This is a genomic window from Glycomyces sp. NPDC050141, from assembly GCF_055586545.1.
Genome location: NZ_JBVJHZ010000002.1, coordinates 56,053 through 106,363 on the forward strand (window position 1 = coordinate 56,053; position 50,311 = coordinate 106,363).

Annotated in this window: 44 protein-coding genes and 1 tRNA gene; 13 read left to right on the plus strand and 32 right to left on the minus strand. The window is 68.2% G+C overall.

Going from position 1 to position 50,311, the window contains the following annotated elements; translation table 11 throughout:
- The first annotated feature begins 181 nt into the window (after positions 1 to 181).
- Positions 182 to 826: an RNA ligase family protein gene (locus ACZ60M_RS01530; RefSeq protein ID WP_465413584.1), complete on the plus strand. Its 645-nt coding sequence runs from the start codon at positions 182 to 184 to the stop codon at positions 824 to 826.
- 16 nt (positions 827 to 842) lie between these two features.
- Here the strand turns inward: ACZ60M_RS01530 and ACZ60M_RS01535 are convergent, their stop codons facing one another.
- Both ACZ60M_RS01535 and ACZ60M_RS01540 read right to left on the minus strand, forming a co-directional pair.
- Positions 843 to 1,457 carry a hypothetical protein gene (locus tag ACZ60M_RS01535; protein ID WP_465413586.1) on the minus strand — a complete coding sequence of 205 codons (615 nt, stop codon included), beginning with the start codon at positions 1,455 to 1,457 and terminating at the stop codon, positions 843 to 845.
- Positions 1,458 to 1,610: 153 nt separating this feature from the next.
- Positions 1,611 to 1,847: a hypothetical protein gene (locus ACZ60M_RS01540; protein WP_465413588.1), complete on the minus strand. Its 237-nt coding sequence runs from the start codon at positions 1,845 to 1,847 to the stop codon at positions 1,611 to 1,613.
- Between the two features lie 141 nt (positions 1,848 to 1,988).
- Here ACZ60M_RS01540 and ACZ60M_RS01545 point away from each other — a divergent pair, with 141 nt between their 5' ends.
- Entirely contained in the window at positions 1,989 to 3,218 is a 1,230-nt protein-coding gene (locus ACZ60M_RS01545; RefSeq protein ID WP_465413590.1) for a DUF4241 domain-containing protein, read from the plus strand.
- 15 nt (positions 3,219 to 3,233) lie between these two features.
- Here the strand turns inward: ACZ60M_RS01545 and ACZ60M_RS01550 are convergent, their stop codons facing one another.
- Positions 3,234 to 4,799 carry a recombinase family protein gene (locus ACZ60M_RS01550; protein ID WP_465413591.1) on the minus strand — a complete coding sequence of 522 codons (1,566 nt, stop codon included), beginning with the start codon at positions 4,797 to 4,799 and terminating at the stop codon, positions 3,234 to 3,236.
- Positions 4,800 to 4,823: 24 nt separating this feature from the next.
- Between ACZ60M_RS01550 and ACZ60M_RS01555 the strand changes: the two genes are divergently transcribed.
- Positions 4,824 to 5,543 (plus strand): HNH endonuclease signature motif containing protein, encoded by a 720-nt coding sequence (locus ACZ60M_RS01555; protein ID WP_465413593.1) that lies wholly within the window; start codon positions 4,824 to 4,826, stop codon positions 5,541 to 5,543.
- 404 nt (positions 5,544 to 5,947) lie between these two features.
- Positions 5,948 to 6,322: a hypothetical protein gene (locus tag ACZ60M_RS01560; protein ID WP_465413595.1), complete on the plus strand. Its 375-nt coding sequence runs from the start codon at positions 5,948 to 5,950 to the stop codon at positions 6,320 to 6,322.
- 30 nt (positions 6,323 to 6,352) lie between these two features.
- Here ACZ60M_RS01560 and ACZ60M_RS01565 read toward each other — a convergent pair whose 3' ends face one another.
- From ACZ60M_RS01565 to ACZ60M_RS01620, 12 genes are all read right to left on the minus strand, one after another.
- Positions 6,353 to 6,859, minus strand: coding sequence for a hypothetical protein (locus ACZ60M_RS01565; protein ID WP_465413597.1), 507 nt, complete (start codon positions 6,857 to 6,859; stop codon positions 6,353 to 6,355).
- Positions 6,860 to 6,961: 102 nt separating this feature from the next.
- The gene (locus tag ACZ60M_RS01570) at positions 6,962 to 7,996 is read right to left on the minus strand and encodes an ABC transporter ATP-binding protein (RefSeq protein ID WP_465413852.1); all 1,035 of its coding nucleotides are present in this window, start codon (positions 7,994 to 7,996) and stop codon (positions 6,962 to 6,964) included.
- A 5-nt stretch (positions 7,997 to 8,001) separates the two neighbouring features.
- Positions 8,002 to 9,132, minus strand: coding sequence for an ABC transporter ATP-binding protein (locus ACZ60M_RS01575; RefSeq protein WP_465413599.1), 1,131 nt, complete (start codon positions 9,130 to 9,132; stop codon positions 8,002 to 8,004).
- Positions 9,133 to 9,149: 17 nt separating this feature from the next.
- Positions 9,150 to 10,061: an ABC transporter permease gene (locus ACZ60M_RS01580; protein WP_465413601.1), complete on the minus strand. Its 912-nt coding sequence runs from the start codon at positions 10,059 to 10,061 to the stop codon at positions 9,150 to 9,152.
- Complete coding sequence (locus ACZ60M_RS01585; RefSeq protein WP_465413603.1) at positions 10,054 to 11,079, minus strand: ABC transporter permease; 1,026 nt, start codon at positions 11,077 to 11,079, stop codon at positions 10,054 to 10,056. Before ACZ60M_RS01585 ends, ACZ60M_RS01580 begins: the two co-directional genes overlap by 8 nt.
- Before the next feature lie 110 nt (positions 11,080 to 11,189).
- Complete coding sequence (locus tag ACZ60M_RS01590) at positions 11,190 to 12,923, minus strand: ABC transporter family substrate-binding protein (RefSeq protein WP_465413605.1); 1,734 nt, start codon at positions 12,921 to 12,923, stop codon at positions 11,190 to 11,192.
- Positions 12,924 to 13,391: 468 nt separating this feature from the next.
- Positions 13,392 to 15,092, minus strand: a complete 1,701-nt coding sequence (locus tag ACZ60M_RS01595; protein WP_465413606.1) for an ABC transporter substrate-binding protein — start codon at positions 15,090 to 15,092, stop codon at positions 13,392 to 13,394.
- 343 nt (positions 15,093 to 15,435) lie between these two features.
- Entirely contained in the window at positions 15,436 to 17,133 is a 1,698-nt protein-coding gene (locus ACZ60M_RS01600; RefSeq protein WP_465413608.1) for an ABC transporter substrate-binding protein, read from the minus strand.
- 241 nt (positions 17,134 to 17,374) lie between these two features.
- Entirely contained in the window at positions 17,375 to 19,060 is a 1,686-nt protein-coding gene (locus ACZ60M_RS01605; protein WP_465413610.1) for an ABC transporter substrate-binding protein, read from the minus strand.
- A 122-nt stretch (positions 19,061 to 19,182) separates the two neighbouring features.
- Positions 19,183 to 21,147 carry a HelD family protein gene (locus tag ACZ60M_RS01610; protein ID WP_465413854.1) on the minus strand — a complete coding sequence of 655 codons (1,965 nt, stop codon included), beginning with the start codon at positions 21,145 to 21,147 and terminating at the stop codon, positions 19,183 to 19,185.
- A gap of 141 nt (positions 21,148 to 21,288) precedes the next feature.
- Positions 21,289 to 21,795 carry a histidine phosphatase family protein gene (locus tag ACZ60M_RS01615; RefSeq protein ID WP_465413611.1) on the minus strand — a complete coding sequence of 169 codons (507 nt, stop codon included), beginning with the start codon at positions 21,793 to 21,795 and terminating at the stop codon, positions 21,289 to 21,291.
- A 175-nt stretch (positions 21,796 to 21,970) separates the two neighbouring features.
- Positions 21,971 to 22,261 (minus strand): GNAT family N-acetyltransferase, encoded by a 291-nt coding sequence (locus ACZ60M_RS01620; protein WP_465413613.1) that lies wholly within the window; start codon positions 22,259 to 22,261, stop codon positions 21,971 to 21,973.
- A gap of 200 nt (positions 22,262 to 22,461) precedes the next feature.
- Here ACZ60M_RS01620 and ACZ60M_RS01625 point away from each other — a divergent pair, with 200 nt between their 5' ends.
- Positions 22,462 to 24,780 (plus strand): LamG domain-containing protein, encoded by a 2,319-nt coding sequence (locus ACZ60M_RS01625; RefSeq protein WP_465413615.1) that lies wholly within the window; start codon positions 22,462 to 22,464, stop codon positions 24,778 to 24,780.
- Here ACZ60M_RS01625 and ACZ60M_RS01630 read toward each other — a convergent pair.
- Both ACZ60M_RS01630 and ACZ60M_RS01635 read right to left on the minus strand, forming a co-directional pair.
- Complete coding sequence (locus tag ACZ60M_RS01630) at positions 24,777 to 26,279, minus strand: MFS transporter (RefSeq protein ID WP_465413617.1); 1,503 nt, start codon at positions 26,277 to 26,279, stop codon at positions 24,777 to 24,779. The two genes, ACZ60M_RS01625 and ACZ60M_RS01630, sit on opposite strands and share 4 nt — an antisense overlap.
- Complete coding sequence (locus ACZ60M_RS01635; RefSeq protein WP_465413618.1) at positions 26,266 to 26,922, minus strand: LppX_LprAFG lipoprotein; 657 nt, start codon at positions 26,920 to 26,922, stop codon at positions 26,266 to 26,268. The genes ACZ60M_RS01630 and ACZ60M_RS01635 overlap by 14 nt, the downstream gene beginning before the upstream one ends.
- 144 nt (positions 26,923 to 27,066) lie before the next feature.
- Here ACZ60M_RS01635 and ACZ60M_RS01640 point away from each other — a divergent pair, with 144 nt between their 5' ends.
- Positions 27,067 to 27,390, plus strand: a complete 324-nt coding sequence (locus ACZ60M_RS01640; RefSeq protein WP_465413620.1) for a DUF3817 domain-containing protein — start codon at positions 27,067 to 27,069, stop codon at positions 27,388 to 27,390.
- On the opposite strand, the gene ACZ60M_RS01645 is transcribed toward ACZ60M_RS01640, so the two are convergent.
- Positions 27,387 to 28,013: a TetR/AcrR family transcriptional regulator gene (locus ACZ60M_RS01645; protein ID WP_465413622.1), complete on the minus strand. Its 627-nt coding sequence runs from the start codon at positions 28,011 to 28,013 to the stop codon at positions 27,387 to 27,389. The genes ACZ60M_RS01640 and ACZ60M_RS01645 overlap by 4 nt on opposite strands.
- Before the next feature lie 35 nt (positions 28,014 to 28,048).
- On the opposite strand from ACZ60M_RS01645, the gene ACZ60M_RS01650 reads away from it, so the two are divergent.
- Entirely contained in the window at positions 28,049 to 28,714 is a 666-nt protein-coding gene (locus ACZ60M_RS01650; protein ID WP_465413624.1) for a 2-oxoglutarate/malate transporter, read from the plus strand.
- A gap of 49 nt (positions 28,715 to 28,763) precedes the next feature.
- Here ACZ60M_RS01650 and ACZ60M_RS01655 read toward each other — a convergent pair.
- Positions 28,764 to 28,836 (minus strand) — tRNA-Arg (locus ACZ60M_RS01655).
- A gap of 362 nt (positions 28,837 to 29,198) precedes the next feature.
- On the opposite strand from ACZ60M_RS01655, the gene ACZ60M_RS01660 reads away from it, so the two are divergent.
- Both ACZ60M_RS01660 and ACZ60M_RS01665 read left to right on the plus strand, forming a co-directional pair.
- The gene (locus tag ACZ60M_RS01660) at positions 29,199 to 31,568 is read left to right on the plus strand and encodes a ribonucleoside-diphosphate reductase subunit alpha (protein ID WP_465413626.1); all 2,370 of its coding nucleotides are present in this window, start codon (positions 29,199 to 29,201) and stop codon (positions 31,566 to 31,568) included.
- A 77-nt stretch (positions 31,569 to 31,645) separates the two neighbouring features.
- Positions 31,646 to 32,641 carry a ribonucleotide-diphosphate reductase subunit beta gene (locus ACZ60M_RS01665; protein ID WP_465413628.1) on the plus strand — a complete coding sequence of 332 codons (996 nt, stop codon included), beginning with the start codon at positions 31,646 to 31,648 and terminating at the stop codon, positions 32,639 to 32,641.
- Positions 32,642 to 32,718: 77 nt separating this feature from the next.
- Here ACZ60M_RS01665 and ACZ60M_RS01670 read toward each other — a convergent pair whose 3' ends face one another.
- Together ACZ60M_RS01670 and ACZ60M_RS01675 are read right to left on the minus strand one after the other, a co-directional pair.
- On the minus strand, positions 32,719 to 34,554 hold the full coding sequence (locus ACZ60M_RS01670) for a serine/threonine-protein kinase (RefSeq protein ID WP_465413630.1): 1,836 nt from the start codon (positions 34,552 to 34,554) through the stop codon (positions 32,719 to 32,721).
- 452 nt (positions 34,555 to 35,006) lie between these two features.
- A complete protein-coding gene (locus ACZ60M_RS01675; RefSeq protein ID WP_465413632.1) occupies positions 35,007 to 38,384 on the minus strand; it encodes an adenylate/guanylate cyclase domain-containing protein in 3,378 nt (1,125 codons plus the stop codon).
- A 302-nt stretch (positions 38,385 to 38,686) separates the two neighbouring features.
- Here ACZ60M_RS01675 and ACZ60M_RS01680 point away from each other — a divergent pair, with 302 nt between their 5' ends.
- Positions 38,687 to 39,235, plus strand: coding sequence for a hypothetical protein (locus ACZ60M_RS01680; protein WP_465413634.1), 549 nt, complete (start codon positions 38,687 to 38,689; stop codon positions 39,233 to 39,235).
- Positions 39,236 to 39,281: 46 nt separating this feature from the next.
- On the opposite strand, the gene ACZ60M_RS01685 is transcribed toward ACZ60M_RS01680, so the two are convergent.
- From ACZ60M_RS01685 to ACZ60M_RS01705, 5 genes are all read right to left on the minus strand, one after another.
- The gene (locus ACZ60M_RS01685) at positions 39,282 to 39,497 is read right to left on the minus strand and encodes a hypothetical protein (protein WP_465413636.1); all 216 of its coding nucleotides are present in this window, start codon (positions 39,495 to 39,497) and stop codon (positions 39,282 to 39,284) included.
- A 27-nt stretch (positions 39,498 to 39,524) separates the two neighbouring features.
- A complete protein-coding gene (locus ACZ60M_RS01690; RefSeq protein ID WP_465413638.1) occupies positions 39,525 to 39,926 on the minus strand; it encodes a VOC family protein in 402 nt (133 codons plus the stop codon).
- A 92-nt stretch (positions 39,927 to 40,018) separates the two neighbouring features.
- A complete protein-coding gene (locus ACZ60M_RS01695) occupies positions 40,019 to 41,140 on the minus strand; it encodes a GuaB3 family IMP dehydrogenase-related protein (protein WP_465413640.1) in 1,122 nt (373 codons plus the stop codon).
- A gap of 22 nt (positions 41,141 to 41,162) precedes the next feature.
- Positions 41,163 to 42,653: an IMP dehydrogenase gene (gene guaB / locus ACZ60M_RS01700; RefSeq protein WP_465413642.1), complete on the minus strand. Its 1,491-nt coding sequence runs from the start codon at positions 42,651 to 42,653 to the stop codon at positions 41,163 to 41,165.
- A 273-nt stretch (positions 42,654 to 42,926) separates the two neighbouring features.
- Complete coding sequence (locus ACZ60M_RS01705; protein WP_465413644.1) at positions 42,927 to 43,118, minus strand: hypothetical protein; 192 nt, start codon at positions 43,116 to 43,118, stop codon at positions 42,927 to 42,929.
- A 162-nt stretch (positions 43,119 to 43,280) separates the two neighbouring features.
- Here ACZ60M_RS01705 and ACZ60M_RS01710 point away from each other — a divergent pair, with 162 nt between their 5' ends.
- A complete protein-coding gene (locus tag ACZ60M_RS01710) occupies positions 43,281 to 43,652 on the plus strand; it encodes a DUF5319 family protein (protein ID WP_465413646.1) in 372 nt (123 codons plus the stop codon).
- On the opposite strand, the gene ACZ60M_RS01715 is transcribed toward ACZ60M_RS01710, so the two are convergent.
- From ACZ60M_RS01715 to ACZ60M_RS01735, 5 genes are all read right to left on the minus strand, one after another.
- Positions 43,649 to 46,024, minus strand: a complete 2,376-nt coding sequence (locus tag ACZ60M_RS01715) for a protein kinase domain-containing protein (RefSeq protein ID WP_465413648.1) — start codon at positions 46,022 to 46,024, stop codon at positions 43,649 to 43,651. The two genes, ACZ60M_RS01710 and ACZ60M_RS01715, sit on opposite strands and share 4 nt — an antisense overlap.
- Positions 46,005 to 47,069 (minus strand): patatin-like phospholipase family protein, encoded by a 1,065-nt coding sequence (locus tag ACZ60M_RS01720; RefSeq protein WP_465413650.1) that lies wholly within the window; start codon positions 47,067 to 47,069, stop codon positions 46,005 to 46,007. Before ACZ60M_RS01720 ends, ACZ60M_RS01715 begins: the two co-directional genes overlap by 20 nt.
- A gap of 86 nt (positions 47,070 to 47,155) precedes the next feature.
- A complete protein-coding gene (locus ACZ60M_RS01725; RefSeq protein WP_465413652.1) occupies positions 47,156 to 47,431 on the minus strand; it encodes a hypothetical protein in 276 nt (91 codons plus the stop codon).
- On the minus strand, positions 47,421 to 47,732 hold the full coding sequence (locus tag ACZ60M_RS01730; protein WP_465413654.1) for a hypothetical protein: 312 nt from the start codon (positions 47,730 to 47,732) through the stop codon (positions 47,421 to 47,423). The genes ACZ60M_RS01725 and ACZ60M_RS01730 overlap by 11 nt, the downstream gene beginning before the upstream one ends.
- On the minus strand, positions 47,729 to 47,914 hold the full coding sequence (locus tag ACZ60M_RS01735; protein WP_465413656.1) for a hypothetical protein: 186 nt from the start codon (positions 47,912 to 47,914) through the stop codon (positions 47,729 to 47,731). Before ACZ60M_RS01735 ends, ACZ60M_RS01730 begins: the two co-directional genes overlap by 4 nt.
- A gap of 454 nt (positions 47,915 to 48,368) precedes the next feature.
- Here ACZ60M_RS01735 and ACZ60M_RS01740 point away from each other — a divergent pair, with 454 nt between their 5' ends.
- Both ACZ60M_RS01740 and ACZ60M_RS01745 read left to right on the plus strand, forming a co-directional pair.
- A complete protein-coding gene (locus tag ACZ60M_RS01740; RefSeq protein WP_465413658.1) occupies positions 48,369 to 49,286 on the plus strand; it encodes a helix-turn-helix domain-containing protein in 918 nt (305 codons plus the stop codon).
- On the plus strand, positions 49,283 to 49,549 hold the full coding sequence (locus ACZ60M_RS01745; RefSeq protein WP_465413660.1) for a DUF397 domain-containing protein: 267 nt from the start codon (positions 49,283 to 49,285) through the stop codon (positions 49,547 to 49,549). The genes ACZ60M_RS01740 and ACZ60M_RS01745 overlap by 4 nt, the downstream gene beginning before the upstream one ends.
- A gap of 82 nt (positions 49,550 to 49,631) precedes the next feature.
- Here the strand turns inward: ACZ60M_RS01745 and ACZ60M_RS01750 are convergent, their stop codons facing one another.
- Complete coding sequence (locus ACZ60M_RS01750; protein ID WP_465413662.1) at positions 49,632 to 49,862, minus strand: hypothetical protein; 231 nt, start codon at positions 49,860 to 49,862, stop codon at positions 49,632 to 49,634.
- Positions 49,863 to 50,311 lie beyond the last annotated feature (449 nt).

Here is a 50,311-nt window from a genome sequence, read left to right on the forward strand (position 1 = left end):
CGCGCTCGCCAATGACCACCGACCCGTCATCCACCCAGCACACATCCCACAGGCGTCATCACTTTGCGAACTTGACTCGTGACCGAACATCGAGTTACGCTCGGCTGACCTTGGTCCTGAGGACGACGCGGCGACGCACGCTTTGCCCAAATTCACTACTGAACCAGCTGACCGCTACTCCGTGCCCACGTGGCCGAAGACCGTCCGCCTGAGCGAGCGGTGGACGGTCACCGAGAAGATCGATGGCACCCACGCAACCATCGTGATCACGCCGGCCGGAGTCGGCGACATCGAACATCCTGGTGTCAGTCTCGCAGCCGGGCCTGCTGGCGAACGTGTGACGGTACGGGCGGCCAGCCGGACCCACTGGCTCGTTCCCGTGATCGAAGCGGCGACGGGGGCGGGGAGGGACAACTTCGGGTTCGCCGCATGGGTCGCCTTCCACGCCGCCGAACTCGCCATGCTCGGGCCAGGTGCACATCATGGCGAGTGGTACGGCGAGGGCATCGGATGCGGCTACGGACTGACCGAGCGTCGCTTCGCACTGTTTGACACCGCCAGGTGGCAGCGAGAGCTCCCCGAGGGCATGCCGGAAGGATTGGGTAGGGTACCGGTCCTCGCGGAATGCGAGGGCGGCAAGCTCAACGTGACCGTCACAAAGTGCCTCGCGCGCTTGGCAAGACAGGGATCGGACCTGGTGACCGGGGCGGCGGCCGAAGGCGTTATTGCCCAGTCAGCCACCGATCCCCGACTCGCACTCAAGGCATACGTGGATGCCTCAGCACAGGTGGTCGTTCAGAATCAGCGCGGACTCCGTGCCGCGTAGACGAGGCTGAGCGTCCCTATTTCTCGAAGTCAGCGGGTTTTTCAGGGACGCAACTGCGGTGGCAGTATCCGGCCGCGAGGTTCGCAGAGAGCTCCTCCAGGTACTCCGTATCGGAAGGTAGGTCCAGCTTGAGGAGGAGCGCGTGGGCCTCGGCCGGGTCGAGATCGGCGTAAAAGCCGGAGAACGCGCCGCGGAGGCCGCCGAAAATCGAGAGATGCAGCTCCGGATAAAGGATCGCTTCACGATAAGCATGAACGGCAACGCACCAAGGTACGTCGCCAGCGGCCCTGAAGATCCGTGAGACCCGCCGAAGCACCGCCTTGCGAGATTCATCGCCTAGGTGCTTCAGAGACTCGAGATCATCGGCCAATAGAGCCTCGAATGCCGGTGCCGCAGTCTTGCGGTCCTCCAGCCAATCGACCGACATGCAGTACTGCAGCGCGTGCAAGGCTTCCGTCTCTGCGAGACGTGACCGGTACTCCTCCCAGAACCACGCGGTCAGCTCGGCATCGGTCTGTCGCCCAATGAACCAACGAAGTTGCACCGCCGCCCAGTAGTCGTCGAGCAGGTCGACGAAGCCGTAGCCGAGCCGGATCCGCTCACGAGCCGTCAGACCGTCGTCCTCGAACATCCGCTCGATCCAGCCGTGCGCCAGATCGACTGAGCTTAGCGTCGCTCCTGGCTCCTCTGGATCGCTCCACGAACTCCGGTCGACTGGCAGGATGCCAATGCCGGCGAGCCACTGCTCGGCGGCTGTCGCTTCCTCTGAACTCCGAGTCACCGGTCAGGCGTCTCGGTCGCGGATCCAGATCTTCCTGAGCAGCTTGTTCTTGAGCGGCTCGAAACCACTGCAAGGATTCTGTTGCTCAAGTCCGGTTACGGCCTCTTCGATGAACCGGGCATGTTCGGAACCCACTTCGATCCTGCGGTCATCAGGGAAGCCGAGCTCGAAGTCGTCGAGTTGGTGGCGCACTATCGCATCGAACGCCACTCGGTCGCTGTAAGAGTCGTTGTCATGCATAGGGTTTCACTGCTTTCGCCGAGGGGAGCGGCCTCTCGGCCGACGGCTATGGGACGCCTCTCGGCCAGTATTCCACAAGAGTCTCAGGAGTAACAATCCTCAAGCGAGGAACTGTCGGACCCCTGGCTTAACATCCTGCACATGAAGCACACATGGACTGCGAGCTACTGCGAGGGCTGGAACGGACCCGTTGGCAGACCGGTAGGCAGCCTCTCTCAAGAAGAAGCACGCCAGCGCGATGAGGGCGGCCTCCCCTACTCGGTACTCATCGCGGAAGACGGTCGTCCCAAGTTCGTCCTCGACATTGCCTGGCGACAGAGCTACCTCGCGCGTTGGACATTCGACGACGAGGCACGCAGGGCCTCTCGCGCGGTATTCCTTCGCCTCGAGGACGGGAAGCTCTTCGAGCGAAAACTCACGGAGTGGCAGTATGAAAGCGGCGAACGCGACGGTAGCCCGAAGGTGCCGCGTCAGACCTTCAAGCGCGGGCTCGACGGTCGAACCAGCATCTATCACCGACGCCGCAACGGTGGAAGCGGCCACACATCGAAGAATGAACCGTTCGAGCAGTTCGTCCACCCGGCGGTCTCCTTCGAGGACTGGGGAGCGATTCTCGGAGACGAAGAGCTTCCGGCGTTCGCTGCAACAACCGTGACCGAACCCCTTCCGTTCAGCTCTGAAGACAGCCGTCCCTGGGATCCGCCAGCGCCGTATAGCAGCCCGTATCTCGATGCGCTCATGACGCAGGGATCCACAGTGGTTCACACAGACTCGCAGCAACCGATGGTCGTCGATCATGTTCCGGTCACGACGTTGAACCTTCCGACCGGGAACGTGGTCGCTTGCGATCCGAACTGGATCCGTGTGGATAAAGCATTCACCGTCGCTGTCTCGCCTGGGACGTACCGGGTGATCGAGCTACAGATCATGCGGATACTCGATGGCGAGGAGTACCGGCCGGCCGCCGGTTATCTGTTGGAGATCTCCGGTGAACCGACGGTCTCATGGGAACTGGCGCTCCAACCTGGCCAGGACATCAGATTCCTCGATGATGGGCAATTCTATGGTTTCGGCGTCGACAGCGGCTTCGGAAGTTTCATGGACGACGCCACGCAGCAGCCCCTTATCGACCACGTCGGCGATGACTTCACCGAGTGGAGCGTCGGCCTCTACGACACGCCGCACTTCACCCTTCCCGGCACGAGCCTTGACCTGTTCGCATACAACTGCTACTACGGCGATGGCGCCTACCCCACCTGGATCGGACGTGACGCCCGAGGCTCCGTGACCTGCTTCCTCAGCGACATGCTCATCGTCAGCGATGGCAAACCGGAGGGCGACTACGAGATCACCTTCGAGCAGGATTGGTAGGTGCTGACTGTTCTGTCATCGGATCCGGCAATTATGCTGCCGGATCCGATGCAGGGCGGCTCTTGATAACACTCTCTGTGGTTCCCAGGTCGCGTAGACGCGGCAGCCGCGGAAGACGAGTTTCGTGTCGCGCTTGGGGTCGTACCAGTCGGGGGCATCAACTGCCCAGCGGCAGGCCACGGCTTTGAGTCCGGCGACGGCGAGGAGGTCGCGGCGTTCGGCGACGTCGGCGGCTTCCCATGCCTGGGCGTAGGTGCGTCCGGTCGGGACCTGCTCCCAGCGGGCGGCGTCGGCCGGCTCGGCTTCGAGTTGGCCGCGTTTGTCGATGAGGGCCTTCATGCGCTGGCGGTATTCGTCGTCCTCGCCTTCCCACAGGCCGGCGTCGCGGTCGTCGCGGAGGTCGCGGATGGTTTGGGCGAGGCGTTCGAGTTTCGCGGCGGTCCCGGTGGCGGGGATGAACTTGCGTTCGTAGACCTCTTGGTCGCCGATGTCGTCGAGGAACCGTTCAGTGATTGCTTCGTCGATCGGGTCGAGTCGGACCGAGGCGGGATGGGGGCAGTGGTTGATGGTTCCCTTGCACCCGTACCGGACGTACATGATGCCGTTCTGCGCGCTGGCGAACCGGTACATCTTGTTCCCGCACGCACCGCACAGCAGGAAGTCCTTGAGCAGGTACAGCTGGGTCTTCGGACGCTGGGTGTAGCTTTTCCCGGTGCGGTCGTTGTGGACCACCGACCTGGCCCGGAGCGCCTCGAAGTCGGCGTGCGAGATCAGCGGCTCGGCGAACTGAATCGGCTCTCCGGACGCGTCGGTCACGGTCTTGCCCTGGTGGACGGCCTGGCCGATCAAATGGCGGGCGCCGAGGAACTTGGCAACACTCGTCCCCAGCCACGCCGCGCCTTTGAGCCCGGTGATCCCGTTCTCGTTCAACCAGTCGGCGATCTTCTGGAATGACCAGCCTTCGAGACGTTTGGCGGCCATGCCCTGCGCCCACGGTGCGGTCTTCGGGTCTGGGGCGAGGCCCATCGCGCGACCCTGGGAATCGTGGGTCGTCTTGTACCCGAAGGGCACCACGCCTCCGGCCCATTGGCCCCGCTGGCGCAGCTTCGCGCGCGTGGAGGTGACACGCTCGGAGATCGCGTCGAGTTCCATCTCCGCGAAGATCGCCGCCACATAGGCGATGAGCTTCCCCGACGGTTCGGCGGTGTTGAGCTGCTTGTCGGCGGTGGCGGCGAGCTTCTTGTGCTCGTCGCACCAGGCCAGGAGCTTCGAGAAATGGACGATCGAGCGCGCCCACCGGTCGATCTTCGCCGCGCACAGCCCGTCGAACTCCCCGGTCCGCTCGCGCAGCCACGGCCCGAGCTCATCGCGTTCGAACGGGTCGGTGGAACCGGACACGTCGAGGTCGACGGCCCAGCCGACGATAGTGTGGCCGGCATCGAGCGCCCAGCGTTCGATGGCTTCCTTCTGGCGTTCGGGCGAGGTGGTCACGTCGGTGACCTGCGACAGGCGGACCACTCCGACGATGCGGAGGCCGGACCGGCTGAGCTGGGCGCGGTCTTGGGTTCGTGTTTTTGCCATTGCTTCCCCTGATGACTGAGTTTCATGATCACACGCGCAACATTTGTCACGCGTGAAACTTGTGAAACTGTCAACTACGGGTGCGCCTGGCAGGGGTGCCGGGCCCCGATCTCCTGGACCGAGGCGCACCACGTGGTGCATTGGGCGGACGGCGGTTTGACTACTGCTGAGAACCTGATCCTCCTGTGCAGGTTCCACCACTCCAGGATTCACCTGGACACCTGGAGCATTACGAAGACCGGCCCGGGCAAGGCCTCGATCAGGCACATCCGAACCGGCGCGACGGATGCCGAATGGGATGCCGATCCTGATCTGCCGAGCGGGCAGGCCAGCGAGGAGTTCTCCCCGAGTCTGAAGCGACAGCTCGACGACTATGCGAGCTGGTTCGCCCAGAAGACCATGGAAGCGAGCATCACTCGGACCCGAGAGAAGTTCCGGGAGGCTCATGCTGCAGAGGTGAAGGCCTGCAAGGTGATCGAGGCACCGGCCTCGGCGGAGCCTGCTCTCGTACCGGTCCTCCGGGAAGATCCGGGCGACCCGCCGTTCTTATCCTGCCCTCAGCGGGCGACTGCTGAGGGGGAGCGCGGTGAAGGCCAGCGCAGCCCGTTCCCCAAGGGGGACCGGGCCCCTCAGCATGTCCAGGGCTGGGAAGGGGCCGGAAAGGGACCACCAGCGCGGCCCCGCCCGCCCGCCTCGGCTCCGCCCTCCTTGGCGGTGCCCTCGCCGGGGGCGCATCGGGCGTAGGGCGTGCCCCTTCCCACCCGCATCCGCCTTCGCCCAACCGAAAAAGACCACGGTCCCACACGGGTCCGACAGCCGGGCGTTCCCGCTGGTCATGGTTTGTCCACTGCGGGCGATTGGGCGGGGAGGCCGGAGTCCGGCCTCGGCTCCTGCGCTGCCTCGTTGTCGCTGCCAGGTTTGGCCAGGGCCCAATCGGACCCGGGGGCCGGAGTCCGGGCGGGGCCCTCGTCCACCTTGTTGTCGCTGACTGCTTGAACCAGGACCCCCGAACAACCAGGGGGAGACCGAATGGCGAACCCTGCCCCTATCGCCTTTCCGACAAACCCGACAGCGCCCATTCGGGCCGCTGTGAGGGGTTTGCGCTGCGAGCATGAGTCGTCATCGTCGTCTCACAGTGAGGTGGTCAAATGCGACGAATCCTGGCCAGTGCGGCCGCTGCAATCGCCATCGGCGCGGTCTGGGCCGCTCCCGTCTCAGCGGAGGAGCCGGTCGCGTCCGAAGCGCCGCTGACGCAGGTCGCCTCCGACTCCGAGAGCGTGTACTGCAGCGCCTCCTTCAGCACCGCGACCGTGGTCCGCGAGTACCCGAACGCCAGCGCCGCGCAGATCGGCTCGAAGATCCCGGCCGGGACCTGGGTCAACGGGTCGTGGTGTGCGCCGTTCACCGACGGCGGGAAGCACACGACCTGCGGTTCCTGGTCGAAGGTGTGGATCGTGGTGGATTGGAACGACACCTGGGGCTTCGCGCACGTCGGCTGCCTCCAGAGCTACTACGTCGACTGACTGGGTCGCTAGGGCCGGGCCGCGGGACTCTCAGCCGCGGCCCGGTTTCGTGTTCTTGGCGGCGTAGTAGACGGCCTCGCACAGGTCGTCGACGTCGTCGTTGTCGCGCCAGTCGTCGAAGTCGGCGACGAACACCATCTTCGCCTCGGCCTGCCGGTTCCCCTTGAGCAGCTGCAGGACCCGCTTCCAGTCCGCGAGGTTCGGGTGGTCGTAGTCGCGGCAGGCCCCGGCCGGTTCGAGGAGGCGGATGGCCTGCTGCAGGACGGGGACGTCGATGTCGTAGGAGTCCGAGCCGCCCTCGTGGCCGAGGACCGTGGCCATCACCAGGGCCGGGAGCGGGTGCTCCCCCGCGTTCTTGCGGCCGAAGACGAGTTCGCCGGAGGTGTCGTAGATGCCGAGCCCGTACGCGGCGGGCTGCTTCCAGCCGGGGAGGTCCGCGGTGAGGCGGTCGCGGGCGGCGGCGATCTTCTCGCGGGTCTCCCAGCGGTCGCCGAGTTCGGCGAGCAGGGCGGAGACGGTGGCTTTGGCGGCAGTCATGTCGGCAGTCTCGCATCAGGGAGCGCCGACCGGTGCATCGATAGCGGGGAAAGAGACGGGGCCGCCCCACCGGGAAGGTGGAGCGGCCCCGCACAGCATTCGCTAGACGAGCTGCTTCGGCTCCGCGTAGTGGCACGCCGCGCGGGTCTGGCCCGCGTGGTCGGAGCGCAGGAGCGGCTCGACGTCGATGCACTTGGCCTGCTGCGACTCCCCCAGCTGCTTGAACAGCGGGCAGCGGGTGCGGAAGCGGCAGCCCGAGGGCGGGTTGGACGGGCTCGGCACGTCGCCCTGGAGGACGATGCGCTCGCGGGTCCGCTCCTTGCGCGGGTCCGGGAGCGGGATCGCCGACATGAGGGCCTGCGTGTACGGGTGGGCCGGACCGGCGAAGAGCTGGTCGGTCGTGCCCTCCTCGACGATCTTGCCGAGGTACATGACCGCGACCTTGTCCGCGATGTGCCGCACCACCGAGAGGTCGTGCGAGACGAACAGGTACGACAGCCCCAGCTCGTCCTGCAGGTCCTCCAGCAGGTTGATGACGCCGGCCTGGATCGACACGTCGAGGGCCGACACCGGCTCGTCGAGCATGAGCACGCGCGGCTGCAGGGCCAGCGCGCGGGCGATGCCGATGCGCTGGCGCTGCCCGCCCGAGAACTCGTGCGGGTACCGGTTGCGGTGCTCCGGGTTCAGGCCGACGATCTCGATCAGGCTGTTGACCCGGTCGCGGCCGCCGTTCCTGAACAGGTTGTGCACGCGCAGCGGCTCGGCGATGATCTCGAAGACCGTCATGCGCGGGTCCAGCGAGGCCATCGGGTCCTGGAACACCAGCTGGAGGTCCCGGCGGATGGGCCGCATCTGGTTGCGCGAGAGCTTCGTCAGGTCGCGGCCCTCGTAGAGGATCTCGCCCGAGGTCGGCTCGATGAGGTTCATCATCAAGCGCGCCGTAGTGGACTTGCCGCAGCCGGACTCGCCGACGAGCGCCAGGGTCTCGGTCTGGCCGATCTCCAGGGTCACCCCCGAGACGGCGTGGACCGCCCCGACCTTGCGCCGCAGGATGCCCTTGGAGCGCACGGGGAACTCTTTGACCAGGTTCTTCCCGGCGATGACCGGGCTCGCCGCGGTCTGCGGAGTGTCGAGCATGGCGTTCACTTGTCCTCCTCGTGCTCGTGGAGCGCGGCGGCCTCGGCCTCGGCGGCCTCGACTTCCGCTTCGACCGACAGGTCGGTGGCCACGGGCGCGAACACGTCGTCGGGGGCCTTGCCCTCGAGCTGGTCCGAGAAGTGGCAGGCCGAGACGTGGCCGGTGGGGCCGATCGGCAGCAGGTCCGGCTCGACTTCGGAGCAGATGTCCTGGTGCATGGGGCAGCGCGGGCGGAACGGGCAGCCCGGCGGCAGGTTGAGCATCGACGGCGGCGTGCCGTGGACGGGCGTGAGGCGGTGGCCCCGCGACTCGTCCATGCGCGGCAGCGAACCGATCAGGCCCAGCGTGTAGGGCATGCGCGGCTCGTAGAAGATCTCGTCGACGGTGCCCTGCTCGACCGGCTTGCCCGCGTACATGACGAGGACGTCGTCGGTGTGGCCGGCGATGACGCCGAGGTCGTGCGTGATCAGGATCAGCGCGGCGTTGACCTCTTCGCGGGCCTTCTCCAGGGCTTCGAGGACCTGGGCCTGGACGGTCACGTCGAGGGCCGTGGTGGGCTCGTCGGCGATGATGACGTCCGGGTTGTTGGCCATGGCGATGGCGATGACCACGCGCTGGCGCATACCGCCGGAGAGCTCGTGCGGGTAGGCGTCGACCCGCTGCTGCGGGTTCGGGATGCCGACCGAGTCGAGCAGGTCGATGCAGCGCTTGCGGGCCTCGGACTTGGAGATGTCCGTGTAGTGGACGCGGATGGCCTCGGCCAGCTGGAAGCCGACCGTGTAGACCGGGTTGAGGCTGGTCAGCGGGTCCTGGAAGATCATGGAGATCTTCTTGCCGCGGACGCGGGAGAGCTCGGCGTCGCCGAGGCCGAGGAGCTCTTCGCCCTCGAGCTTGGCGGAGCCGGTGATCTGGGCGGTCTTGGGCAGGAGGCCCATGATCGCCATGGAGGTCACCGACTTGCCGGAGCCGGACTCGCCCACGATGCCGAGGCTCTGGCCGCGGCGCAGTTCGTAGGAGACGCCGCGCACGGCGTGCACGAGCCCGTCCTCGGTCGGGAAGGACACGTTGAGGTCCTTCACTTCGAGGACGGAGTCGCCCTTGGTGCCGCTGGTGCGCTTGGCACCGTTGGTGCTCACTGAGATGTTGGACAACGCTATCGCCTCACCATCGTCTGCCGCGGGTCCATCGCGTCGCGCAGGCCGTCACCGATGAAGTTGATGGTGAGCGCGATGAGGATGATCATGAGACCCGGGATGTAGAACAGGTACCAGTGCTCGTTGAACGCCGACGCGCCCGCCGCCTCGATGAGGAGGCCCAGGGACGTGTCGGGGCTCTGGATGCCCAGACCGAGGAAGGACAGGGTCGTCTCCGACAGGATGGCGAACGCGATCTGCAGCGTCACCGAGACGATGATGACGCTCATCGTGTTCGGGATCAGGTGCTTCACGATGATGTGCCAGTCCGAGCCGCCCGCGGAGCGCGCGGCTTCGATGAACTCCTTCTCCCTCAGGGATAGCACTTCGGCGCGCACGGCGCGCGCGATCGAGGTCCAGCCGAAGATCGCGAGGATGAACGCCATGTGGTACCAGCGGACGCTGGAGTCGATCGCGCCCGCGATGGCGCCGGTGATGACCAGGAACGGGATCACGAACATGATGTCGAGGAAGCGCATCATGAGCGAGTCGACCCAGCCGCGGTAGAACCCGGCGACGGCGCCGTAGAGCGCGCCGATGACCGTGGACCCGATGGCGACGACGAGCGAGACGTTCAGGGACTGCTTGGTCGCCTGCATCATCGCGCCGAGCATGTCGCGCCCGGCCTTGTCGGTGCCGAACGGGTGCTCCAGGCTCGGGGCGGCCCACGAGGGGATCTCCGAGTGGATCTTGTAGTCCCACTTCCACAGGAAGGGGCCGAGGTAGGCGAACAGCACGACGACCAGGAAGATCACGAGGCTGATCACGGCGGCGCGGTGGCGGAAGAAGCGGCGGGCCACCATCTCCCACTGGCCGCGTTCCTTGCTGGTGATGGCCTCGGCGTCGAGGCGGGGCGAAGCGGTGTTACTCATAGCGGATCCTCGGGTCGAGCACGCCGTACAGGATGTCGGAGATCAGGACGCCGATGAGGACGACGAGGCCTGAGATGAGCACGTAGGCCATGACGACGAAGGTGTCGCCCGCCCGGATGGCGTCCAGGGAGTAGACGCCCAGGCCGCGCCAGCCGAAGATCGACTCGGTGACCATGGCGCCGCCCATCGCCCCGGAGAGGGCGAGGGGTGCGAAGGTCGCGACCGGGATGAGCGCGGTGCGCAGGGCGTGGCGGCGCATGACGGTGCGGTTGCGCACGCCCTTGGCGCGGGCGAGCCGCACGTAGTCGGAGTTCATGACCTCGAGCATGGAGGCGCGCTGGTACCGCGAGATCGCGGCGTACCCGCCGAGCATGAGCACCAGGGTCGGCACGATCAGGTAGGGCAGGGAGTCCATGAAGACCTCCCAGCCGTTGCCCTGGAAGCCGGTGGAGCCGGAGCCGTAGGTCTGGAAGATCGTGGAGCCGAGGATCTTGTTCAGCTGCACCGCGCCTTCCTTGAACAGCGAGCCGAGCCAGAAGACCGGCATGGCGAGGAACAGGAAGCCGATGAAGGTCAGCGTGTAGTCGGTGCGCGAATACTGCTTGACCGCGCTGACGACACCGGCGAGAATGGCGATGCCGATGGACGCGATGGTCGCGAACAGGACCAGCCGGAGGGTGATCCAGAAGCGCGTGGAGATCTCGTAGCCGATGTCCATGGCGGAGCCCTCGATGGAGGGGCCCCATTCGCCCTTGAGGAGGCCGATGTCGCCGTTGGTGTCACCGAGCCCGGTGAGCCAGATCCAGTAGCGCTCGGGGATGGACCGGTCGTAGTACAGCGACGACTCGAGCGCGTCGACCGTGGACTGGGGCACCGGCTCGCCGGTGGACTGCTGGATCTCGAAGACCATGTCCTGGACGGGGTCGTTGACGACGTCGACCAGGACAAAGCACAAGATAGTCGCTCCCAGCAGCACCGGGATCATCAGTAGGGTGCGCCGGATTATGAATACAACCATAATGCCTCGTTAACGGTTTCTCTGGTGTGGACCGGTTCGCCTGCCGACCGGCCCTTCCGCGCCGAAGCGCGGCTTCTCCACTGTTCTGAATTCACTGCACTTCCTCGGCCTCACTCAGCAGCGACCCCCCATTCGGCCAAGTTGTACGCGGCCCGCTGCTGCGAAGCCCAATTGTCGCGGACGTTCACCAACCTATCGGAGACCATCACCGCGACCGGTGTGTCCACGATAGGGAGGGAATAGGCGTCCTGGACGACCCGCTCGACGGCGACGTTCGCCAAGGTGGCGGCCTCGTCGATGTCGAGGGTGCCGTTGACGTCGGCGATCGCTGCGTCGAGGTCGGAGTCGGAGAGATCGCCGAAGTTCGAACCCGAGCCGGTCTCCCAGTACTGGGACGCGGCGGCGACGAACACGGGGTCGGAGCTCCAGCCGAAGTTGATCATGTCGAACTCGCCCTTGCCGAGGACCGTGCCGAGGTCGGCGTCGGGAATGGAGCGCAGCTCGACCTCGATGCCGAGGTCGGCGAGGTTCGCCTGGACGAGCTCGCCGGTGATCCGGCGGTTCTCCTTGGACTCGGAGTAGCGGAAGTCGAGCTTGACGGGCTCGTCGTCGGGGGTGCGGAGCACGCCGTCCTTGAGCTCGTACCCGGCCTCCTGGAGCATGGCGTAGGCGAGCTCGACGTCGCCGGTGCCCTGGCCGGTGGAGGAGAGGAAGTCCGTGTAGTACTCGGAGCCGTTGCGGAAGAGGTGGTTGCCCTTGCGCTCGATGTCGGACTGCACGTACGCGTAGGTGCGCGAGATGACGTTCTCGATGTCGATGGCGGTGAACACGGCCTGGCGCAGCACGGGGTCGGAGAGGAACTCGTTCTTCGTGTTCAGGTCGATGTGCTCCCACGAGGGCCCGCCCGCGACCGCGTACTCGAGGCCCTGGGCGCCTTGGAGCTGCGTGATGGTCTCGGCGGTGACCGAGAACGGCGAGGCGCCGTCGATCTCCTCGTTGCGCAGGGCGGTGACGATGTTCTCCAGGCCGTCGATGACCTTGAAGGTGACCTTGTCGAGGGTCACCTCGGTCTCGCCCGCCCAGTCGTCGTTGGGCACGTAGATGACGTGCTCGCCGACCTTGGCGTCCTGGATCTCGAACGGCCCGGTGGACCAGGTGGGGATCGTCTCGGAGAAGTAGTCCTCGGCGGCCTTCATGGCCTTCGGGTCGTTCTGCCAGTCGAAGCCCTGCTCGGTGGCCACGTGCGCGGGCTCGGAGAGCACTTCCTCGTACTGCCACTCCGCGGAGTGGTAGGTGTCCTTGTAGGTCACGGTGATCGCGGAGCCGTCGCCGGTGATGGACTCGACCTGGGAGCCGCGGGTGATGTTGGCGGGGTCGCAGCCTTCGCACTTCTCCTGGTCGCCGGAGGTCGCGTACCAGTGGTAGATGAAGTCGTCGACGGTGATGTCGGTGCCGTCGCCCCAGTTCGCGCCGTTCTGGAGGGAGTACTCCACGGTCACCGGGTCCTCTTTGACGAGTTCCGGGTCGGAGGCGAAGATGCCCTCGTTGACGATGTACTCGCCGTCGGGGCCGAACTGGCCGGTGTAGGGCCAGACGCCGACGAGCGCCATCGAGACGTACGCGTTGTTGCCTTCAGAGGTGTTCTGGTTCCAGGTGCCCCACGAGCCGTCGAGGGCCCAGGTGATCTCGCCGCCGTCGGCGCGCTCGCCGGAGTTGCACCCGGCGGGGTCGTCGAGGCAGGCCTCAAGGCTGGACGAGGTGGTGTCGTCGCCCTTTCCGCAGCCCGCGAGCACCAGGGAGGTGCAGGCGAGGGCGGCGACGGCCGCGGTGTGGTGTCGCTTCATGGTTCCTCTCGAAGGTTTGCGTCGCCGACCGTCGGCGGGGAGGCACCTTGGTGGGTCGGTGGCTCCGGGCCGGGGGCCGGGCCCGCTGGTGGGAGCGGAGCCGGGCGGCGGTCTGGTGACGCGAGGTACAGCCTTCCACGGGAATCCCGGGTTTCGGACAACCGAACACGAGATGAGTTTCGTTCGTTATGTTCCCGTGATGTTCATTCCCTGAATGGCAGTGAAAGTGGGAAATTCACTGTCTGCCAGCGCAAATCTATGGCTCGCAAGCTTCGCCAAGACCGGGAAATCCGCCAGCCGCCTGGGGGAAGCGGGTCGGCCGCGACAGTGCGGCCGGGGCGGAGAGGGGTACGCGAGGGGCGGTCGACGGCCGGTCACACTCGGGCGACGCGGCCGAAACACGGCCTCCGAAAGCGGTGAGCGGCGAGGCCCCAGAGGGCCCCGCCGCTCAGCTCGGTGAGCCCTTGCCTACTTGAGCTTCCACTCCGCCGCGTTGAAGAGCGGGCCGCCCTGGGTGTTGCCGTTGGCGATGACGCCGTCGACGACGTTCTTGTTCCAGACGATGCTCTGCGGCTCGTCGAAGAGCGGCAGGGTCAGCGCGTTGGCGACGGCCAGCTCGACGACCTTGTTCGCGGCCTCGGCGGCCTCGGCGATCTCCAGGGTCTGCGAGATCTTGGTGATCTCCGCGTCGATCTCCGGGAAGGAGTACGAACCGAAGTTCTGGTCGGTGCCGAACTGCTGGGGCACGCTCGCCGCGAAGGCGGGGTTGCCCGACCAGCCGAAGATGACCAGGTCGAACTGGCCCTCGGAGAGCACCGGGCCGAGCTCGCCGTCGGGGATGGCGACGAGTTCGAGGGTGATGCCGATGAGCGCGAGCTGGGCCTGGGCCAGTTCGGCGATGGTGGTGCGGGTGGCGTCGGTGCCGCCGTAGCGGAAGGTGAGGGCCGGGACCTCGGTGCCGCCCTTGGTCAGCTTCTGGCCTTCGGCCGCACCGCTGTAGCCCGCGGCCTCGAGGATCGCGGCCGCGGCGGCGAGGTCGCCGGAGCCCTGCTTGCTCGGGGTGATGTAGTCGACGAAGTACTCGCTGTTGACGCCGAAGAACTGGTTGAAGCGCTGCGAGACCTCGGTGCTCGGGAACACGCGGGAGATCGCGTCCGGCACGTTGATGGCGGTGAAGATCGCCTGGCGCAGCGCCACGTCCTTCAGCGGCTCCGAGTTGACGTTGGTGTCGATGTGGAGCCAGACCGAGCCTTCGTAGACTTCCTGGCCGATGGCCGCGTCGTCCTTGACCTTGTCGAGCTCTTCCTGGCTGAACTCGCTCGGCCACGAGCCGTGGATGGTGCCCTGGCGCAGTTCGGTGATGATCGCCGGGGTGCCCTCGACGAACTTCATCGTGAGCTTCTCGATGGTCGGCTTGACGGAGCCCTGGTACTTGTCGTTGATCTCGTAGACGATGTACTCGCCCATCTTGGAGTCGACGGGCTTCCAGGGGCCGGTGCAGACGTCGCTGAGGTTCTTGTTGAACCAGTCGATGGCCTGGCCCATGACGGCCGGGTCTTCCTGCCAGGTGGCGAAGCCCTCGGCCTCGGCGACGTGGCTGGGGAGGTAGACGGTGGCGGAGTAGATCCACTCGAAGTCGAGGTGGCCCTCGACGAAGGTGACGACGATCTTGCCGGCCTCGGGGGACTCGATCTTCTCGATCTTCGAGCCGACCGAGATGGAGGCGGGGAGGGCGACGGTCTGGTCGGCGTGGGCCTCGTTGCCGGAGGTCGAGTACCACTGGAAGATGAAGTCCTCCACGCGGACCGGCTTGCCGTCCGACCACTGCGCGTTCTCCTGCAGGGTGTACTCCACCTGGAACGGCGCGTCGCTGATGACCTGTGCGTCAGCGAAGACGGCGTCGTTGAGGTAGTACTGGCCGTTCTCGTCGAAGTCGCCGGAGGCGCTGCCGTCGAGGCCGTAGCGCATCGGGTACATCGCCTGGTGTCCGTACGAGTTGTTGCCGGACTCGGTGTTCTCGTTCCAGGACTCCCACGCGGACGAGACCGCCCAGACGAGCTCCTTGGCGCCGGAGCCGCCGTTGCCTTCGTTGCCACCGCAGGCGGCGAGGGTGAAGGCGGCCGTGCCGCCGATGGTCAGGCCGCCGAGAGCTCTACGGGTCAGAGCCATGGTTGTTCTCCTCCAGGTGTCGATGCCGAGGGGCCTTCGCGAAGGCGCCGATGCCTCGCGTCCGGGTACTCGCCCAAACGGACGGGGTGGTGGGGAAGGCGTCAGGTGCCCTCGGCGATGTTGTGACAAACACTTGCACAGACGTGAGGGGATTGACATGGCCGAGGCACCAACTGGAGTTTATTCGTGATGTATTCGTGACTTTGCGCCGTGAAGCCCGTGCACAGAATGGACCGTGGGGCCGATGTGGCATCGGCCCCACGGGGGAATTCACTGAATTATCAGGACGGATGGTGGCGAACCCGATACGGCCCGAAGAGGCCGACCGTCCCGGAATGTGGTACTACGGCTTCTTCCACTCGCGGACGTTCCACGTCGCCGAAGCCTGGCTGTTCGGGTTCACGCCAGGGCCTTCGACGAGCTCGGTGTTCCAGAAGATCGCCATAGGACTGTTGTAGAGCGGCAGGGTGTACGCCTGCGCGACAGCCTGGGCGCTGATCTGGTTCGCGATCTCGGCGGCCTCGTCGAGGTCGAGGGTGGCGCGGACGCCGGGCAGCAGGTCGTTGATGACCGGGTCGTCGTAGCCGCCGTGGTTCGAGTCCGAGGCCGGCGAGAAGTACTGGTCGGGCGAGGTCGTGAACGACGGGTTCGCGACCCACGAGTAGACGACCAGGTCGAAGTCGCCCGCCGAGAGCGTCGAGGAGAGCTCGTCGTCGCCGAAGCCCTTGAGCTCCAGGTCGATGCCGACCTCGGCCAGCTCGGCCTGGATGATCTCGCCGGTGAGCTTGCGGATCTCGTTCGAGGACGCGAAGCGGAAGTTGAACGCGACGACGTCGCCGTCCTTGTTGACGAGCTTGCCGTCGCCGTTCCAGTCGTAGCCCGCGCCGGTGAGGATGGTCTTCGCGGCCTCGACGTCGCCCTTGCCGTAGTTCGCGGGACCGGTGTAGTCCTGGTAGTACGGGCTGTTCTCGGTGAAGAAGTGGTTGCCGAGCCACGGGGCCTCGGTGCCCGGGAAGGCCCGCGCCTTGATCTCCTCGATGTCGATGATGGTGAACACGGCCTGGCGCAGCGCCACGTCCTTGAGGAACGCGTTGTTGACGTTCATGTCGAAGTGCGACCAGGTCGCGCCCGCGTAGACCTCGTACTTCAGCTCCGGCTGCTCGTCGAGCGGCTGCATGATCTCCAGGCTGAAGTCGTTGGGCCAGCAGCCCGCGATGGTGCCCTGGCGGAGCTCGGTCACCTGGGCCTCGATGCCCTCGATGACCTTCATGGTGAGCTTGTCGTAGGACGCCTTCGCCTTGCCCTGGTACTTGTCGTTGGGCTCGTAGATGACGTACTCGCCGACCTTCCACTCGACCGGCTTGTAGGCGCCGACCACGACGGTCCACAGGTCGTCGTTGAAGAAGTTGATGGCGTCGCCCATGAGCTCGGGGTCGGTCGCCCAGGCGGCGAAGCCGTTCTCCTCGGCGACGTGGCTCGGGAGGTAGACGCCGCCGGTGAAGATCCACTCGGGGTCGGTGGTGCCTTCCTTGAACGTGAACACGATCTTGCCCGGCTCGGGCTCCTCGATGCTCGCGATGTTCGCGCCGGTGGTGCCGGCGGGCAGGGCCTTCTCCTGGTTGGCGTGCGCCGGGTCGCCGGAGGTCGAGTACCACTGGAAGATGAAGTCCTCCAGGCGGACGGGCTTGCCGTCCGACCACTGGGCGCCTTCCTTCAGCGTGACCTGGACCTGCATCGGTGCTTCGGCGAGGAGCTCGGGCTCGCCTTCGAAGATCGCCTCGTCGTAGAAGACCGCGCCTTCGGGGTCCCAGTCGTAGCCGACCTGGCCGACGGGGTTCATCGGGGTCGTCGCGATGTTCGTCGAGGACGAGTTGCCGGTACCGGTGTTGAGGTTCCAGGCCGACCAGCCGGACGAGACCGCCCAGACCAGTTCCCCGCCGCGTTCGCTGCCGCCTTCGTCGTCGCCGCCGCACGCGGCGAGCATGAGGGCGGAGGAACCGCCGATGGTCAGGCCGCCGAATGCTCTACGAGTCAAAGCCATTGCTGTGTCTCCTCCATAGGGTGTCCGGCCGAGGGGTTCGCCCGATGCGCCGCTGGGGCTTCGTCGCCTTCAGGGGTGTGGCGGAGGGGCCAGGCGGCCGCTCGGCAAGTGTTGGGAGCCACAGTGCCACGCATCAGTGGTGAAGGGAACGGATCGGTACGAAGTTGCCTGAGCATTGTTACCGGACCGATACGCGAAAGGGGCGGCCCGGATCGGACCGCCCCTGCCGGAAACCCCTGGCCTAAGCGGGCTTCCACTCCTGGATGTTCCACATCGGGCCGGCCTGGCTGTTGCCGTTGGCGACGATCCCGGCGAGGTTGCCGTTCAGGTACACGACCGACTGCGGCTCGTCGAAGATCGGCAGCGTGAACGCCTGCGGGACGACCATCGCCTCGACGTCGTTCGCGAACTGCGCGGACTCGGTGATGTCAGTCGTGGAGCGCACCTTCGCGATCGCCTCGTCCAGGCCGTCGAGCCGGTACTTGCCGAAGTTCGAGGACGAGTCGGAGCCGAAGTACTGCTGCGGCGCGGTCGTGAACGCGGGCGTGCCCGACCAGCCGAAGATGACCAGGTCGAAGTCGCCCTCCGCGAGGACCGTGCCGAGCTCGCCGTCCGGGATCGCCTCAAGCGTCACGTCGATGCCGATCTCGCTCAGGTACGACTGCACGAGTTCGCCTGCGAGCGTGCGGGTCGCGTCGCCCTCGCCGTAGCGGAAGTTCAGCGTGACGGCCTGGCCGTCGGGCGTCATGAGCGTGTCGCCCGTCGTGTAGCCCGCGGCCTCCAGGATCGCGTTCGCGGCGGCCGGGTCGCCCGAGCCGGACTCGGGGTCGACGGCTTCGAGCGCGTTCTCCCAGTACTCCGACTGCTCGTTGAAGAAGTGGTTGGTGCGGGCCATGACCTCGGTGTCCGGGTAGGCCTTGGAGATGATGTCCGCGTTGTCGATCGCGGCGAACACCGCGTTGCGCAGCACCGTGTCCGACAGGAACTGGTTGTTCGCGTTCGTGTCGATGTGGAGCCAGATCGAGCCCTCGTAGACCTCGGTGGTCACGGCCGAGTCGTCCGCGACCTTGTCGAGCTCCTCCTGGCTGAACTCCGAGGGCCACGAGCCGTCGATCGAGCCCTGCCGCAGCTCGGTGATGATCGACTCGGTGCCTTCGACGACCTTCATGGTCAGCTTCTCCAGGGCGGGTTCCGTCGCGCCCTGGTAGTTCTCGTTGGGCTCGAACGTGACGTGGTCGCCGGCGACCCCTTCGGTCGGCGTGTACGGGCCCGTGCCCCAGGTGGGCGGGTTCTGGGTGAACCAGGTGGCGCTGCCGCCCATCTGGGCCGGGTCGGTGGCCCAGTCGGGGAAGCCGTTGGCCGCGGCGATGTGGGCCGGGTACATCGGCGTCTGGAAGTACTGCCACTCGGGGTCGAGGTAGCCGTCCACATAGGTCATCGTGACGACGTCGCCCTCCTGCGTGAGCGAGGCGACGTTCGCGCCCCAGTCAGTGGAGGCGGGCAGGCACTGGGTCTGGTCGCAGTGCTCGGCCTTGCCGGACATCTGGTGCCAGAGGTAGGTGAAGTCGTCGACGCCGAAGGCCTCGCCGTCGGACCACTGCGCGTCCGGGTTGAGCGTGTAGGCCACGGTCATCGGCGACTCGCTGACGAGCTCCGGGGCCTTGGTCAGGAGCGCGTCGTTGAAGACCCACTCGGCGTCCTGGTTGAAGTCGCCGAGCGCGGTCGTGGCTGGAGACAGGGCCTGGTGCAGGTATGAGGTGTTGCCGTCGGCCGTGTTCTCGTTCCACGACTCCCAGCCCGAGCTGACCGCCCAGGTGACGTCGGTGTCGCCGCCGCCCGAATCGCCCCCGCCGCAGGCGCCGAGCGCCGCGGCGGCCAGCGCCGCCGCTCCGGCGAGGGCGCCGGCCCTCGCTTGTGCTGGTCGCATATGTCCACTCCCCCGTATTGATTCCACTGTGGGCCGGATAAAGCCCGCAATTGGATCATCGTGACACCTGGAAGGGCCGGTTTCGGGAAGTTCCGGACAAACGGCGGGGCGCGGTGCGACCCTCACGCCTCCATTTCGCGCGGGAGGGCGCCGTCGTGGACGACGGTGAGGCGGGAGACGGCGCGGGTAAGGGCGACATAGAGGTGCCGCAGGCCGACCCCGTCGAACGTCCCGCCGCCGGTGGCGGGCGCCGAGACGATCTCCGCTGGTTCGACCACGACGACATGGTCGTACTCGAGACCTTTGGCGAGGCTGGCGGCGACGACCTCGACGCGCTCCGTGCCGTCCAGCAACTCCCGCAACGCCTCGGCCCGCTCGTCGGCGGCAATGACCCCGACAAGCCCTTCCTCCGCAAGCGCCTTGGTTACAGCCTCCCGCACACCCGCCGCGAGATCGGCGGTCGAAATCAAGTCGTAGGAGCCGTCGGAGCGGATCGACCGCGCGGGCGCGACGTCGACGCCGAGGTGGGGCAGGACCCGGTTGGCGAGGGCGATGATGACGGCCGGGACGCGGAAGCCGGTGGTCAGCTCGGTGTGCTCGACCTGGTCTTTCCCGAGGTGGCGCATCTGGTCGGTCCAGGAGGCGGCGGCCCAGGGCGTGGTGCCCTGGGCGAGGTCGCCGAGGACGGTGACCGAGCCTTTGCCGGAGCGGCGGGCGATGACGCGGCACTGCATCGGGGAGAGGTCCTGGGCTTCGTCGATGACGATGTGGCCGAAGGACTCCGAGGGTTCGCGGAGCTTCATGTGCGATTCGATCTCGTCGGAGATGAGCAGGTCGCCGGGGGTGGGCCTGGCGGGTTTCCCGGCGAGGAACGCGGCCTCGTCGTCGGTGAGGATGCCGCGCGTGGCGTCGGCGCGGAAGGCCGCGTCGGTGTACAGCTTCTTCATGACGGTCTTGGTGTTGAGCTTGGGCCAGACGGCGTCGAGGAAGGCCTTCACCGAGTCGGAGCGTTTGAGCTTGGTGGCCCACTTGCTGTCCGGGGAGTGGCCGGTGCGGATCTCGGCCTGGCGGCGGGCGCCCTGCACGATCGCGTCCTCGACCGCTTTGCGTCCGGCGGTGTAGGTGCGGGTGTGCTTGCGGGCGTTGGTGATCGCCTCGTTCAGGTAGTTGAGGCCGAGGCGCCAGCGCCAGCCGCCGTCGGCGATGAGGAGGCCGTCATCGGCGGTGATGCCGCCGTCGACAGCGGTCCCGACGTGGCCCCAGACGGCGCGTTCGCAGACGAGGGCCATGCGGGCGTCGTGTTTGACGAGGGCGGCTTCGTGGGTGTCGGCGGCGAGGGCGGTGTGGGCGCCGGTGAGCTGCTGGACGGTGACCTGCCAGACGGAGGACTCGCCGAGGGTGGGGAGGACGCCGGAGATGTATTTGAGGAAGCCCTCGTTGGGGCCGACGACGAGGACGCCGGCCTTGTCGAGCTTCTCGGTGTAGTTGTAGAGGAGCCAGGCGGCGCGGTGGAGGCCGACGGCGGTCTTGCCGGTGCCGGGGGCGCCTTGGACGCAGAGGTTCGCGGCGGCCTCGCGGCGGATGAGCTCGTCCTGCTCGGGCTGGATGGTGGCGACGATGTCGCGCATCGGGCCCGTGCGGGGGCGTTCGATCTCCTCGGTGAGGATGTCGGAGGCGAGGTGCTCGCCGAGCTGCAGGTTCTCGTCTTCGAAGCCGGTGATGCGGGCGCCTTGGAAGCCGAAGCGGCGGCGGCGGGCGACGTCGCGGCGGTCGTGGGCGGAGGCGCGGTAGTACTGCTCGGAGAGGGGCGCGCGCCAGTCGAGGACCAGCGGGTCGCCCCGCTCGTCGCGGATGTGGCGGCGGCCGATGTGGAAGTCCTCGCCGTCGTCCATCCAGATGCGGCCGAAGAAGAGTGCGATGTCGCGGTCGGAGAGGTCGGCGAGGCGGGGGACGGTGTAGTTGGCCATGGCCCAGCCGAAGAGGTGGTCGGACCTGACGTCGCCGAGGCCGAGGTTCCTCGTGGACTCGTCGAAGTCGCCGGAGTAGATGTTGTGGATGCCTTCGGTGAGGTCGCGCATGGCGGCCATCTGGGCGCGGGCGTGCTCGTGGTGCTGGAGTTCAGCCTGGAGCTCGGTTTCAGACACGGCTTTTCTCCCGGTGGATTTGTACAGGATTGAAGCAGACGAACCGTCGACCTTACTTCCTGCTGACCTGCGGGAGCAAATCGTTTACCGGGCGGCGAGGGGCTTCACGTCCACGAGGCGGCCGTCGTCGCGGTGGAGGACCCATCCGGCGCCGGGCGGGGCCGTGTCGGGGCCGTCGAGCGGGAGGCTGAGGTCGTGCCCGGCGAGGTCGTGGCCGTCGCGGGCGGCGACGGCGACGAGGAGCGCGGCGAGGACGATGCCTTCGGCGCAGACGACGGTGGTGCGGCGGGGATCGGGCAGGGTGCGGATCGCTTTGGCGGCCAGCCAGACCGCCGTATGGGCGGCGTCCGGGAGCGCGGGCGTGGCGGGGCTGAGGTCGTCGGAGACGGTGACGCGGAGGTCGAGGCGGCTGGCGAGCGGCGCGAGGGTGTCGGCGCAGGCGCGGGCGGGGCCGCTCAGGAGCGCGGTGGGGTTGTACAGCTGCAGGAAGTCGGCGAGGGCCCAGGCGCGGCGGGACTCGGCGTCGGTCAGGGGCGCCGGTTCGGCGGCGGAGAGGGCGACGTGGCGCAGGAGGATGAGCGCGGAAAGCATCAGCGGCCCCCGTTCGCGCGGAGGCGGGACGAGGGCCGGGGCACGGCAACCGGGAGACGCATATTGAAGATGCTTCATCCCTGAGTGAACTGTGGATGAACCCGAAGTTGAAGCGGAGGTGAACAGTCCGCAGCAGTGCCGCCGCTCTTGGCGCTGCTTGCGAGCCATAAATTCGTTAGGGCTGGTAGCGCAGGTCCTCGTACTCGTCGTGGCGCTGCATCCAGCGGTCCACGAACGGGCAGGTCGGGTAGGCCTTCGTGCCCTTCACACGCAGGTCGTCGAGGGCGTGGCGCACGAGCCGGTCGCCCCAGCCCTGGCCGCGCAGCGAACGGTCGACCTCGGTGTGGGGCAGCACGAAGAAGTCCTCGCGCGGGAGGTACTCCAGGTACCCGAGCACGGCGCCGTCGTCGTCGCGCAGCTCGTACCGGTTCTCTTCGACATTCTCGACCACTGAAAGATCCGCCATACGTCCAAGCCTATCCAGGTGAGGGCGCCTCCAGCGAGGATCTGCGGGCTCGCACACGTCCGGGAATACGCGCGGGGACCGCGGGTGCAGCGGGCGCCGGATAGAAAACCAGTACTGCCTTCGTGACTGATTCCACGTAGGATTCGGGTTCCTTCGAAGACCCCTTTGCGGCCCCTCGTATCCCCCTTGAGAGGAACCCCATGTCACAACCCGGAACGGCCGGGAGGCGCGCGGCGCGCCTCGCGGCCGCCCTGCTGACCGCCCTCGTAGCGGTCACCGGTGCCGCGCTCCCGGCGCAAGCACAGGAATCGGCGGCGCCGAGCCGCCCCGAGATCACACTCCTCACCGCGACCCCGAAGGCCGGGGAGGAAGTCCAGTTCCAGGTCGTCTCCGGTGACGACGGCGTGGTGACCGCGTTCCACTACGGCGTCAACTCCGGCGCGCCCCAGCACACCGTCGAATCGGACGGGACGGCCGTCATCGCGTTCACGGCTCCGGCCGGGCGCTCCGTCCTCGACGTATGGGCCGAAGACGACGAGGGCAACACCTCCGAGCGGGCCTCGTTCACCTTCACCGCGGGGCGGTTCATCGCGCCGATCGTCAAGGGCGCGTGGCGCCTGGACGGCAGCGGCGCCGACGACGCCGACCAGCTCGGGACGGTGAACACCACCGGCGCGGTCTGGGAGGACACGGCGGCTCCGGCGCCGTACGGCCGGGCGCTGCAGCTGAAGGGCACTGAGTGCTACACGAGCACCGGCGACGGCGCCGCACTGCGCACCGACGCCGCGTTCTGGGTATCGGCCTGGGTCCGGCTCGACTCGACCGCCACCGACCAGGTGTTCGTCTCCAAGGCCGGCGCCAACCGCACGGGCTTCGCCCTCGGGTACGACGCCGAGACCGACCGGTTCTCCGTGACCGTCGCCAAGAGCGACGCCTCAGGGTCGGAAGCGGTGTCGTTCGCATCGACCACGGCTCCCGCCGTCGGTGAATGGACGCACCTGTCGGTCACCGCCTCCCCGAACACCGTCAAGCTGTACGTGAACGGCGCGGAGGACGCGCAGACCGTGCTCGGGTTCCTCCCGTCGAAGTTCGACGGCCCGGTCGGCCTCGGATGCGATGCGTCGCAAGGCACTGCGCTCCTCGACGGAGCGGTCGCCCACGTCACCGCGTGGGTCGGCGCGCCGAACCAGGCGTACCTGGACGCCGTCTACCGGGGCGACCTCGTCCCGGGCACAGCGGCCTCATGGCCGCTGCGCGGCAACGGCACTGACGATTCGCCGCAGGGCCGGGCCCTGACGCTCCCGGCATCGACGACGTGGGAGAGCGACCAGTGGGGCCGGGCCGCTTCGGCGGCGGGCTTCGACGGCGCGTCCTGCGCCACGGTCGACGACCGGCTGCTCACCAGCCAGGGCGACCTGTCGGTCGAGGCCTGGGTCAAACTCGACGCCACCGACCGCGACCAGACGGTCCTCTCCCAGGCCACGAGCCGCAGGACCTCGTTCTCGCTCGGCTACGACGCCGAGCTGGGGGCCTGGCAGCTGGCGCTGCCGTCCGACAACGGCGCGCACCCGGCTTGGGCCGTGGCCAGCGCCGAAGGCGTCGAGGCCGGGGTCTGGACGCACCTGGTCGCTGCAGTCGCGACCGACCGCAATGAGACCGGAAGGCTCGCACTCTATGTGAACGGGGCGCTGGCCGCGACGACCGAGCTCGGTTTCGTTCCGGTCCTCGGCAACGACCTCGTGTCGGTCGGCTGCTCGGCGCCGCTCCAGGGCGAGCCGGGCGGGTACCTCGACGGCGCGCTCTCGGGCGTGCGGCTGTGGCGCGGCGCGCTCGGGATCGACGCGGTAGCCGCATCCTACGAGGGAAACCCGACGGGGACAGTGCGGGCGGGCTGGAACTTCATGTTCGGCGACATCGAGAACTGGACCGACCAGGAACTCTCGATCGTCGGCACCGAAGGCGCGGACTGGAACTGGGAGGACGTGTTCGAGGGCACGCTGTGGACCGGACTCCGGTTGGACGGCAACGGGAACGGCTACGGCACTACGCAGGGGCCGGTACTGGCGACGGACGAGTCGTTCACCGTCATCACCGCGGTCAACCTGGCGGACAAGGCCGCCGACCAGACGTTCGTCGCCCAGGCGGGCGCTGGCGGACCGGCGTTCGATCTCGGCTACGACGCGGCGCTCGACCGCATCCGCTTCACGATGCCGTCGGCGGACGGCACCACCGCTGAGGTCCTGGCGCCGTCGGCACCCGCGACCGGGCAGTGGATCCACGTGGCGGCCGTGTACGACCTCAAGGCCGGGCGGATGCACCTGTACTTGAACGGCGTCGCCGTCGCCTCCGCCGAGGGGCCTTCGAGCCCGTGGCAGGGCGACGGTCCGGTGACGCTGGGGGTCGCGGCCGACGCCTCGGGCGGCCGATGGAACGCGCTGAACGGCTCGATCAGCAACACGTTCCTGTACGAATCGGTGGCTACGGAAACAGTGATCAAGGCGCACGCGGGCATCATCTAGACGCTCGTACCGCTCCCGGCTGCCGGTCCGCTCTTCAGCGGGCCGGCAGTCGTCTTTCCCGGCAGCGCGATGGCGACGAGGGCGGCAGCGGCTGAGATGCAGGCTGCTGCGGTGAAGACTTCGGCGTATTGGGTGGCGAGGGCGGCGTTGAGGGCTTCGAGGTAGTCGGCTTGGAGGGCAAGGAATTCGGTTTCGGAGATGCCGATGGGGAGGGGCATGTCGAGGTCGGCGGTGGCGTTCTGGAAGCGGTGGAGGCTCCAGGAGGTGAGGGCGGCGACGCCGATGAGCATGCCCATCATGCGGGCGACGACGACCGCGGCGGAGGCCGTGCCGTGGCTGTCTTCGGGGGTGGTGCGCAGGGCGGCGGAGGAGAGCGGGGCGATCGTGGCGCCGAGGGCGGCTCCGGCGAGGGCGAGGCCCGGTTCGATGTCGGGGACCGTGGCGCCGATCCAGTAGAACGCGGCGGCGGCGAGCGCGAAGCCGGTGACGGCGGGGAGGCGTTCGCCGAGGCGGGAGGCGAGGAACCCGCCGATGAGGGCGCCGACGGGCAGGCCGATGAGGAACCACAGGAGCAGGAGTGCACCGCCCGTGGAGTCGAGGCCGCGGAGGGTCTGGGCGAGGAGCTGCACGTCGACGAGGGTGACCATGAGGACGGCACCGGCGGCGAGGCTCGCAGCGAGACCGGCCGCGAAGGGCCGCCAGGCGACCCCGGCCGGGTCGAGGAGGCGCGTCGCGGAGTGCCGCTGCTGGAACCCGAAGACCACGAGGACGCCGACCCCGGCGAGCACCGCGGCCAGGCCCCAGGAGGGCAGGACGGCCGCCGCGGGGTCGGGGTTGTAGAGCCCCACGGTGAACAGCCCCAAGGCGGCGGCGAGGAGCAGGCCGCCGATCCAGTCGATGCGGGCGGTGCCGCGTCTCGCTTCGGCCCGCGGCAGGGCGTAGTGGATCGCCAGCGCCGCAAGCAAAGCGAGGGGGACGTTGATCCAGAAGATGCCGCGCCAGCCGACCAGGGCGGCCACGCCCGCGCCGAAGAGCGGGCCGAGGACCGCGCCGAGTTCCTGTGCGGCGCCGACCCATCCGAGGACGGCGGGCCTGCGGCGGGCGGCGAAGAGGTCGGCTGCGAGGGCCATGGTGACGGGCAGGAGCGCGCCGCCCGCGAGGCCTTGGAGGGCGCGCCCGGCGACGAGGGGCCACAGCGCGGTGGCGGTCGCGGAGACGACCGAGCCGATCGCGAACGCGGCGAGGCACGCGTAGATGATCGGCTTGCGCCCGAACCGGTCCGAGAGGCGCCCCAGGAGCGGCATCCCGGCGGTGTAGCCGAGCAGGTAGCCCGTCACCAGCGGGGTCGCCCGCTCAAGATGGTTGACGGGGATGTGGAACTCGCCGATCATGTCGACGAGGACGGACACGAGGACGTAGGCGTCGATCGAGCCGAGGAGGACGGCGGCCCCGGCCGCGCCGATGGCGAGCCTGCGGCGGCCCGCCTCAGGGCGCTTCAATCGTCACCGGTTCGTCGTAGTCGGTGAACAGCAGCGTCACGGTCGCGTCCCCTTGGGAGAACTCGGCTTTGACGACGCGGGCGGTCTCCTGGTCGAACCAGACGGTGGCGGTGCTCCAGTCCCCTTCGGCGGGGATGAGGGTGGCGAACGCGGCGGGGTCGAACTCGACTTCGTAGCGGTAGGTCTCGGCGCCGTCGACCTTCTCGGTGTCCTGCGGTTCGGCGGAGTCGACCGCGTCGAGGAGCGCGGCGATCCCGGCGTCGGGGTCGAGCAGGAGGGTCGGGTCGTACGGGAGCATGTCGTCGCCGACGGGGATCTGCTGGAAGCCGCCGGTGGGGCCCTTGACCCAGGCGTCCTCGCCGATGATGACGTACTCGGCTTCGATGTCCATGCCGAACGCGGTGAGGGTCCCGGTGCCCTGCGCGGAGCCGTCTGCGGTGACGACACCGTCAGCGGCTTTCACGTCGAGGCCGGGAACGTCGCCGTCGACGGCGAGGTCGAAGCGGACGCTCTCGACCTCACGCATGGCGGTGGCGGCGTCCGGGAGCATCTCGTCGGCGGCGGGCAGGTCGCCGCCGCTGGAGCAGGCCGCGGCCGCGAAGAGGGCGAGTCCGGCGGTGACCACGAGGGGTATCGATCGCATGGCCCGATCCTATGTCGAAGCGGCACCTCCGTGCGGTGCTCGGCCCGGTGAACATCACAGCGGGCCCGCATACTCGCGGTGTTAGTGTCGGCCGCAGGAAACCCCATGTGACACCCCATGGAACGCTCGAAAGGACACCCTGCCGTGCTCGCGAACTCCGTCTTCCGCTACCGCATGCTCACCCTCGCCGAGGGGTGGTCGTTCGTGCTGCTCCTGGTGTTCGGCTCGCTCCTGAGCCGCATCTCGGACATCAACCTGGTGATGCCGCTGGGGATGCTGCACGGCGTCCTGTTCGTGCTCCTGGTCCTCGCGACGCTCCTGATCCGCCGCCGCCTCGACTGGGGCTTCGGCACCACCCTCGTCGCGTTGATCTGCTCGGTGATCCCGTTGGCGCCGTTCTTCTTCCACCACGCGAAGAAGGACGAGTTCCTGGAGGCCGAGCTCGCCGCCCAGCCCGCACAGGTCTAGCTGCTGCCGAGCAGTTCCCTCGGCAGGATCTCGGCCCACCAGGCCTCGACCCGGTCCGGGCGCCACCCGCGCTCCTCGGTGAGCGTGCGGTAGGCATCGATATTGCACAGGGCCGCGTAGACGTCCACGGCGTCGGCGACGGCCCTGTTCAGCGTGCCCGCGGGCCAGGCGTCGAACGCTTCGGCGCGGAGGGCGTCGGCGCGGCGGCGGCCGTCGCGGTAGGCGTCGGCGAGTTCGGGTTCGGTGCGCCCGGCCTCGCGGAGCATCGCGATGAGGTCGCCGGAGCGCTCGAACAGGCGGCGGTCGAACGCGGCCATGGCGGCGAGCTGCGCGGCCGGGTCGCCTTGGGCCGCTTCGAGTGCGGCGAGCTGCGCGGGCAGGTCCGCGGCGAGGTCGGCGGCGTCGGCCAGCGCGAGGGCGAGGCCGGTCTTGTTGCCGTAGGCGGCGTAGACGGTGGGCACGGCGACCCCGGCTTCTTCGGCGACCTCGCGGATGGTGGTGGCGGCCCAGCCGCTGGCGGTGAAGCGCCTGCGTGCGGCTTCGGCGATGGCGGCTCTGGTGCGCTGGGCCTGCTCGGTGCGGCGCAACGAGTCGTAGGCGCGGCGGCTGGAAGGTGTCCCCATATCCCCTCTGATTGTACGCGTCTTATATTCAATATATGAATCGTAAAACCAATACGTTCGGCCGCCTCACCGGCGCCGCAGGGATCGGCTTCGCGGCCCTGATCCTATTGCTCAACCTCCTCGTCCTGGTCCCGGCCGGACTGCCGAGCCCCGGCTCCGGGCCCGGCGAAGCGGTCGCGTTCTTCAGCGCCGAAAGCGAAGCGGTGAAACTGGCGTCGATGGCGCTCCCGGCGGTCTGGGTCCTCGCGGTCCTGTTCGGCGCGGGCGCCGTCGCCGCCTCGCGCCGGTCGGAGGAGGGCCGGGGCGAGGCCTGGGCGCTGGTCGGCTTCGGCGGGATCGTCCTCCAGAACCTCAACATCACCACGGTGAGCGGCGTACGGCTCGCGTTGGCGCACACCGGGGCCGAGGAGAGCGCCGGGGCGCTGTGGGCCCTCCACGAGGCCCTGTTCGGCCTCAACGGCACGTTCCTGGCGCTCGCGCTGGTCGGCCTCTCGCTCAGCGGCAGGCGCAGCGGCCTCGTCCCGAAATGGCTGGCGGCCTTGGGGTTCGGCGCGGCGGCCCTGCAGTTCATGTCGGCGGTCCTCGCCCCGCAGGTGATGGCGGGAGACAACCAGCTCGGCCTGGTCGGCCTCGCGGGCTGGCTCCTGTGGGTGGCGTGGCTCGCCTGCTACGGCGTCGCGCTGATGCGGGACAGGCACTGACACGAAAGAAGACCCGCCCGAGTCGATCGACTCGGGCGGGTCTTCGCTGTGCCCCCGGCAGGATTCGAACCTGCGACACCTGGTCCCGGAAACCAGTGCTCTATCCACTGAGCTACGGAGGCCTGCCTGACTGATCAGGCCGCCACGATGCTACCAGGACGCGCGGCAAGGGTCGCACCCGGTTTCGCCGGTGAGGATCACACCCGGGTGAGTGCGGCGGTTTCGCGGGAGGAATGTCGGCGGGCGGGTCTAGGCTGACCCGGCGGAACCCCCGAGCCTAGCTGACACGCTGGGGGTTCGGTGTCCAAAACACCGGAAAACCGCAACATCTTGGGGCGACCCCATGTGCCGACCACTACATGTATGATTCTGCTCTGTCAGGTCGGTGCTGTCAGCTCCCGTTCCCACTGCACGGGGAGGGCGGCGCCGCCGCGCCGCCAGCGCGATCCGCAGCAGATCGCAACGTCACCGAGGGGATGCAGAGATGACCGGGCTCGCCACCACGCCATCCGCCACCACCACCGCGCCGCAGCAGCGGGAACCCGAGCCGGGTCCCGCCGCCCTCATCGCCGAGCGCCTCCGCACGCACGCCGTCGGACTGCCCGATGTGGACGCCGAGAAGGTCATCGCCCAGATCGAGGCCGGCCTCTGGCCCGGCGCGACCGAGCAGGGCCTGCGCGAGCGGGCCATCGAGATCACCTCGGCCACCGTCGCCTCCGAGCCCACCTACTCCAAGCTCGCGGCGCGGCTCCTCGCCGAGCACATCGCGGACGAGACCGCGGGCGAGGGCGTCACCAGCTTCACGTCGTCCATCGCCGCCTGCAACGCGAACGGCCTGCTCGCCGACGACCTGGTGGCCTTCGTGAACGCGAACGCCGAGGCGCTGGACGCCGTCATCGACGAGACCGCCGACGACCGCTTCGAGTACTTCGGTCTGCGCACGGTGTACGACCGCTACCTGCTGCGCCACCCCGAGCACCGCACCGTGCTGGAGCGCCCCCAGTACTTCATGCTCCGCGTCGCGTGCGGGCTGAGCCAGTCGGTCGAGGAGGCCGCCGAACTCTACCGCCTGCTGTCGACGCTCTCGTACCTGCCTTCCTCGCCGACGCTGTTCAACTCCGGCACACGCCGCGCGCAGCTCTCGTCGTGCTTCCTGCTGGACTCCCCGAAGGACGAGCTCGACTCGATCTACGAGCGGTACAGCCAGGTCGCGCGCCTCTCGAAGTACGCGGGCGGCATCGGCATCGCGTGGTCGCGCGTCCGCTCGCGCGGCTCGCTGATCCGGGGCACCAACGGCCACTCGAACGGCATCGTGCCGTGGCTGCGGACCCTCGACTCGTCCGTCGCCGCCGTGAACCAGGGCGGGCGCCGCAAGGGCGCCGCGTGCGTGTACCTCGCGTCGTGGCACGCCGACATCGAGGAGTTCCTGGAGCTCCGCGACAACACCGGCGACATCGAGCGCCGCACCCACAACCTGAACCTCGCGAACTGGATTCCCGACGAGTTCATGCGCCGCGTCGAGAACGACGAGCAGTGGTCCCTGTTCGACCCGAAGGAGACCCCTGAGCTGGTCGACCTGTGGGGCGACGAGTTCGCCCAGGCGTACCGGGCCGCCGAGGCCGCGGGCAAGGCCAAGAAGGCCGTCCCGGCGCGCGACCTGTACGGGCGCATGATGCGCACGCTCGCGCAGACCGGCAACGGCTGGATGACCTTCTCCGACACCGCGAACCGCACGTCGAACCAGACGGCTCGCAAGGAAAATGTCATCCACCTCTCGAACCTGTGCACCGAGATCCTCGAGGTGACCAACGACTCCGAGACGGCCGTGTGCAACCTCGGTTCGGTGAACCTCTCCGAGCACACCACGCCGGACGGCTTCGACTTCGAGCGCCTCGAGACGACCGTGCGCACCGCGGTGAAGTTCCTCGACCGCACGATCGACCTGGGGTTCTACCCGACCGCGGAGGCTGAGAAGGCCAACCGCAAGTGGCGCCCGATCGGCCTGGGCTGCATGGGCCTCGCCGACGTGTTCTTCAAGCTGAAGCTCGCGTTCGACTCCGAGGAGGCGCTCGCGCTGTCCACCGCGATCGCCGAGCGCATCGCGATCGTCGCGTACGAGACCTCCGCGAAGCTCGCGGCCGAGCTCGGGGCGCACCCGAACTACGACGAGACCCGCGCCCACGACGGCGTGCTGCACGTCGACCACTACGCGGACGCCCGGGTCACCCTGGGCGAGCGCTGGGACGCGGTGCGCGCCCTCATCGGCGAGCACGGCCTGCGCAACTCGCTGATGATCGCGATCGCGCCGACCGCGACGATCGCCTCGATCGCCGGCTGCGCCGAGTGCATCGAGCCCGTGGTGTCGAACGTCTTCAAGCGCGAGACCCTGTCGGGCGAGTTCCTGCAGGTCAACCGCCACCTGATCGCCGAGCTCAAGGAGCGCGGGATCTGGAGCGAGCAAGTTCGCCAGGCCATCGTCGTCGCTGAAGGTTCGGTGCAGGGCATCGACGCGATCCCGGCCGAGCTCCAGGAGCGGTACCGCACCGCGTGGGAGCTCCCGCAGAAGGCGCTCATCGACCTGGCCGCGGCCCGCACGCCGTTCATCGACCAGGCCCAGTCGCTCAACCTGTTCCAGGCCGCGCCGACCATCGGCAAGCTCTCGTCGATGTACCGCTACGCCTGGAAGTCGGGCCTGAAGACCACGTACTACCTGCGCAGCCGCCCGGCCACGCGGATCAACCAGACGACCGTGAGCGCCGCGCCCGCCGCGACGCAGCCCACGGAACTCGAAGTGATCCCCGCCGACATCGCGTGCTCCCTGGAGAACCCGGAGAGCTGCGAGGCCTGCCAGTAAGACCCTGAGGGCGGGGTCCTGCGGGACCCCGCCTTCCATGCGCCCCATCGCAACCTGACGACACGAGAGGACCGCCCATGCTGCTCGACCCGGGCATGAACCTGACCCTGCGACCGATGAAGTACCCGGACTTCTACGACCAGTACCGGGCCGCCATCAAGAACACCTGGACCGTCGAAGAGGTCGACCTCGCGTCCGACCTGACCGACCTGGCCGGGTTCACGCCCCAGGAGCAGCACCTCATCCACCGCCTCGTGGCGTTCTTCGCCACCGGTGACACGATCGTCGCGAACAACCTGGTGCTCAACCTGTACCAGCACATCAACTCCCCCGAGGGCCGCCTGTACCTGTCGCGGCAGCTGTTCGAGGAGGCCGTGCACGTCCAGTTCTACCTGACGCTGCTCGACACCTACCTGCCCGACCCGGACGAGCGCGCGAAGGCGTTCGACGCGGTCAACAACATCCCCTCGATCAAGCGCAAGGCCGACTTCTGCTTCAAGTGGATCGACTCCGCGTTCGACATGCAGGAGCTCAAGACCGCCTCGGACCGCCGCACGTTCCTGCTCAACCTCATCTGCTTCGCCGCGTGCATCGAGGGCCTGTTCTTCTACGGCGCCTTCGCTTACGTGTACTGGCTGCGCAGCCGCGGCCTGCTCGACGGGCTCGCCACCGGCACCAACTGGGTGTTCCGCGACGAGTCCTGCCACATGAACTTCGCGTTCAGCGTGGTCGACCAGGTCCGCCAGGAGGAGCCGGAGCTCTTCGACGAGCAGATGCACCAGGAGGTCGTCGCGATGATGGAGGAGGCCGTCGAGGCCGAGCTCCAGTTCGCGGAGGACCTCATCGGCGAGGGCATGCCCGGCATGACCGTCAAGGACATGAAGTCGTACCTGGAGTACGCCGCCGACCAGCGCCTCGTGCGCCTCGGTATGCCCAAGAAGTGGGGCTCGGAGAACCCGTTCCCGTTCATGGCGCTCCAGGACGTGCAAGAGCTGACGAACTTCTTCGAACGTCGCCCGACCGCTTACCAAGTGGCCGTGGAAGGCAAGGTCGACCTCGACGAGGAGTTCTGATCCGAAGCCGCGCACCATCTCCCAGCGCGGCGAAAGGGCCCGGCACCGAATGGTGCCGGGCCCTTTTCTGTTACGTGTTAACCCGCTCGGGCGAAGGTGGCGCCCATGGCCTCGGCGCCGTCGCTGAGCTGGGCGACGCACTGGAACGAGCCGTCGCCGGTGACGTACACGTCGGTGGCCCAGTCGAGGGAGTCGCCGCCGATGAGCTGCGAGAGCGGCCCGCCTTCGGCCTGCGCGTCGATGCACGCGGCCGCTACGGTCGCGTCGGCGCGGGCCCCGTCGGCGTCGGTGACGCCCTCGGGGAGCTGGCCGGTCGCGTAGGCCTCCCACTGGTGGGCGGCGTCGCAGCTGGTCGAGGCGAACGCCTTGTCGTAGCAGGCGGGTTCGGCGACGCAGCCGACCCCTTCGGCTTCGAGTGTGCACTCGCCGACGTAGTCGCCCGCGTTGGACTGCTCCGCGAGGCCGGGGGTCTCCTCGCCGTTGAACAGCCAGATCCCGCCCGCGATGAGCAGGCCGAGGATGACGAGGGCGCCCGCGCCCATGCCGATGAGGCGGCCGACGCTGGAGCCGGTGTCGCCCTCCTTGAGGCGGCGCTCGCGGCGGGTCAGGCCGGTCTCGTTGCGCGGCACGGGGACCGGCAGTCGCGAGTCGTGGTCGTCGCGGGCCCCGCCGGAGGCGAAGGACTTCCAGGCGGTGGTCTCGGCCGCGAAGTCCTGCGGCGGCGCCGGGCTCACGGGAGGGCTCGCCGGCCCGGCCGCGAACGGCGTCGGGTCGGGGACGACCGGGGACGTGAACGGCTGCGGCGCTTCAGGGGCGCGGCCGCGGCGCTTGCCCGGGGCGAGCCGGAGCGTCGAGGGCGCGTCGGGGAACGAGGCCGGGTCGAGCTGCGCGTACCCGGGAGGGGACGTGCGGGCCTCGTCCTGCGGCGGCGACGAGTACGCACCGAAGACGCCGACGCCTTGGGGCGCAGGGGAACTCGGCGGCGGGTCGTCCGTCACTTTGGCGAAGATGCCGGTGGAGGCCTCGGGGATCGACGCGAGGAACTCGCGGAACTCGACCGCCGTGGGGCGCCCGCCGGGGTTGTTGATCAGCGCCGTGCGCAGCATCTCGAGCAGCAGCGGCGATATACCGGGGATCGCCGGGATCGGCTGATCGAACAGGGCCGCAACGTCGTTGATGTCGAGCACCCCGTCCACGGGGAACCGCGGGGGCGTGCCGGACAGCATCGTGTAGAGCGTCGCGGCGAGCGAGTAGACGTCGGCGCTGGGGCCGACCTCGCGCATCTGGAAGACCTCCAGGGGCGCGTACGCGGGGGTGGCCATGGTCGAGACGGGCTCGCCGGGGCGGGGGGCCGCGATGAGGCTCGAGAGGCCGAAGTCGCCGAGCACGGCGTGGCCGTGGTGGTCGACGAGGAGGTTCGCGGGCTTCACGTCCCGGTGGACGATCCCGGCCTCGTGGGCGGCGGCGAGGGCGTCCGCGATGCGGATGCCGATCTCGATGGTCCGGTGCGGAGGGATTCGGTGGTGCCGGTCGAGGAGGTCCGCGACGGTGCCGCGGCAGCGCTCCATGACGACGTACGGGTTCGCCTGGTGGGTGAGGCCCGCGGAGAGCATCTTGACCACGCACGGGTGGTCGGAGAGGCGCCCGGCGGTCTGGACCTCGCGGCGGAAGCGCTCGCGCGCGGCGTCGTCGGTGAGCGGCCTGGCCTCGACCTTGACGGCGACTTCGGAGCCGTCGTCGTAGCGGGTGGCGCTGTAGACGATGGAGAACGCGCCGCGGTCGATCTCGCGGAAGCCGGTGAGGCGCTCGATGCCCTGGAAGAGGGCTTCGGGGTCGGCGCCGTTCAGGGGCTCGGTAGCGGACGGGGAGAGGTGGGGACCGGTTGGAGCACCGTAGGACGAGATGGTGTCCACTTTGATACAGCCTCCGTTCTCGGCGGCGCCTGCGGCGGTGCAATGGCCTGGCGTCGGTTCTGATGCAGGTCGGTGCGCGGGCCTGTGGCCTGCGCGCGGGGGACGTTCCGAACCTTAGGTCTCGCAGCTCGGGCCTGGGGGAACCGAGTCATGGGACCTTTGACGCATAACGTTACGGCAACGCGCCCACGATTCTGTATACCCCTGGACGAAGAGCCAGCGATAACTGGCCGAACGGTTGATATGTCGCTTCCACTGGGCGAACTGCCGGTAGCCCATAGTGAATGCATCCCCCGTGTGGCGCGCGGGAGGACGGGCGGTCCGACTGGAACGGGCCCCGTGCCGCAAGGCCCCGGCCCGAAAGGGCCGCCCGTCCACCCGCTGCGTCTCCCCCATTGGTTCAAGGATCGCAGCCGCGGCGAACGGCCCGGCGTACACGGTGTGCGGCCTCATCAGGAGACCTTGGCGGCCTCGAGGTAGCCCTCGGCCCACGCGGTGGCCTCCGGGTCCTCGCCGAAGGACTTCAGCGCGGTCCGGGCCCAGTCGCGGGCCGCCTCGGCCTGGCCGTCCTCATCGAGGAGGCGGGCGTAGCGGGCCACGATCGCCCGGCGCGCCAGCCCCAGAGCAGGCTCGTCGTGGTGCGCCGCAAGGGGTTCGAGCATCCGCAGCGCCTCGGCGCGGTCGCCCTTCGCGGCGCGCACGTCCGCCAGGAGCGCGGTGTTGGCCGCGCGGCCCGGCTCCAGCACGTCGTCGGTGACGAGCGCCAGCGCCTCTTCCGCGGCGGCCTCGGCCGTGGCCGGGTCGCCGAGCTCAAGGGCGCAGCGGCCTCTCAGGTTGTGCGCCAAGGAGATCAGGAGCGGGTGGCCGGTCTTGACGCCGTACTCCTCCGCGCCTGCGGCGAGGTCGAGGGCGTGGTCGAGCGCGCCGATCGAGCGGGCCGCGAGGGCCCGCACGTACTTGGCGAAGCCGCGGCCCCAGTCGTCGTCGATGCGCTCGAAGTCCCGGAAGGACTTGCGGGCGGCGACGTCGGCGCCTTCGGGGTGGCCCAGGGCCACTTGGGCTGCGGCGCCGATGGCGCGCAGGAGCCCGACGGCGAACACGTCGCCCGAGCGCTCGCCGATCGGCATGAACACATCGGACAGTCGCTTTGCCTCAGTGAAGCGCCCGGCCATGAGGAGCGCGAACGCCGAGACGCCGCGGACCCAGGCCCGGCCGACCAGGTCCATCTGGCGCGCAAAGGCTTTCGCGGCTTCACGAAGGACGTCGTCAGCGCCGTCGAAGTCGCCGCGGGCCACGAGGACCCATGCGCGGTGCTGCAGGGCCCAGGCCAGGCGCTTGTCGTCGCCGACGCCCACGGCGGTGTCGTAGGCGTCGAGGAAGCGGGCTTCGGCTTCATTCAAATGCCCTGCAAGGAAGTCGAGCAGGCCGATGCGGCACTGCGCGTCGCAGCGCGGCCCGGCGAGCCCTTCGCGCCGCGAGAGCGCCAGGGCCGCAGTCCAGGCGGTGCGGGCGTCCTGGAGCTCGCCCTTGTAGCGGTGGAGGCGGCCGCGCAGGAGCAGCAGCTGGGCGACGAGTTCGGCCTCGTCCTCGGCGAAGTCGTCGCCGAAGAGGCGGCCCGACGGGTGCTCCTCGTGCTCGGCGTGGTCGTCGTCGGCGGGGACGATGAGGCCGATGTCGATGGCCAGGCCCTCGATCTCCGACTCGGCTTCCTCAGTGCGGCCCAGGCGGGTCAGGGCCCGGCCGCGCAGGAGGCGGTCGTCGAACGAAAGGGGCGCAAGGCGTTCCACGCCGTTCAAGAGGGCGACCGCGCGTTCCGGCTCGGAGGCGTCCATGGCGCGGGCGGCCTGCTTGCGGACGGCCTCGACCGCGAGCGGGAGGACGTTCCAGACCTCGTCGAGCGCTTCGATCTCGACTTCTTTAGCGAGGGTGACGGCCTGCTCGGCGTGGAAGACGACGAGGTCGTCGGCGCTCTGGCCTTCGAGCTCGGTGTCGGCGGCCCAGCGGGCGATCTCGGCATGCGCGTGCGCGGCGTCGGCTTTCCCGATGGGCGCGTAGGCGGCCTGACGCAGCAGCGGGGTCACGAAGCGGTAGCCGCCGTAGGAGCGGCGGCGCAGCATGCGGCGGTCCAGGAGTTCCTGGAGCGCGGCCTCGAACTCGCCGGGGACTTCCTTCTCCAGCAGCTGCGAGGCCTCGGGCGGCACGGCGTCGCCGAAGATCGACGCGGCGCGCAGCAGCGCGCGGGCCGCCGGGCTCAGGGCGTCGATACGGGCGCCGAGGACCTGCGCGAGGTCGCGCGAGAGAACGCGGCCGGTGAGCGACCCGGCGGCGAGGCGCCAGTGGTCGCCGTCGCCAGAGAGCAGGCCCTGCTCGGTCAGCAGGGTGACCAGCTCGGCGAGGTAGTACGGGTTGCCCTGCGCGAAGCCGAGCAGCCGGTCCTCGTCGGGCTTGGGCATGCGCCCGCCGCCGAGGAACTCGCGAAGCAGGCGCGCGGCATCGGCACCGGCGAGCGGCGGAAGAGGGTGCACCTCGGCCTCGGAAATGCGCGTCAGCACACCCGAAGAACGAGTCAGTTCAGGCCGTCCATAAAGGATGACCAGAACAGGCCCGTGAATCTTCGAGAGCGCGACACCAAGAGCATCAATGCCATCGGCCGAAGCGGTGTGCAGGTCGTCGATGTTCAGCACGAGGGGACCCTGGGTCGCCATGTGCGTGATGAGCTCGGCAACCGCCTCGGGGATCGTGTAGGCGTCGGACTGCTGGCCGGTGAACCCACCAACGCGATCGGTCGCCCCAGGGCGCCCATGTCCAAGCAGCCCAAGCAAAAGCGTGATATTCAGCCTGCATTCGCCATGATCGGCATGCCCGTCGGCGATCCGCCGAAGCTTAGCCTCAGCAGTGGCCCGGTCATCGTCAAACCGCAGGCCAGCGGCCTTGCGAACCAAGTCCGCCAGGGGCCCGAACCGGCGCCCCTCCCCGTAGGGAGCAACCCGAACGGTAAGGACACGGGCCCCGCGCTCGGTCGCGATGGTCCGCACTTCACGGGCGAACCGGGTTTTCCCCATGCCCGCCTCGGCGGTGTGGATAAGTACCAGCGGCTCGCTGCGGTCGATAACGGCCTCAATGCGGCCGTTCACCCGCCCGATCTCGGCGTCGCGGCCAATAAACGGGGCGGTGTCGCCAAGGCTGGCGCGCGTCCCGGGCTCATCCTCGAGGCCCAGGAGCTGGAACACTTCGACGGGCTCACGCTTGCCCTTGAGGCGCACAGGCGTGAGGCGGCGCCAGGCGGCGGCGTGCTTGGTGGAGCGCATGGTCTCCTCGCCGGCCCAGATGGTGCCGACGGAGGCGATCGCGCAGATGCGGGAAGCAGTGTTGACCGTGTCGCCGATGACCGTGTACTCGAGGTTCGCCTGCATACCGGCGACCACGAGCCCCGACCTGAGCCCAATACGAAGTCCGATGGGAAGACCACCACCGGACTCGGCTTTGAGCAGACGGCGCACCCGTTTCTGCATGGCCTGAGCAGCACGAACGGCCCGCTCGGCGTCGTCTTCGTGTGAAAGCGGTGCGCCGAAGACGGCCATGAGGCCGTCGCCCATGAGCTTGTCGACATGCCCGCCGAACTCGTTCACCGCAGAAACGCACTCGGCGAGCAGGCGGTCGGTGACCGAGGAGACCCGCTCCGGGTCGAGGCTTTCGGACCAGGTCGTGAAGTCGGAGAGGTCGGCGAACAGCACCGTCACATACCGGCGCTCCGTCTGGGGGGCGGTCGCCTCCGGGGAGAGGGGCGCACCGCAGTTGTGGCAGTAGCGCGCGCCGGGCACGGTGGGCACGGAGCAGAATGGGCAGGTCACAGCAGCACCAACGCCGTGGGCAGGGTGTGTTGTTCCCCACTCCTTGTGGGAATGGGGTGGTTCTTGGCCTTCACGCTGGCAAGGATACGTGGCCTAGCTGACAGATACCTGTGTGCAGAGGCACAATTCGCCGACAACCAGGCCCAACCCCTCGCCCAAAAGTACGACCCCGTCCCCCCGAACAGGACACCAGCTCAGAACCCACGCGCCCCGCAAACCCCGGTAAAATCAACCCAACCGAGCCCTCCCCCGCCAACGGCTCCAAAACTGAAGGCCCCCGCATGGTCTCGCTGCCCGACCCGGCCCGCACTGTCTTCACGGTCCACTTCAACCGGCGCCGCCTCTGGCTGCTCCTCGCCGTCTCGACGCCGCTGGCAGCTTTCCTGCTCTGGCCTGCCGCCTGGTCGATCCTCGAACCGATGTTCGGCGGCTTCGCGCGAGGGCTGGTATTGGGTGCGCCGATCATTGCCGTCATCCTGCTTGTCCGGCGGAGATTCCTCGTTTACGACCTGCGGCACCGGGTCATCATCGGCCCGCCGGTCAGCGGCAAGCAGTCCCCACGCATCGGCTTCGATCGACTCGAGTACTCGGTCTACGACGCCACCATCTACTGGATCGGCGACAACGGCAAGCGACACAAGGTCACGCGCCGCTCTCCGTTCGCCGATCCCCAAGAGTGGGAGACGCTTGTCGATCTGCTCCTCGCGACGACCGGCTCAAGGCAGAAGCGTGAAAGCTCCGATGTGCGCGGGCCGGACGATGTTGAAGTGGCGGTGGTCGATCGTGGCGACCTCGCCGATGCCGAGGCGTTCGGCAAGCGCGACGACTGAAGCGTCCACGGCGCCGAGCGGCAGGTCTAGCCGGTGTCGAAAACGATCAGCGGGCGTCGCCCTCGTCGCGCAGGATCTCCTCGTGGCGCTCGGCGAGGTCGCCGCGTCCGGACAAGAACGACCCGATCCAGTCAGGCAGTGCGGCGTCGTCCTTCGCCGGGCCGGGCATCGCGTAGCGGGCCCGGATCCAGGTGAGCGCCTCGGCGGCCTGCGACTCGCCCAAGTCGTCGACCAGACGGTGCAGCAGTTCCTTGCTCGTCATGTCGGCACCTCCTTCACTCAATCGCTTTCAGGCTGGCCAGATTGGTTCTCCGTTTTGCCATTGGACGCCCTTGTTGCGGCAGAGGCAGAAGGGGTGGCCGACCGGGTCGGTGTAGATGTGCCAGCCGTAGCCTTCGCCTTTGGAGAAGCGCTTCTGGAGGGTGGCGCCGAGGGCGGTGAGGCGTTCGTGCTCGGGTTCGAACTCGTCGACTTCGAAGTCGAGGTGGAACTGCTTGGGGTGCTCGTCGTCGGGCCAGCTCGGGGCAAGGAAGTTGTCGACGCGCTGGAAGGCCAGTTCGATCTCCCCGAAGGCGATGCTGACCCACGTGTCGGTGCTGCCCTTGACCGGACGGCCGGTGACCTCGGCGTAGAACGCCGCGAGCTTCATGGGCTCGGGGCAGTCGATGATGAAATCGGTGAGCTTCAGCATCGGGCGATAGTCCCACAGGCCGGGCCGGAAAAGGAAGGGCCGAAAGCGAAGGGGCCCGGAACAAGGCGTTCCGGGCCCCTTTCAGTCGCTTGTTAGGCGGTCACCAGGCTGGCCTTCTGGAATTCCTTGACCGTGGTGTAGCCGGTCTTGGCCATGGCGCGGCGCAGGCCTCCGAAGAGGTTCTGCGAGCCGTCGGACGAGTTCGACGGGCCGTAGAGGATCGCCTCCAGGTCGGGGACCTCGACGTCGCCGGAGTCGCCCGGGCGGAAGCGGCCTCGCGGGAGCTTCGGGTGCGAGGCGGCGGAGTGCCACCAGGCGCCCGCGGCCGGGGACTCGGCGGCGTCCGCGAGGATCGAGCCGAGCATGACCGAGTCGGCGCCGCACGCGATGGCCTTGGCGATCGCGCCGGAGTTGGTCATCTCGCCGTCGGCGATGAGGTGGACATAGCGCCCGCCGGTCTCGTCGAGGTAGTCGCGGCGGGCCGCGGCGGCCTCGACGACCGCGGAGGCCATCGGGACGTCGATGCCGAGGACGGTGTCCGTGGTGGACCAGTCGTCGGAGCCGACGCCGACGATGACGCCGGCAGCGCCGGTGCGCATCAGGTGCATCGCGGTCTTGTAGTTGGTGGCCCCACCGACGACGACCGGGACGTCCAGGTCGGCGATGAACTGCTTCAGGTTCAGGACGTCGCCGCCGGAGGAGACGTGCTCCGCCGAGACGATGGTGCCCTGGATGACCAGCAGGTCCACCCCGGCGTCGACCGCGAGCGGGCCGAGTTCGGCGGTGTGCTGCGGGCTGAAGCGGATGGCGGTGGTGACGCCGCCCGCGCGGAGCTCGCTGATCCGCTCGGCGATGAGCTCGGGCTTGATCGGCTCAGCGTAGATCTCCTGCAGCCGCTCGATGGCGTTCTCGGCAGGGGTGTCCGCGAGCTCCTTCAGCAGCGAGGTCGGGTCGACGTAGCGGCACCACAGCCCTTCGCCGTTGAGGACGCCGAGGCCGCCGAGGCGGCCCATCTCGATCACGGAGGCCGGGCTCATCGTCGCGTCGGACGGGTGGGCCACGGCAGGGATCTCGAACCGGTAGGCGTCGAGCTGCCATTCGGTGGAGACGTCGTCGATGTCCCGGGTACGCCGGGTCGGGACGAGTGCCACTTCGGACAGCCGCCAGCCGCGCGCCACGATCTTGCCGGGGCCGATCTCGACCAATTCCCGCACAGTCTCTCCTCCTACAGGCCCGCTACCGAGTGTGGTAGTTGGGCGCTTCCACGGTCATCTGGATGTCGTGCGGGTGGCTCTCTTTGAGACCCGCAGCGGTGATCCGGACCAGACGGCCGCGCTCATGCATCCCTTCGATGGTACCGGCTCCGGTGTAGCCCATCGCGCTGCGCAGACCGCCCACGAGCTGGTAGACCACCTGTGCGAGGGTGCCGCGGTAGGGAACCTGGCCCTCGACGCCTTCGGGGACGAGCTTGTCGTTGGATTCGACGCCGCCCTGGAAGTAGCGGTCCTTGGAGTAGGACTTGGCCTCGCCGCGGGACTGCATGGCGCCCAGCGAGCCCATGCCGCGGTACTGCTTGAACTGCTTGCCGTTCATGTAGATGAGGTCGCCGGGGCTCTCGGCGCACCCGGCGAAGAGCTGGCCCATCATGACGGTGGAGGCGCCGGCGACGATGGCTTTGGCGATGTCGCCGGAGTACTGGATGCCGCCGTCGGCGATGACCGGGACGCCGCGTTCGCGGGCGACGCGGACGGTGTCCATGATCGCGGAGACCTGGGGCGCGCCGACGCCCGCGACCACGCGGGTCGTGCAGATCGCGCCGGGGCCGACGCCGACCTTGACGCAGTCGGCGCCCGCGTCGATCATCGCGTTCGCGGCTTCGGCGGTGACGATGTTGCCGCCGATGATGTCGACCTTGTCGCCGAAGTCCTTGGAGACGCGGGCGATCATGTCGAGCACGCCGCGCGAGTGGCCGTGCGCGGAGTCGACGGAGAGCACGTCGATCCCGGCTTCGACGAGCTGACCGGCGCGCGCGTACTGCTCGTCGCCGACGCCGATGGCGCCGCCGACGCGCAGGCGCCCGACGTCGTCCTTGGAGGCGTTCGGGAATTCTTCGCGCTTGGAGAAGTCCTTGACGGTGATGAGGCCGCGCAGGTGGCCTTCGGCGTCGACGATCGGGAGCTTCTCGATCTTGTTCCGCTTGAGCAGTTCGAGGGCCTCTTCGCTGGAGACGCCCTCGGGGGCGGTCACCAGGTTGCGGGAGGTCATGACGGAGGCCACGGTCACGGACATGTCGCTCTCGAAGCGCATGTCGCGGTTGGTGACGATGCCGATGAGCTTGCCGTCCTCGTCGGTGACGGGGAGGCCGGAGATGCGGTACTTGCCGCAGAGCTTGTCGACCTGCTCGAGCGTGTCGTGCGGGGAGCAGGTGACGGGGTCGGCGACCATGCCCGACTCGGAGCGCTTGACGAGGTCGACTTGCTGGGCCTGCTCTTCGGCGGACATGTTCCGGTGCAGGATGCCCATGCCGCCGAGGCGGGCCATGGCGATGGCCATGCGGGCCTCGGTGACGGTGTCCATCGCGGCCGTCAGCAGCGGCACCGAGATGCGGATGTTGCGGGTGAGCTGGGTGGAGGTGTCGACCTCGGACGGGATCACGTCGGATTCGCCCGGGAGGAGCAGTACGTCGTCGAAGGTCAAGCCGAGCGGGATGGCACTGGCCGAGCCCATCGGCACCGTGGTTCCGCCGACCCGCTCACCGGTAGCACCCTCGTGCCCCTGAATTCCGAAATCCCCTGAGAACGCCATGGGTCAATCGTAGAGCCGTAACCTGCGTCGCTCCGAAGCGCACACGTCCCCTTGAGGTGTGATTCGCAGCGGAAACGCTGCGAATTGAGGGGATGACCGGACGGGCCCGGCGGTAGAGCGGCAGATTTGTGAGCGGGGCGAAGCCCGCTTACCTGACGCACCGACGGGCCCGTTACGGGTTTGCACCGATTTGCCCTAGAGAAGGTCTTCGACTTCCTCGGAGACGGTCTCGAACGCGTCGGACTCCGACACGGCCTCCCACGCGTCGCCCGCGCCGTCGCTCACGTCCTCCCAGACCTCGGTGGCGTCGATGTCGGTGACCGCGTCGGCGACGCCGTCCACCACGTCGTCGAAGATCTCTTCTACGTTCTCGCCGAAGCCGTCCATGCCGTCTCCTCAGATGTTTGAGTGGGTTGACTTGCGGCCCATGCTAACGAGCAGGCCGGGCGGTGTCACCACGCGGCGGCGAGGCTGGCACGCATCCGGGAGGTACCGCCCGCGCACCGCGGCCGCCCGGCAAGGTCGTTGCCAAGGGTTAGGCTGGTAGACGTGTATGAGGAGCCACGCGACCCGTTCGCCGACGATCCCGACCACGCGGAGGCGCTCGCCCCGTTCGAACCCGAACTGGACGAGGACGACCGCGCGGACCTCCTCGAGGACCTCCACGAACTGGAGCTGTTCGAGAAGGTCCTGCATCCGCAGGGCTACCGCGGCGTGGTCGTCGACTGCGACGACTGCGACGAGGCGCACTACTTCACGTGGGGCCTGCTCATGGCGAACCTGCGCGGCCTCCTGGAGGCGAACTGCGCGCAGGTCCACGAACCGGCCTTCGACCCCGACCCGGCCCACTACGTGACCTGGGACTACGCCCGGGGCTTCTCCGACAGCTGGATCATGACGCACGGCGAGGACGCCGCCTAGCCGACCCGCTCCGAGGCGGCCTCCTCCGGCTCCGGGGCCTCCTCCACGGGGTCGTCGGCCCGGGGTTTGGGCGCGTTCTTCTTGGCGGCCTTCGCCTTCCGGTCCTCCAGCACGTCGAGCCGCTCGGCCGCGAGGATCGCCCGCGCGAGCCCGGCCCGCACGTACGGCGCGTCGGAGCCGGTGTTCTTGAACGTCCAGATGCCGATGTTGATGAGGCTGATCGCGATCGCGTACATGAGCTCGTCCTGCAGGCGGTCGTTGTACAGGAAGATCCCGATGATGACCACCGGCAAGGCGTAGAGCCAGGCCGCGGGCTGCCAGGACGCCAGCCGCCCCAGCGTCATGATCTCTCCCTTGGGGACCGTGGAGAGACCTTTGCCGTCGTTCCAGGCGCGCGCCCGCCGGTTCGCGTCGTGCGCGAACCACAGGCACGCCGAGATCATCGCCGCCACCGTGATGATCCCCAAGGGGCTGAAGATCACCCACCAGCGCCGCTGCACCAGCGTCGGCAGCAGGATGTACACGGTCGGGTAGACCGCCGCGCCCCGCATCATGATCGAGGCCGCCGCGGTCTTCACCCGGGGCCAGCCGCGCCGCCGGTACGCCGAGTGCGGGGTCATGTCCGCGAAGATGTTCATGTACAGCCGCAGGCCCGGGATCGCGTACGCGATCGCGACGAGCCGCACCGGCAGGTTGTCCCACGCGTCCGGGATGTCGTAGTTCGCGGCGCGCACGTCGTCCAGGAGCGGGATGCCGTCGTTCCCCGAGCGGTTGAACAGCCAGTTCGCGATCTCGACGTACTTCGCCTGCCAGAACAGGTCGAGGTCCCGCGACCACCAGGTCAGCACCAGTGCGAGCGTCACCCACGACATCAGCGCGCACGCGACCGCCCAGTACTTGAGGCCGTTCGCCTGCCGCAGGTGGTGCACCTGCCGCGGGTGCTTCGTCTTGTCGGTCGCTTTGGCTTGCTTGCGGCGGACCTTCCAGATCTCGCGCTGCCGGGAGACGACGCTCGAGGCGGGCAGGAGACCCTTGAACCGCTGGTAGGCGGTCTTCGGCTTGCCTTTCTCGGCCGCTTCCAGGACCTCGATCTCGCGCATGAACAGGTCGCGGATCTCGGTGTAGCGGCCCAGCCCGGAGTCGATGCCGGAGACGACGAGGCGCTGCCGCGGATCGGCGTCGACGAGGTCTTCGAGCAGGCGCGCGAGCCCGACCGAGGCGACGTAGAACTGGTCGGGCACGGTGCCTTCCGCGCTGTGCGGGATCCCGCCGACCGCGATGAGCACCATGCCGACCGAGTACAGGTCGGCCCGGTAGCCGCCGGTGCCCGAGGACTTCACCTCGGGCGCGACGTAGACCGACTCGCCGGACTGGGCGCCGACGATCGTCCTGGTGTGCAGGAAGTTCACGCCGAGGTCGATGAGGCGGATCTTGACCACGTCCTCGTTGTCCTCGTCGACCTGGACGAGGATGTTCGACGGCGTCAGGTCGTTGTGGTAGCCGACGTTCGAGGCGAGCACCGCCATCGCGCCGAGCAGCGGCGGGCCGAGGACCCGCAGCTGCTTGAGGTCGACCGGCCGCGTGATCTCCGACTTCGGGGCCTTGCGGCCCTGCTCGGTGGCGCGGAGGTGGTCGGTGAGCGTCGTGCCCTTGATGAACTCCATGAGGACCCAGCTGTCGTAGCTGGCGAAGACGGTGACGAGCGGCGACCCCTCGGGCCGCACGCCGCCGAAGTCGCGCTCGTAGTTCCTGGTGGCCTTGACGATCGCGGGCATGCGCAGATACGGGTAGATGAGGCATTTGAGCGCGTAGTGCGTGGGCCGCACGGCCTTGTTGGGGGGATCCGAGTCGACGGTGACGATGATCGAGGTCGTGCCCTGGCGGTGGAAGGCCATGGTGGCGAAGTCGATCTCGTCCCAGATCTCGACCGCGTCCGCGTCGTCGGCGGCGGGCCGGTACAGCGCTTCGACGGCGGCCCTCACGTCCCGGTGGGCGACGAGGGAGACGCAGCGCTCGTCGGCCGGGCGCCCGGCGATCTCGCCGCCGTCGTAGGCCTCGCCGTGGTAGCGCATCCGGTCCGAGCGGTGCATCCCGATGAGGGTGAGCAGGAAGAACCCGAGGTAGCCCTTGGTCGCTTCGCTGACGCGGCCGTCGGGTCCGTCCCACCAGGTCCACAGCGCGTGGAGTTCGGCCGCGCGCCCGACGCCGAACCGGTCGTCGTACGCGCGCTCGTCGAGCGGCACGTCGAGGAGCGCGGCCCGCCAGTCCTCGACGTCCCACCGGTCGAGTTCAGTCACTGCGTCACGGTGCTCGGCGCGGCCGGTGAGGTGCGCGCAGGCCTTGGAGACGAGGTCAACCGATGCGTTTGCCATCGGCGGTCCTCACGGTGACGATGCGGGGCACGGAGCGGAAGGAGCCGCCTCGGATCTCCGCGACGGGAATGCCCTGGATCGCGGCGGCCATGACGGCGTGCGCTTCGCGGGCGGCGGTGACGAGCGCGTCCCGGTCCCGGGTCTGGTTGCCGACCTCCTTCATCCACGGCAGCGGCGCGAGGTCGAGGACCTGCGGGCCGTCGCCGGGCTCGGTCATCCACTGCTGCAGGCGTCTTCGCTGCGTGCGGTACTCGACTTGCGAGGCGGCGTAAGCGCGGCCGAGGCCGCGCTTGAGGCGTTCGAGGTAGGCGACGGAGAAGCGGCGGCCGGGCGCGAGGTGGCTCGGCGGGGGCTTGATGGGCTTGGTGCTGAGGGAGAGCACGTGGGTGCAACCGTCTTCCATGGCGAGGAGGTGGGGGTGGGCGGTGAGGACGCCGCCGTCGAGGGCCCGCTGGCCGCGGAACACGCCGGTGCCGGGGACGGCGACGGGCATCCAGCAGCTGTTCTTCAGCGCCGACTTCAGGTCCTCTCTGGACTCGAACTCGTGCGGGCCGATGGCGGTCAGGCTGTCCACCAGGCTGATCGTGACATGGAACCCGGCCGGGCTCTTGAGGATCTTCTCGAAGTCGAGGGGTTTGACGGTCTCCAGGACTTCGTCGAAGGCGTAGTCCAGGTTGAGGATCGGCCCGCCTTTGAACGCCCGCCCCATGTCGACGAACTTCGGCGTGCACAGGTCATCGAAGTAGATCGTCAGCGGATACCAGCAGTCACCGCCCGCCATGAAGTAGGCGGCGTTGATCGAGCCAGAGGACGAGCTGTACACGGCGTCGAACACGCCGCGCAGGCCCAGGTCGTCGAGGGCGACGAGCATTGCGGCGGAAGTGACTCCGCGCATCCCGCCGCCCTCCACGGCCAGGCCGAGCTTGTAGCCGTCGACCCGCGCCCCGGGCGCGGAGTTCGCGGCCTGACGGGCCCGGATCAGTTCTAGGACAGGATGGTCGTCGGCCCAGTACCGGTCGGCATCATGGGCATAGATATCGGACAATTCGGCCTCGCTCAGGGGTGTAGTGGAGCGGCGGAATCGGATTGTCCTCAGGATAGCCCGTTTGGCCACATTGCGCAGTCCCCTAATTACCGCCCCCGGGCGGCGATCCCCCGCGCGTCGCGTTCGATCGCGGCACACATCCGGTCGCCCTTCCAGGTCGGCCGCCATTCCATCGGGCCCTTCGCCGGGTGCGTGAACACGGCGACCGGCCGGGGTCCTGCGCCTTTGTCCTCGTCGGAGCTGATGCCATGCAGCGCAGGATCTTCGGTGTTGCGCTCGACGATGAAGCGGACGTGGCCGCCCATCCCGATCGAGTAGCTGAAGTCGCCGAGCGCGACCCAGCGTTCGGATTCAGCGGCCACGCGCGGCCTCCCCGAGGACTTCGGCGCAGTCGAGCAGACTGGCGAGCCGGTTGCGGTCGCGGAACCGGTCGGCGAAGAACTGTGCCAGTGCGGTCCGGTCGGTGTCGGTCCAGGCCTTGCGGTGCTTGGGGTAGATCGTGAGCTGCGCGGAGACGGGCTCGATCTGGTCGATGATCCCGATATCCACCGGGTCGCCGGGGAAGAGCTGCCGGAGCACAACCGACCCCGGTTCGCCTGCAACGACAATGCCGGACACGACCCGGCCGGTGAAGTCGCCCGTGCCGATCTTGGTGTCGCTCATGCCAACGCCTCCGCGATCGCGATGCATTCGGCCAGCGGACCGGGGCCAGTTGGGTACGGTCGCGGCTTCCGGCGGTGCGCGCCGGTGCGGACGCGGCGGCGCAGGTGCAGGTCGTCGCGGGTGATGCGCCCGGCGTTCATCGCTTCGCGCTGCTGCGCCGCGGTCGCGGTGTGCACGAACATGCGCGCGGCGCTTTCCCGGAAGTAACAGCCGTGGCGGCCCCACCGCTCCGAACACCAATCGCAGCGGAGCCTGCCGAGGCCGAACCAGCCCCGGCGCGGTTGGTGCAGGTGAAGGTCGATCTTGGCCCAAGCGGGCACAGCATCGCGAGCTAGGCTGAGTAGTGCCATGAGAGCACGCCTCTCTTGTGTAAGCGGCCCGCGCGGCTGAACTCGCCAAAGATCTACTCGCGCGGGCCGCGCCTATGAGCGGCCGAATGAAGTTGTCGAAGTCGCCCGCCCCCGAACGGGGGTCCGGGGACGGGCACCGGCTGATCCCCCACCGAACCAGCCGACATGGAATGAAGTCCACCTTGCTCGGTCACGCCTTCCGGCTGCGGCCGTGACACTAGGTTGACACAACTGATGCAGTCGACGCAAGCACCTGGACAGTGGAAATCGGAAAATGTTACGCTGCATGGAGATCAGCGCGACACTCATGTGGCGCATGAGCCTTCTGGGGGTAGTCATGGCCAAGCCCAACCCGCCCACCGCCCGAGCACGCTACATCGGCAGAACGATGCGGGCCTTCCGAGAAGACCTGGGCTTCAAGGGATCTGAAGTCTCCGACCACATCGACAAGACGGCCGCGACCCTGAGTCGCTATGAGTCCGGCGAGTACCCGATGCCGGGTGACGTGTTTCTGACACTGCTCGACCTCTACCGCGTCAACGATCCGCTAGAGCGCGCGAGCCTCATCCAGATCAACGAAGACGCGCCGAAGCGCGGGTGGGTGGACTCCTTCCAGCCCTACATCAAGAACCTCGCCAACCACATCTGGATGGAAGGTGAAGCCGAGAAGATCCAGATCCTGGAACTCACCGTCATGCCCGGCATCACCCAGACCCAGCGGTATGCCGAAGCCTTGATGAGCAACGGCCCCAAACGGAACGATCCGGTCACCCTCCGGCGACAGCTTGAGGCCCGGATGCTGCGCACCAGCGTGTTCGCAAAACGCAACGGGCCGGAGATCAAGCTCCTGTTGCACGAGTCGATCCTCAGTCAGCGCGTCGGAGGCGCAGAGGTAACCGCTGAGCAGCTGGAGCGGTTGCTCGAAATCGCCGAGCTCCCGAAGGCCGAAATCCGGCTGCTTCCAGCCGACTGCTGGATGCACATCGCAGCCGGAATTGTGGTCGGCTACAAGATCTTCAAGCTGCCCGAACCGCTGCCGAATGTCGTCTACATCGACAGCACGGTCGCCGCGATCTACGAGGAAGACCCTGACATAGACTCGTTCAAAGAGACTTATGATGCGCTCTGGAACGACTTGGCCCTCGACTCCAAGGCAAGCGTTGAGCGCATCGCCCGAGAGCTGAAAGAAGTGAAGCGAGAATGAGCCAAGCGGCCGGTCAGCAGCGGATCTGGCGCAAGAGCACCCGCAGCGACAGCAGCGGCAACGGCGACTGCGTCGAGGTAGCCTGCGCCCACTGGCGCAAGAGCACCCGCAGCTCTGACTCCGGCAACGGGGACTGCGTCGAGGCCCGCCCCGCCCCGGCCGGTTTCGAGGTCCGCGACTCCAAGCTCGGCCCCGACTCCCCGATCTTCGCCCTCCCCGCCAAGGACTTCACGGTCCTCCTCAACAACCTGAAGTCGGCCTGAAAGAGGTCTGAGCACAGGCGGGCAAGCGGCATCACCATCACCGGGCGGGTCCTACACGGACCCGCCCGTTCGGTTACAACGCTTACAGCCAGCCCTCCTCCTCCGATTCATCCTTCGGCGGGCTCTTCGGGGCCGGCTCGGTCTTGCGCTTGTACCAACGGTCGACCCCGACGAGCGCGAGACCGGCGGGTATGCCGATCAGGAGGTGGGACAGGCCGCCCCATCCGGCCCAGTAGGAGAGGGCGAAGCCTCCGCCGAAGCCGACGACCAGGATGACGACCACCAGCAACACAGCAGTTCGCTTGGGGCTCATGAGGGGACTCCTAACTCAGGGTGAAATCCAGTATCCCGGCGCTACCTCTGCGGTGTCCATAGGCGAGTCGTCAGCCCTCGACGCACCCAAGATCGCTCCGAACCACAGGGCCGTCCCCAAAAGTTATCCACAGGCACTTGACCTGCATCAACAGTCATCTCGTCGGAAGTTATCCACAGGCGGAAACTTCTTGTTGCCACTCAACTACCCCACGTGTTGTAGTAGATAGCAAAAACGGAATCAAAAGCCATCTGGCACCGGCGGGATGGCGGCGACACAGAGGGATTCGCGAACGTCGCCATACCGAGACCGCGCGCGGGAAGCCACCCGCGCGCGGTCCCCGCCAGGTGCCACACCACCCCTCCCGCTCCCGCGGGAGCAGCGAGGGGGGGCGAGCCACCAGCTCGGCCGCCCCCCCCCACCACCCCCAACCCCCCCCCCCCGGAGTT

Bases quoted from the DNA above. Each gene is read 5' to 3' on its own strand.
- ACZ60M_RS01705 (WP_465413644.1), bottom strand. From the start codon at position 43,118: ATGGACGGCTTCGGCGAGAACGTAGAAGAGATCTTCGACGACGTGGTG.
- ACZ60M_RS01550 (WP_465413591.1), bottom strand. From the start codon at position 4,799: ATGGCAAAAACACGAACCCAAGACCGCGCCCAGCTCAGCCGGTCCGGC.
- ACZ60M_RS01715 (WP_465413648.1), bottom strand. From the start codon at position 46,024: ATGGCAAACGCATCGGTTGACCTCGTCTCCAAGGCCTGCGCGCACCTC.
- ACZ60M_RS01745 (WP_465413660.1), top strand. From the start codon at position 49,283: ATGAGCCAAGCGGCCGGTCAGCAGCGGATCTGGCGCAAGAGCACCCGC.
- ACZ60M_RS01605 (WP_465413610.1), bottom strand. From the start codon at position 19,060: ATGCGACCAGCACAAGCGAGGGCCGGCGCCCTCGCCGGAGCGGCGGCG.
- ACZ60M_RS01535 (WP_465413586.1), bottom strand. From the start codon at position 1,457: ATGTTCGAGGACGACGGTCTGACGGCTCGTGAGCGGATCCGGCTCGGC.
- ACZ60M_RS01585 (WP_465413603.1), bottom strand. From the start codon at position 11,079: ATGGTTGTATTCATAATCCGGCGCACCCTACTGATGATCCCGGTGCTG.
- ACZ60M_RS01635 (WP_465413618.1), bottom strand. From the start codon at position 26,922: ATGCGATCGATACCCCTCGTGGTCACCGCCGGACTCGCCCTCTTCGCG.
- ACZ60M_RS01625 (WP_465413615.1), top strand. From the start codon at position 22,462: ATGTCACAACCCGGAACGGCCGGGAGGCGCGCGGCGCGCCTCGCGGCC.
- ACZ60M_RS01740 (WP_465413658.1), top strand. From the start codon at position 48,369: ATGGAGATCAGCGCGACACTCATGTGGCGCATGAGCCTTCTGGGGGTA.
- ACZ60M_RS01580 (WP_465413601.1), bottom strand. From the start codon at position 10,061: ATGAGTAACACCGCTTCGCCCCGCCTCGACGCCGAGGCCATCACCAGC.
- ACZ60M_RS01590 (WP_465413605.1), bottom strand. From the start codon at position 12,923: ATGAAGCGACACCACACCGCGGCCGTCGCCGCCCTCGCCTGCACCTCC.
- ACZ60M_RS01730 (WP_465413654.1), bottom strand. From the start codon at position 47,732: ATGAGCGACACCAAGATCGGCACGGGCGACTTCACCGGCCGGGTCGTG.
- ACZ60M_RS01660 (WP_465413626.1), top strand. From the start codon at position 29,199: ATGACCGGGCTCGCCACCACGCCATCCGCCACCACCACCGCGCCGCAG.
- ACZ60M_RS01545 (WP_465413590.1), top strand. From the start codon at position 1,989: ATGAAGCACACATGGACTGCGAGCTACTGCGAGGGCTGGAACGGACCC.
- ACZ60M_RS01665 (WP_465413628.1), top strand. From the start codon at position 31,646: ATGCTGCTCGACCCGGGCATGAACCTGACCCTGCGACCGATGAAGTAC.
- ACZ60M_RS01540 (WP_465413588.1), bottom strand. From the start codon at position 1,847: ATGCATGACAACGACTCTTACAGCGACCGAGTGGCGTTCGATGCGATA.
- ACZ60M_RS01570 (WP_465413852.1), bottom strand. From the start codon at position 7,996: ATGCTCGACACTCCGCAGACCGCGGCGAGCCCGGTCATCGCCGGGAAG.
- ACZ60M_RS01620 (WP_465413613.1), bottom strand. From the start codon at position 22,261: ATGGCGGATCTTTCAGTGGTCGAGAATGTCGAAGAGAACCGGTACGAG.
- ACZ60M_RS01750 (WP_465413662.1), bottom strand. From the start codon at position 49,862: ATGAGCCCCAAGCGAACTGCTGTGTTGCTGGTGGTCGTCATCCTGGTC.
- ACZ60M_RS01560 (WP_465413595.1), top strand. From the start codon at position 5,948: ATGCGACGAATCCTGGCCAGTGCGGCCGCTGCAATCGCCATCGGCGCG.
- ACZ60M_RS01610 (WP_465413854.1), bottom strand. From the start codon at position 21,147: ATGGCCGCCATGCGCGACCTCACCGAAGGCATCCACAACATCTACTCC.
- ACZ60M_RS01735 (WP_465413656.1), bottom strand. From the start codon at position 47,914: ATGTTCGTGCACACCGCGACCGCGGCGCAGCAGCGCGAAGCGATGAAC.
- ACZ60M_RS01555 (WP_465413593.1), top strand. From the start codon at position 4,824: ATGATCACACGCGCAACATTTGTCACGCGTGAAACTTGTGAAACTGTC.
- ACZ60M_RS01690 (WP_465413638.1), bottom strand. From the start codon at position 39,926: ATGCTGAAGCTCACCGATTTCATCATCGACTGCCCCGAGCCCATGAAG.
- ACZ60M_RS01615 (WP_465413611.1), bottom strand. From the start codon at position 21,795: ATGCTTTCCGCGCTCATCCTCCTGCGCCACGTCGCCCTCTCCGCCGCC.
- ACZ60M_RS01650 (WP_465413624.1), top strand. From the start codon at position 28,049: ATGAATCGTAAAACCAATACGTTCGGCCGCCTCACCGGCGCCGCAGGG.
- ACZ60M_RS01595 (WP_465413606.1), bottom strand. From the start codon at position 15,092: ATGGCTCTGACCCGTAGAGCTCTCGGCGGCCTGACCATCGGCGGCACG.
- ACZ60M_RS01645 (WP_465413622.1), bottom strand. From the start codon at position 28,013: ATGGGGACACCTTCCAGCCGCCGCGCCTACGACTCGTTGCGCCGCACC.
- ACZ60M_RS01600 (WP_465413608.1), bottom strand. From the start codon at position 17,133: ATGGCTTTGACTCGTAGAGCATTCGGCGGCCTGACCATCGGCGGTTCC.
- ACZ60M_RS01680 (WP_465413634.1), top strand. From the start codon at position 38,687: ATGGTCTCGCTGCCCGACCCGGCCCGCACTGTCTTCACGGTCCACTTC.
- ACZ60M_RS01685 (WP_465413636.1), bottom strand. From the start codon at position 39,497: ATGACGAGCAAGGAACTGCTGCACCGTCTGGTCGACGACTTGGGCGAG.
- ACZ60M_RS01565 (WP_465413597.1), bottom strand. From the start codon at position 6,859: ATGACTGCCGCCAAAGCCACCGTCTCCGCCCTGCTCGCCGAACTCGGC.
- guaB (WP_465413642.1), bottom strand. From the start codon at position 42,653: ATGGGCTCGGCCAGTGCCATCCCGCTCGGCTTGACCTTCGACGACGTA.